The 57112-nt window shown below is 67.7% G+C and carries 54 protein-coding genes, 1 tRNA gene and 5 pseudogenes (1 of these 60 cut by a window edge); 33 read left to right on the forward strand and 27 right to left on the reverse strand.

Translation table 11 applies throughout. The annotated features are described in order from the left end of the window. Positions 1–675: 675 nt before the first annotated feature. Positions 676–2541: a LamG-like jellyroll fold domain-containing protein gene (locus ACQEUR_RS02155; protein WP_433024470.1), complete on the forward strand. Its 1866-nt coding sequence runs from the start codon at positions 676–678 to the stop codon at positions 2539–2541. A gap of 330 nt (positions 2542–2871) precedes the next feature. Here ACQEUR_RS02155 and ACQEUR_RS02160 read toward each other — a convergent pair. Then, positions 2872–3672: pseudogene (locus ACQEUR_RS02160) on the reverse strand (tyrosine-type recombinase/integrase); the annotation flags it as partial. A gap of 139 nt (positions 3673–3811) precedes the next feature. On the opposite strand from ACQEUR_RS02160, the gene ACQEUR_RS02165 reads away from it, so the two are divergent. The 9 genes and pseudogenes from ACQEUR_RS02165 (at position 3812) to ACQEUR_RS02205 (ending at position 10112) form a co-directional block, all read left to right on the forward strand. After that, positions 3812–4360: a TetR/AcrR family transcriptional regulator gene (locus tag ACQEUR_RS02165; protein WP_433024472.1), complete on the forward strand. Its 549-nt coding sequence runs from the start codon at positions 3812–3814 to the stop codon at positions 4358–4360. Between the two features lie 22 nt (positions 4361–4382). After that, positions 4383–5132 carry a class I SAM-dependent methyltransferase gene (locus tag ACQEUR_RS02170; protein WP_433024474.1) on the forward strand — a complete coding sequence of 250 codons (750 nt, stop codon included), beginning with the start codon at positions 4383–4385 and terminating at the stop codon, positions 5130–5132. 10 nt (positions 5133–5142) lie between these two features. Beyond that, on the forward strand, positions 5143–5622 hold the full coding sequence (locus ACQEUR_RS02175) for a polyketide cyclase (RefSeq protein WP_433024476.1): 480 nt from the start codon (positions 5143–5145) through the stop codon (positions 5620–5622). Between the two features lie 171 nt (positions 5623–5793). Further along, positions 5794–6603 (forward strand): hypothetical protein, encoded by an 810-nt coding sequence (locus tag ACQEUR_RS02180; protein ID WP_433024478.1) that lies wholly within the window; start codon positions 5794–5796, stop codon positions 6601–6603. Positions 6604–6797: 194 nt separating this feature from the next. Beyond that, on the forward strand, positions 6798–7097 hold the full coding sequence (locus ACQEUR_RS02185; protein ID WP_433024480.1) for a transposase: 300 nt from the start codon (positions 6798–6800) through the stop codon (positions 7095–7097). 11 nt (positions 7098–7108) lie between these two features. Beyond that, positions 7109–7708, forward strand: a pseudogene (locus ACQEUR_RS02190) (IS3 family transposase); the annotation flags it as partial. Positions 7709–7757: 49 nt separating this feature from the next. Then, positions 7758–9149, forward strand: a complete 1392-nt coding sequence (locus tag ACQEUR_RS02195; protein ID WP_433024482.1) for an IS30 family transposase — start codon at positions 7758–7760, stop codon at positions 9147–9149. Then, positions 9133–9459 carry an IS3 family transposase gene (locus ACQEUR_RS02200; protein WP_433024484.1) on the forward strand — a complete coding sequence of 109 codons (327 nt, stop codon included), beginning with the start codon at positions 9133–9135 and terminating at the stop codon, positions 9457–9459. Before ACQEUR_RS02195 ends, ACQEUR_RS02200 begins: the two co-directional genes overlap by 17 nt. A 275-nt stretch (positions 9460–9734) precedes the next feature. Then, positions 9735–10112: a hypothetical protein gene (locus ACQEUR_RS02205; RefSeq protein WP_433024486.1), complete on the forward strand. Its 378-nt coding sequence runs from the start codon at positions 9735–9737 to the stop codon at positions 10110–10112. A 234-nt stretch (positions 10113–10346) separates the two neighbouring features. On the opposite strand, the gene ACQEUR_RS02210 is transcribed toward ACQEUR_RS02205, so the two are convergent. Then, positions 10347–11303: a hypothetical protein gene (locus tag ACQEUR_RS02210; protein WP_433024488.1), complete on the reverse strand. Its 957-nt coding sequence runs from the start codon at positions 11301–11303 to the stop codon at positions 10347–10349. Between the two features lie 194 nt (positions 11304–11497). Between ACQEUR_RS02210 and ACQEUR_RS02215 the strand changes: the two genes are divergently transcribed. From ACQEUR_RS02215 to ACQEUR_RS02230, 4 genes are all read left to right on the forward strand, one after another. After that, positions 11498–15148, forward strand: coding sequence for a hypothetical protein (locus ACQEUR_RS02215; RefSeq protein WP_433024490.1), 3651 nt, complete (start codon positions 11498–11500; stop codon positions 15146–15148). A gap of 700 nt (positions 15149–15848) precedes the next feature. Further along, the gene (locus tag ACQEUR_RS02220) at positions 15849–16835 is read left to right on the forward strand and encodes a serine hydrolase domain-containing protein (RefSeq protein WP_433024491.1); all 987 of its coding nucleotides are present in this window, start codon (positions 15849–15851) and stop codon (positions 16833–16835) included. A 289-nt stretch (positions 16836–17124) separates the two neighbouring features. After that, positions 17125–17631: a hypothetical protein gene (locus ACQEUR_RS02225; protein WP_433024492.1), complete on the forward strand. Its 507-nt coding sequence runs from the start codon at positions 17125–17127 to the stop codon at positions 17629–17631. A gap of 187 nt (positions 17632–17818) precedes the next feature. Beyond that, a complete protein-coding gene (locus ACQEUR_RS02230; RefSeq protein WP_433024494.1) occupies positions 17819–18274 on the forward strand; it encodes a SitI3 family protein in 456 nt (151 codons plus the stop codon). A gap of 332 nt (positions 18275–18606) precedes the next feature. Here the strand turns inward: ACQEUR_RS02230 and ACQEUR_RS02235 are convergent, their stop codons facing one another. The 7 genes from ACQEUR_RS02235 to ACQEUR_RS02265 all read right to left on the reverse strand — a co-directional run bounded on the left by ACQEUR_RS02235 (position 18607) and on the right by ACQEUR_RS02265 (position 25226). Next, complete coding sequence (locus ACQEUR_RS02235) at positions 18607–19482, reverse strand: DMT family transporter (protein WP_433024496.1); 876 nt, start codon at positions 19480–19482, stop codon at positions 18607–18609. Positions 19483–19515: 33 nt separating this feature from the next. Further along, positions 19516–20703, reverse strand: coding sequence for a hypothetical protein (locus tag ACQEUR_RS02240; RefSeq protein ID WP_433024498.1), 1188 nt, complete (start codon positions 20701–20703; stop codon positions 19516–19518). Between the two features lie 387 nt (positions 20704–21090). Next, positions 21091–21381, reverse strand: coding sequence for an IS110 family transposase (locus ACQEUR_RS02245; RefSeq protein WP_433024500.1), 291 nt, complete (start codon positions 21379–21381; stop codon positions 21091–21093). A gap of 352 nt (positions 21382–21733) precedes the next feature. Further along, on the reverse strand, positions 21734–22735 hold the full coding sequence (locus tag ACQEUR_RS02250) for a DUF6907 domain-containing protein (protein ID WP_433024502.1): 1002 nt from the start codon (positions 22733–22735) through the stop codon (positions 21734–21736). A gap of 387 nt (positions 22736–23122) precedes the next feature. Next, on the reverse strand, positions 23123–23728 hold the full coding sequence (locus tag ACQEUR_RS02255) for a hypothetical protein (protein ID WP_433024504.1): 606 nt from the start codon (positions 23726–23728) through the stop codon (positions 23123–23125). Further along, positions 23713–24225 carry a hypothetical protein gene (locus ACQEUR_RS02260; protein WP_433024506.1) on the reverse strand — a complete coding sequence of 171 codons (513 nt, stop codon included), beginning with the start codon at positions 24223–24225 and terminating at the stop codon, positions 23713–23715. Before ACQEUR_RS02260 ends, ACQEUR_RS02255 begins: the two co-directional genes overlap by 16 nt. Beyond that, positions 24210–25226, reverse strand: coding sequence for an SMODS domain-containing nucleotidyltransferase (locus ACQEUR_RS02265; protein ID WP_433024508.1), 1017 nt, complete (start codon positions 25224–25226; stop codon positions 24210–24212). Before ACQEUR_RS02265 ends, ACQEUR_RS02260 begins: the two co-directional genes overlap by 16 nt. Positions 25227–25460: 234 nt before the next feature. Between ACQEUR_RS02265 and ACQEUR_RS02270 the strand changes: the two genes are divergently transcribed. The 4 genes from ACQEUR_RS02270 to ACQEUR_RS02285 all read left to right on the forward strand — a co-directional run bounded on the left by ACQEUR_RS02270 (position 25461) and on the right by ACQEUR_RS02285 (position 28028). Then, on the forward strand, positions 25461–26480 hold the full coding sequence (locus ACQEUR_RS02270; protein WP_433024510.1) for a helix-turn-helix domain-containing protein: 1020 nt from the start codon (positions 25461–25463) through the stop codon (positions 26478–26480). Between the two features lie 10 nt (positions 26481–26490). Beyond that, positions 26491–26634: a hypothetical protein gene (locus ACQEUR_RS02275; RefSeq protein ID WP_433025885.1), complete on the forward strand. Its 144-nt coding sequence runs from the start codon at positions 26491–26493 to the stop codon at positions 26632–26634. 29 nt (positions 26635–26663) lie between these two features. After that, on the forward strand, positions 26664–27404 hold the full coding sequence (locus ACQEUR_RS02280) for a hypothetical protein (protein WP_433024512.1): 741 nt from the start codon (positions 26664–26666) through the stop codon (positions 27402–27404). A 168-nt stretch (positions 27405–27572) separates the two neighbouring features. Then, positions 27573–28028, forward strand: coding sequence for a SitI3 family protein (locus tag ACQEUR_RS02285; RefSeq protein ID WP_433024514.1), 456 nt, complete (start codon positions 27573–27575; stop codon positions 28026–28028). On the opposite strand, the gene ACQEUR_RS02290 is transcribed toward ACQEUR_RS02285, so the two are convergent. Next, positions 28015–28266, reverse strand: coding sequence for a hypothetical protein (locus ACQEUR_RS02290; RefSeq protein WP_433024516.1), 252 nt, complete (start codon positions 28264–28266; stop codon positions 28015–28017). The genes ACQEUR_RS02285 and ACQEUR_RS02290 overlap by 14 nt on opposite strands. A gap of 109 nt (positions 28267–28375) precedes the next feature. Between ACQEUR_RS02290 and ACQEUR_RS02295 the strand changes: the two genes are divergently transcribed. Beyond that, positions 28376–29653, forward strand: coding sequence for an IS630 family transposase (locus tag ACQEUR_RS02295; RefSeq protein WP_433024518.1), 1278 nt, complete (start codon positions 28376–28378; stop codon positions 29651–29653). 301 nt (positions 29654–29954) lie between these two features. On the opposite strand, the gene ACQEUR_RS02300 is transcribed toward ACQEUR_RS02295, so the two are convergent. Continuing rightward, positions 29955–30161: a hypothetical protein gene (locus ACQEUR_RS02300; RefSeq protein WP_433024520.1), complete on the reverse strand. Its 207-nt coding sequence runs from the start codon at positions 30159–30161 to the stop codon at positions 29955–29957. Between the two features lie 182 nt (positions 30162–30343). On the opposite strand from ACQEUR_RS02300, the gene ACQEUR_RS02305 reads away from it, so the two are divergent. Both ACQEUR_RS02305 and ACQEUR_RS02310 read left to right on the forward strand, forming a co-directional pair. Next, positions 30344–31018: an RNA polymerase sigma factor gene (locus ACQEUR_RS02305; protein WP_433024522.1), complete on the forward strand. Its 675-nt coding sequence runs from the start codon at positions 30344–30346 to the stop codon at positions 31016–31018. Between the two features lie 3 nt (positions 31019–31021). Beyond that, positions 31022–31860, forward strand: a pseudogene (locus ACQEUR_RS02310) (sigma-70 family RNA polymerase sigma factor). A gap of 954 nt (positions 31861–32814) precedes the next feature. Here the strand turns inward: ACQEUR_RS02310 and ACQEUR_RS02315 are convergent. Beyond that, the gene (locus tag ACQEUR_RS02315) at positions 32815–33516 is read right to left on the reverse strand and encodes a tetratricopeptide repeat protein (protein ID WP_433024524.1); all 702 of its coding nucleotides are present in this window, start codon (positions 33514–33516) and stop codon (positions 32815–32817) included. 113 nt (positions 33517–33629) lie between these two features. On the opposite strand from ACQEUR_RS02315, the gene ACQEUR_RS02320 reads away from it, so the two are divergent. The 3 genes from ACQEUR_RS02320 (at position 33630) to ACQEUR_RS02330 (ending at position 37395) form a co-directional block, all read left to right on the forward strand. Next, positions 33630–34423 (forward strand): IS5 family transposase gene (locus ACQEUR_RS02320; protein ID WP_433025888.1). Its coding sequence is split into 2 segments (ribosomal slippage): positions 33630–33954 and positions 33954–34423, totalling 795 coding nucleotides; the frame shifts between segments, so codons are not numbered across the junction. A gap of 71 nt (positions 34424–34494) precedes the next feature. Continuing rightward, the gene (locus tag ACQEUR_RS02325; protein WP_433024526.1) at positions 34495–35001 is read left to right on the forward strand and encodes a hypothetical protein; all 507 of its coding nucleotides are present in this window, start codon (positions 34495–34497) and stop codon (positions 34999–35001) included. 618 nt (positions 35002–35619) lie between these two features. Further along, on the forward strand, positions 35620–37395 hold the full coding sequence (locus tag ACQEUR_RS02330) for a DUF4038 domain-containing protein (protein WP_433024528.1): 1776 nt from the start codon (positions 35620–35622) through the stop codon (positions 37393–37395). Positions 37396–38036: 641 nt separating this feature from the next. Here ACQEUR_RS02330 and ACQEUR_RS02335 read toward each other — a convergent pair. From ACQEUR_RS02335 to ACQEUR_RS02355, 5 genes and pseudogenes are all read right to left on the reverse strand, one after another. Continuing rightward, positions 38037–38410 (reverse strand): annotated as a pseudogene (locus ACQEUR_RS02335) (helix-turn-helix domain-containing protein); the annotation flags it as partial. A 59-nt stretch (positions 38411–38469) separates the two neighbouring features. After that, positions 38470–38796 (reverse strand): transposase, encoded by a 327-nt coding sequence (locus ACQEUR_RS02340; RefSeq protein WP_433024530.1) that lies wholly within the window; start codon positions 38794–38796, stop codon positions 38470–38472. After that, complete coding sequence (locus tag ACQEUR_RS02345; protein ID WP_433024482.1) at positions 38780–40171, reverse strand: IS30 family transposase; 1392 nt, start codon at positions 40169–40171, stop codon at positions 38780–38782. Before ACQEUR_RS02345 ends, ACQEUR_RS02340 begins: the two co-directional genes overlap by 17 nt. Further along, positions 40110–40835, reverse strand: coding sequence for an IS3 family transposase (locus ACQEUR_RS02350; RefSeq protein WP_433024532.1), 726 nt, complete (start codon positions 40833–40835; stop codon positions 40110–40112). Before ACQEUR_RS02350 ends, ACQEUR_RS02345 begins: the two co-directional genes overlap by 62 nt. Continuing rightward, positions 40832–41131, reverse strand: coding sequence for a transposase (locus tag ACQEUR_RS02355; RefSeq protein ID WP_433024480.1), 300 nt, complete (start codon positions 41129–41131; stop codon positions 40832–40834). The genes ACQEUR_RS02350 and ACQEUR_RS02355 overlap by 4 nt, the downstream gene beginning before the upstream one ends. Positions 41132–41520: 389 nt before the next feature. Here ACQEUR_RS02355 and ACQEUR_RS02360 point away from each other — a divergent pair, with 389 nt between their 5' ends. Together ACQEUR_RS02360 and ACQEUR_RS02365 are read left to right on the forward strand one after the other, a co-directional pair. Further along, on the forward strand, positions 41521–41931 hold the full coding sequence (locus ACQEUR_RS02360) for a hypothetical protein (RefSeq protein WP_433024534.1): 411 nt from the start codon (positions 41521–41523) through the stop codon (positions 41929–41931). Positions 41932–41946: 15 nt separating this feature from the next. Next, positions 41947–42888 (forward strand): FAD-dependent oxidoreductase, encoded by a 942-nt coding sequence (locus ACQEUR_RS02365; RefSeq protein WP_433024536.1) that lies wholly within the window; start codon positions 41947–41949, stop codon positions 42886–42888. Positions 42889–43013: 125 nt separating this feature from the next. Here the strand turns inward: ACQEUR_RS02365 and ACQEUR_RS02370 are convergent, their stop codons facing one another. From ACQEUR_RS02370 to ACQEUR_RS02380, 3 genes and pseudogenes are all read right to left on the reverse strand, one after another. Beyond that, entirely contained in the window at positions 43014–43475 is a 462-nt protein-coding gene (locus ACQEUR_RS02370; protein ID WP_433024537.1) for a SitI3 family protein, read from the reverse strand. Between the two features lie 14 nt (positions 43476–43489). Beyond that, positions 43490–43917: pseudogene (locus tag ACQEUR_RS02375) on the reverse strand (hypothetical protein). Between the two features lie 155 nt (positions 43918–44072). Beyond that, on the reverse strand, positions 44073–44618 hold the full coding sequence (locus ACQEUR_RS02380; protein ID WP_433024539.1) for a DUF6244 family protein: 546 nt from the start codon (positions 44616–44618) through the stop codon (positions 44073–44075). 343 nt (positions 44619–44961) lie between these two features. On the opposite strand from ACQEUR_RS02380, the gene ACQEUR_RS02385 reads away from it, so the two are divergent. Further along, a tRNA-Arg gene (locus tag ACQEUR_RS02385) sits at positions 44962–45034 on the forward strand. A gap of 478 nt (positions 45035–45512) precedes the next feature. Here ACQEUR_RS02385 and ACQEUR_RS02390 read toward each other — a convergent pair. Then, positions 45513–46109 carry a TetR/AcrR family transcriptional regulator gene (locus ACQEUR_RS02390; protein WP_433025891.1) on the reverse strand — a complete coding sequence of 199 codons (597 nt, stop codon included), beginning with the start codon at positions 46107–46109 and terminating at the stop codon, positions 45513–45515. A 158-nt stretch (positions 46110–46267) separates the two neighbouring features. On the opposite strand from ACQEUR_RS02390, the gene ACQEUR_RS02395 reads away from it, so the two are divergent. Further along, positions 46268–47578 carry an SDR family NAD(P)-dependent oxidoreductase gene (locus ACQEUR_RS02395; RefSeq protein ID WP_433024541.1) on the forward strand — a complete coding sequence of 437 codons (1311 nt, stop codon included), beginning with the start codon at positions 46268–46270 and terminating at the stop codon, positions 47576–47578. Positions 47579–47759: 181 nt separating this feature from the next. On the opposite strand, the gene ACQEUR_RS02400 is transcribed toward ACQEUR_RS02395, so the two are convergent. Further along, complete coding sequence (locus tag ACQEUR_RS02400; protein ID WP_433024543.1) at positions 47760–48029, reverse strand: hypothetical protein; 270 nt, start codon at positions 48027–48029, stop codon at positions 47760–47762. 174 nt (positions 48030–48203) lie between these two features. Between ACQEUR_RS02400 and ACQEUR_RS02405 the strand changes: the two genes are divergently transcribed. The 5 genes from ACQEUR_RS02405 to ACQEUR_RS02425 all read left to right on the forward strand — a co-directional run bounded on the left by ACQEUR_RS02405 (position 48204) and on the right by ACQEUR_RS02425 (position 52596). After that, positions 48204–49091, forward strand: coding sequence for an SDR family NAD(P)-dependent oxidoreductase (locus tag ACQEUR_RS02405; RefSeq protein ID WP_433024545.1), 888 nt, complete (start codon positions 48204–48206; stop codon positions 49089–49091). A gap of 24 nt (positions 49092–49115) precedes the next feature. Next, entirely contained in the window at positions 49116–49853 is a 738-nt protein-coding gene (locus tag ACQEUR_RS02410) for an SDR family oxidoreductase (RefSeq protein ID WP_433024547.1), read from the forward strand. A 54-nt stretch (positions 49854–49907) separates the two neighbouring features. After that, positions 49908–50444: a DUF1097 domain-containing protein gene (locus ACQEUR_RS02415; RefSeq protein WP_433024549.1), complete on the forward strand. Its 537-nt coding sequence runs from the start codon at positions 49908–49910 to the stop codon at positions 50442–50444. A gap of 195 nt (positions 50445–50639) precedes the next feature. Next, positions 50640–51779, forward strand: coding sequence for a PQQ-dependent sugar dehydrogenase (locus ACQEUR_RS02420; protein ID WP_433024551.1), 1140 nt, complete (start codon positions 50640–50642; stop codon positions 51777–51779). Positions 51780–51906: 127 nt separating this feature from the next. Beyond that, positions 51907–52596 (forward strand): TetR/AcrR family transcriptional regulator, encoded by a 690-nt coding sequence (locus ACQEUR_RS02425; protein WP_433024553.1) that lies wholly within the window; start codon positions 51907–51909, stop codon positions 52594–52596. Positions 52597–52648: 52 nt separating this feature from the next. Here ACQEUR_RS02425 and ACQEUR_RS02430 read toward each other — a convergent pair whose 3' ends face one another. The 5 genes from ACQEUR_RS02430 to ACQEUR_RS02450 all read right to left on the reverse strand — a co-directional run. After that, positions 52649–53497, reverse strand: coding sequence for an alpha/beta fold hydrolase (locus ACQEUR_RS02430; protein ID WP_433024555.1), 849 nt, complete (start codon positions 53495–53497; stop codon positions 52649–52651). Positions 53498–53646: 149 nt separating this feature from the next. Continuing rightward, positions 53647–54279, reverse strand: coding sequence for a LysE family translocator (locus tag ACQEUR_RS02435; RefSeq protein ID WP_433024557.1), 633 nt, complete (start codon positions 54277–54279; stop codon positions 53647–53649). A gap of 90 nt (positions 54280–54369) precedes the next feature. Continuing rightward, entirely contained in the window at positions 54370–55800 is a 1431-nt protein-coding gene (locus tag ACQEUR_RS02440) for an endo-1,4-beta-xylanase (protein ID WP_433024559.1), read from the reverse strand. A gap of 372 nt (positions 55801–56172) precedes the next feature. Then, positions 56173–56544 (reverse strand): YciI family protein, encoded by a 372-nt coding sequence (locus ACQEUR_RS02445; RefSeq protein ID WP_433024561.1) that lies wholly within the window; start codon positions 56542–56544, stop codon positions 56173–56175. 215 nt (positions 56545–56759) lie between these two features. Next, positions 56760–57112 carry the 3' portion of an epoxide hydrolase family protein gene (locus ACQEUR_RS02450; protein ID WP_433024563.1) on the reverse strand. 796 nt of this gene lie beyond the right edge of the window, so the window shows 353 of its 1149 coding nt (coding positions 797–1149); the start codon falls outside the window, past its right edge; it ends in the stop codon at positions 56760–56762.

Raw genomic sequence — 57112 nt, forward strand, 5'->3', positions numbered from 1 at the left:
CAGGCGACAGCGGCTGATCAGCGGATCAGCTACAGCGACCGGGTGCCCCAGACCCGGTAACGGTCCAGCGTAGGCAGGCATACAGCCACCACCACGCGAACGGCGCCCCAACCTGCCGGCACCGAGACCAGGTCCGCCCCTCGGGAAGCGACAGCGTAATCACGGTGGTAGCGGGAGGGCGGCGCCGCCGGCTCGGACGGCCGCTCATCGTGTCGCCGCTACCCTCATCCCGATCTTAGGAGCGGGGCACATACGTCGGTGCGTCGCCGTAGTGACCGCGTCAGCTACCGCGCGGTCCCGTGTCGGTGTCGTCGCCACTCCTCTTCACGCGCGTGGAACCCCTACCTCGGCGGTAGCGCCAATCCCACCGCGACCGGCCGACGGGCTGGTCAGCCGTGCGCGAGCCGTTCCCGGGTGGTCCGGGCGGCCCCGTCGCACCCGCCTCCCGACTGCCGGACGGCGCGGGTTCCCGCCGCCGAGCGGCGAACTCTCGTTGCCCCGGTAGGTCAGAGGATCGCGGTCCCGGTGGCGGTCTGGGTTCCCGGCCTCGGCCAGTAAGGTCGGCCAAGTTGATCTTCCGTTCGTGGCATGTGTCGTTCAACCCCGGGTCGTGGGCTGCTCACCTGGACCCGGGACAGTGTCCGGGCAAGGGCCGATCACCAGCTTGGAGACCAGATGGCAACGAACGGCGAGCAGCGTCGGGTCGATCGGCGCGCCCTATTGCAGGCCGCGCTCGTCGCGCCCGCGGCCAGCGCCAGCGCGACCCTGCTCGGCACCCCGTTGACGTCGGCCGCCGCCGCGCCGGCCGGGGCGTTCGACCCCCGGAGCCCCCGGTTCGCGATCGCGGTGCTGCCGGACACGCAGTACCTCTTCGACGAGGACAGCTCCGACCCGGAGCCCCTGGCGGCGACGTTCCGGTATCTCGCCCAGGAGCGCAGGGACGCGAACATCGTCTTCATGGCCCATCTCGGCGACGTCACCGAACACGGCAGCGAACACGAGATCACCCTCGCCGGAAAGACCTTCGGCGGGCTCGACGGCAAGCTGCCGTACAGCGTCCTCGCCGGAAACCACGACATCCGGGGCGGCGACGACCAGCGCGGCGACAGCGTCTACCTGCGCACCTTCGGGCCGCATCGGTTCGCCAGCATGCCGACCTTCGGTGGCGCCTCAGCGGACGGCTACAACAGCTTCCACGTGCTGCGGGCCGGCGGTCAGGACTGGCTGGTGCTGGCGCTTGACTGGCGGGCCTCGGACAAGGGGCTGGCCTGGGCACAGCAGGTGATCGATGAGCACCGCACGCTGCCGGTTATCCTCACCACCCACGACCTCGCCTGGGCCGACGACGCCGGCCAGGCGCAATTGTCAGAGAACGGGCAGCGACTCTGGGACCGGCTGATCCGGGACAACGACCAGGTCTTCCTCACCCTGAACGGCCACTACTGGCCGCCCGGCCGGACCACGCTGCGCAACGCCGCCGGCAACGACGTGGCGATCCACATCACCAACTACCAGGACCGCTACTACGGCGGTGCGGCGATGATCCGCCTCTACCACTTCGACCTGGTCCGTGGCGTGATCGACGTCGAGACCTTCGCGCCCTGGTTCCTCGCCCGCGACCCGGCCAGGCGGACGCCGCTGGAGGCCGAGACCATCGAGCTGACCGGCCCGGTCGACCGGTTCAGCATGGAGATCGACTTCGCCGCCCGGTTCGGCGGGTTCGCCCCCGTGCCGCAGCCCGCGCCCCGGCCGCCGGTGGCGGTGCTGCCGCGCGGCACCGTCGGATACTGGCGGTTCGACTCCTACGGCCTCGCCACGGGTACGGCGGGCGGCCCCGTCTCCGACGGCGCGGTGGTGCGGGACCTGAGCGGGAACGGCAACGACCTGACCGTCGCGCGGATCGGCGCGGGTTCCGCAGAGACACTGACATACTCGACCGAGCACCACCGAGGTCAGCCGGCGCACGCCAGCCTCCGTTTCGACGGCGGCAAGAGCCCGGACCGGGGCGCCGTCCTACGGACCGGTCCGAACGCGCCGATCAACAGCATGAAGTTCACCGACGGATACACCATCGAGGCGTTCGTCAAGCTGCCCGATCCGTACCAGGGCGACCACGCCTGGATGGGAATCATGAGCTGGGAGGGGCGGAGTGGGGACGCCGGCAAGACGACCGGCTGGTCCCCGCTGGAGTGCACGTGCAGCCTGAACATCTCCCCGGAGCGGTTCCTCCAGTACGTCGTCTACGCCCACCGACAGGACGCCGACCCGACCTCGTGGAGCCACGCGCTGCCGACCGGCCGCTGGATGCATCTCGCGGTGGTGAACGACTCCCGGCGCACCGTCGTGCACGTCGACGGTTCGGAGATCGCCCGTAACCCGAGCCAACCGTCGACCGGTATCGCCACACTGGGCCGGCCGTTCGTAATCGGCGCGACCTCGTTCGACCACCAGTACAGCCAGGGCTTCTACGGCTGGATCGGCGACGTCCGGATCACCGCGAAGGCCCTGCGCCCGAAGGACTTCCTGACCCCGTACGCGTAGCGCCGGTGTTGTCCTGCCCGGGGTGTCCCTATGGGTTTCGTCAAACGGCGGCGGGTCGTGCTTGGTAAGTGGTCTTGTTGCGGAGCATGGCGTGGAGGACTTCGACGCGACGTCGGGCGAGGCAGGGATTGTGTTCCTTGCCGCTCCTGCAATCGCTTCCAGCGCCATGATCGAAGGCACTACTTTCGGCATGTGCGGGCGCCGGTCAGCACGGTCATGTCCCGGAGGCCATGTAGGCGGCGAGGATGTGGATGGGTGGCGGTCGAGGTTCTTGCGGGCGCGGTCGTAGCGCGTGGTGGTGCGGGGGTCGGCGTGGCGGGCCGCGATCTGGACGTCGCGGACGCTGACGCCAGCGTCGAGCATGGTGGTGACGAAGGTGTGGCGCAGCATGTGCGGGTGCATCCTCGGCATCCGGATCCCGGCGTTGGCGGCGAGGTGCTTGAGCCGGCGGGTCGCGGCGTGTCGGTCCATCCGCGTCCCGAGGGTGTTGCGCAGGATCGGACCGTCGAGACGACAATCGACCGCACGGTCTACGGCCCTGGCGACTGCCGGCGGCAGTGGCACGAGGACGACTTTGCCGCCCTTGCCGCGAACCCTCAGGACACGGTGGCCGTGTTCCTCGCCGAGGTCAGCGATGTTGGCGCCGCAGGCTTCGAAGATCCGTAGCCCGAGGAGGCCGAGCATGGTGATCAGGGCGAAGTCGTGCGGGTTGTCTGATAGTCGCGCGGTGGTGATCAGTGCTTCGAACTGCAGGTGACCCAGCCCGAGGGTGGGTGATTCGGGTGGCACGGTCGGTCGGCGGACGTAGTCGGCTGATGAGTGGGGCAGGATGTCGTCGATGACGCAGACGCGGTAGAAGCCCACGACCACCGACAGGCGGCGGGAGACGGTCGAGGGCTGGAGACGCCGTACGTCCTGCAGCCAACGCACGTACCGCTCGATATCCACCCGGGCAACGGACAGCGGGGGCAGGTCCTGGTTGCCGCACCAGGACAGGAAGATCCGCAGGTCGGACCCGGTGTGCAGCCGCGTGTCACCCCGGTACCGACCGGGGTAGGCGGCTACCGCCGCGCGGAGAACGAGACGATCAGAAGAGACGACACTGGGACCGGAACCGGGAGAGGCAGTCATACCTCACGGTGCGTCACCAGGCGACGCCAGCGCCAAGGCCCCGTGCGGCAGATGTGCGCACCCAATCAGAAGTGGAGCGGATGGCCGCAGTTCACGCGCGGTCTTGTTTGTAAGTGGTTACTAGTGTAAGGCTGCGGGCATGGGAACGCAGCGCAGCACGGCACCGCGGCGCCGTACGGACGCGGTCGACATCGGTATGCGGGTCTTCGCGGACCACGGACTGACGACGGCGTCGGTGCAGAAGGTGGCCGATCAAATGGGTGTGTCGCAGCCGTACGTTTTCCGACTGTTCGGCAGTAAGCGCGACTTGTTCCTGGCCTGCGTGGATGGGATGGAGGCCCGCATCCGGCAGGTGCTCCACCAGGCGACGGCCCAGAACCCGGGTGATCCGCTGCCCGCGATGCGCGCCGGCTTCCGGGCGTTGATCGCCGACGGCGTCGTCACCGGCATGTGGTTGCAGGCTTGCGCGGTGGCCCGCTCCGACGAGGTGGTCGCGGCGCGCTGCCGGGCTGTGATCGGCGGGATTGTGGAGGAGGTGGAGCAGTTGTCTATGGCGGGACCGCAGGAGTTGCGGGGCACGCTCGCGCTCGGCGCGTTGGTGGTGATGCTGCAGGCGTTGGGCATGGATTTGAGCGAGGGCAGCCAGGCCGCGATCGACTCCCTGCGGGGCGCGGAGGCGACGTCGTGAACCGGACGACCTGGGGCGTGAGATGGTGGACGTCTTCGGGTCGGTAGCCGACCAGTATGAGACCGCCCGGCCGGGCTATCCGCCCGAGATCGCCGACGAGATCGTTGCCTACCATGGCGGCACGCCAGCGTCCGTGGTCGAGATCGGCGCCGGCACCGGCAAGGGAACCGAGGTGCTCGCCCGTATCGGCGCACCCTTGACCTGCCTCGAACCCGATCCGCGGATGGCGGCGTTGCTGGCCACGCGATTTCCCGACGTTCGCACCCACGCCAGCACCTTCGAACGGTGGATGCCTCCCGCCGGTGGGGTGGGCGTACTGGCGTGCGCCATGGCTTGGCACTGGCTGGACCCGGCCACCCGCAACGCCCATGCTCGGCAAGCACTCGCGCCCGGCGGCACACTGGCGATCTTTGGTCATCGCTACGACTACGCCGACCCCGGCCAACGGGCGGCGATCCGATCCGCGCTGCACTCCATCGATCCCACCGCGCGGGAGCGGCCCGCGGACTGGTTCCACCGGGACGTCGTCGACCACGGGCAGTTCACCAACGTCCGCAAGGAGGTCTTCCGGCGTGACCTGCCACTCGACAAGGACCGCTATCTCGGCCTGGTGCGTACGTTCGGGCCGTACCTGTCCCGGCCGCCGGAGCAGCAACAGCGTGCCCTGACCGCCCTCGGCCGGCTGGTCGAAGACTTCGGCGGCACCGTCGTACTCGACCTGCGCACCACACTGGTGCTGGGCCAGGGTGGAAGGCGGACACATGCTCGGTGACCGGTGGGGCGTGACCGAGAGCGAAGTCTTGCGTGCCTATCCGTGCGACGACTTCGTCGTCTCACCCGTACTGCAGGTATGGCGAGGGGTACGAGTGAATGCGCCTGCCACAGTGGTATGGCCGTGGATCGCCCAGGTACGGCTGGCGCCGTACTCCTATGACTGGATCGACAATCTCGGCCGCCACTCGCCTCGGCACCTGGTCAGCCTGCCCGAGCCCCGAGTGGGAGAAGCGTTCACCACCGCTGGTGGGCGGAGGTGGGGCCGAATCCTCTCGGTCGAGCCGGGGAAGCAACTGACGGGGATGATCATGAGGGCCTTTGTGTCCTACGTCCTGGTACCCGACGAGGACAACACAACGCGCCTGCTGCTCAAGATCGTGATGCGGACAAACCGTCTGGTTGCTCTCGGGCTGTCCGTCGGGGACCTCGTCATGGCCCGACGGCAGCTACTCACCCTCAAGCAACTCGCCGAACGCTGTACGGAGTGAGGATCAGTCGTCCGCTCATCGGCAGTCCCGGACGTCGACCGACACGGACGTCGATCACGGAGCGTGACGACTCGGGCTCCGTGCGGCGCGCACGGACGGCGGCAGAGGCGGATGCGGGACCTTGAACCGAGTGCTCCGACGGCGTCTCAAGGCGCTGTGGGCTCCTGGGGCTTGACGGCGGTGGTGTTAGATCCTTCGGTGATTGATTGGCGTTCGACGTGGGATGTGCGGGGCGACCCGGGTGTCAGCGTCAGCGTGCTGCTCGACCGGCTCGCACATTCACCTGATGCCACCGTGTGGCACGAACTCGAAAATCGGCTCGTTGTGGAGGGAGAGTGTTGCTGCTCGGCGGGGTTCGCCGCGTTGCCCGAACTCGCCCGGCTCGCGCAGTCCGGCACCGACGAGCATCGTGACCGGGCGCTGGACCTCGCGGCGGTGATCGTACGAACTCTGCACCGGTACGACGAGCACGACGACCTGGTGCGGGCCAACCCGGCGGCCCTCGCGGTACTGCACCGTCTCGCCCAAGCCCGCCTGCCAGGATGCGCCGGTCCCGAGTTGGTCGGGCGACTGCAGGACTCACTCGCCCTCGCCGGTTACACGTTCTGGGCCTCGATCAGCCTGGATTTCACCGATGAGCACTACCACCTGCGCTGCCCACACTGCGCTACCCGGCTCGCGATCGTGATCGGCGACTATGGCCACTACTCGGCAATCCGCGACCACGACGACGGCGACATCCACCGGGTCTCGCTGCATCCCGCTTCGCCCGGAGGTTTGACAGGCATCGGTGGGTGGGCTCACAGCATCGCCACCGCAGGCGGCGACACGACTCTCGCTGACGGCCTCACATACCTGTTCGGCCGGGCCACCTGCAGCATGTGTGGCAGCACGTTCGACCTCGCCGACTGGCTTGAGGCCGAGAACAGCCCCAGCCAGCCCATTGACCCGATCGTGCCGCGAACCGACCGCTCAACCTGACACGGCGACGTTCGGCACGATCGGCTGCCGGCCTGGATGCCCTGCTGTCCGTGACGCCGGCCGTGCACGATCGGCGGCAGAAGAGTGAGCCGGGAGCCATTGCGGAGTGGCGTCGAAACAGTGCGAGGTCTGAAGTGACCCCCTGAGACCGGACACCTCCTGACTTGGCATCCTGCCAAGGAGGAGGAAACGCGTTGGCTCGACAGAGTAAGTACCCCGAGGAGTTCCGGCGTCAGGCAGCGGCGTTGGTGCTGGATTCTGGCCGCACGATCCGTGATGTGGGTCGTGAGCTGGGCGTCAACCACGAGACCCTGCGTAACTGGGTCGACCGGCTGCGACAGGAACGTGACGGCGGCAACTCCGGTCGTGGCGAACTGGGTGTTGACGAGCGGGCCGAGCTACTGCGGCTGCGGCGGCAGGTCGCCCAGCTTGAGCTGGAGAAGGAGATCTTGAAAAAAGCCGCGGTCTTCTTCGCACGCGAGACGGAGCGGTGAACCGGACCGACGTGTACCGGTTCATCGCCGCGGAGAAGACCGCCTATCCAGTCCGTCTGTTATGTCGGCTCCTCGGCGTCGGGCATAGCGCCTTCTACCAGTGGCTACGCGCCGGTCGACAACGCGTGGTCGACCGGAAACGTCACGACCAAGCCCGCGTCGACGTGACCAGACGGGCGTGGTCGGAGCACCGGGGCGTCTACGGCGCCCGCCGGCTCACCGCCGAGTTACACGATCGGGGTCACCGGTGGAATCGCAAGGCCGTGGCCCGGCTGATGCGCCTGGCCGGAATCGAGGGCGCCCACCGGCGTCGGCGCGGCAAAGCCCGCCGCAAGTCCGCGACGCCGGCGACCGCGCCCGACCTCGTCCAGCGGCAGTTCACCGCCGCCGGCCCGAACCGGTTGTGGGTCGCGGACATCTCCTACCTGCGCACCTGGGAAGGGTTCCTCTACCTTGCCGTGGTCGTCGACGCGTACTCCAGGCGTGTGGTCGGGTGGGCGATGACCGATCACCTACGCACCGAGCTGATCCTCGACGCCGTCGGCATGGCAATCCAGCATCGCCGACCAGCACCGGAGCAGGTGATCCATCATTCGGATCGCGGCACGCAGGGCGAATTCAACTGGTCGTCGCAACGCCTCGTGATCGCGGAGGTGTTCGATGGCACGACGTCAGCAGCAGGCGGATCGGGCGCTGCGGCCGGCGATGCGTTCGCCGGGTAGGCCGATGCCGGCACGGCATGTGGAGCGCGCGTTCTGGCGGCTGATCGCGCAGGGCAAGCGCACCGAGGAGGCGGCGCTCGATCTCGGTGTGTCGACGCCCGTTGCGGTGCGCTGGTTTCGTCACGCTGGCGGGATGCCGCCGTTGAGCCTGGCCGAGCCCTCCGGCCGTTACCTGTCGTATTCCGAGCGCGAGGAGATTTCTCTGCTCAAGGCGCAGGGGCATGGTGTTCGCGCGATTGCCCGGGAGCTCAAACGGGACCCGGGCACGATCTCGCGCGAACTGCGGCGCAACGCCGCAACCCGCGCCGGTAAGCGCGAGTACCGGGCTACCGTGGCGCAGTGGAAGGCGCAGGTCGCCGCGCGGCGACCCAAGCCGGCGAAGCTGGCGAGCAACCCGCAACTGCAGGAGTACGTGCAGACACGACTGAGCGGGCAGCTACGCCGTCCCGACGGGACAGTCGCCGCCGGGCCCCCGACGACCTGGAAAGGGCTGAACAAGCCGCACCACGCCGACCGCCGCTGGGCGACGGCCTGGAGCCCGGAGCAGATTAGTCGACGGCTGGTCGTCGACTTCCCTGCCGATGAGGACATGCGCATCAGCCACGAAGCGATCTACCAGGCGCTCTACATCCAAGGACGGGGCGCGCTCAAGCGTGAGCTGGTGGCCTGCCTGCGGACCGGCCGGGCGCTGCGCAAGCCCCGTGAACGCTCTCGTAACAGGCCGCAAGGGCACGTCACTGCCGATGTCGTCCTGAGCGAACGACCCGCCGAGGTCGAGGACCGAGCGGTTCCCGGTCACTGGGAAGGCGACCTCATGATCGGGCTGAACCGCTCCGCCATCGGCACCGTCGTCGAGCGCACCAGCCGATACACGCTCCTGGTCCACCTGCCACGCCTCGAAGGCTATGGAACCGTCCCGCCAGTCAAGAACGGGCCCGCCCTCGGCGGCTACGGCGCCATCGCGATGAAGGACGCACTCCAGACCACGATGACCGCCATGCCCGAGGAACTGCTGCGATCCCTGACCTGGGACCGCGGCAAGGAACTCTCCGCACATGCCCAGCTAAAGATCGACACCGGCATCGCGGTCTACTTCGCCGACCCGCACTCGCCCTGGCAGCGCGGCACGAACGAGAACACCAACGGCTTACTACGCCAGTACTTCCCCAAGGGCACCGATCTGTCCCGCTGGGACCGCGACGACCTCCTCGCCGTCCAGACAACGATCAACAACAGACCACGCAAGATCCTCGACTGGAAAACCCCCGCCGAGGCTCTCGACGAGCAGCTACGGTTGCTCCAACCAGCAGGCGTTGCAACCACCGGTTGAACCCAAGCAGTACACGTCGTTCGAGTCCGGCCGCACCCTGCGCTCCTGTGGCGTCCTGGCCTTGACGGGCTCGGTCGCGGACTGCTTCGACAACGCCATGGCCGAGACGTTCTTCGCCACCCTGAAGACCGAACTCGTCTACACCCGCGCCTGGCCATCCCGACACGAACTGGAGATGGAAGTCTTCTCCTACATCGAGGGCTTCTACAACCCGCGCCGCAGGCACAGTCGTCTGGGTAACGTCAGCCCCGACACCTACGAGAAGATCCACCAAGAGTCCCTGACAGACATCGAGGTGTCCGGCCGATAGGGGTCACTTCAAACTACGACCACCGATGGCTGACGAGCAGGGCCCGAGACAGCACCAGGCGTTGCTACGGACCGAGAGCTCGGCTGACAGGCAGCGACGGAGCCTGTGGCGTGTACTACCCCGGTCGGCGGCGTGAGCGGATGGCTCAGCATGGTTGTCCGCCGAGCCTCGTGAATCTGGGCAACGATGTCGGACGTCGCTCGCGACGTGGCAATGGTCGACGACGAACCCCAGCTCAACAGGTTGATCGAGTCGGACAATGAAATACTCAGTGCATGTCACAGATTGTTTGGTGGGAGATCGAAACGCCTGCACCCGAAGTCTTCCAGCGTTTCCATGGTGCGATGTGGGGCTGGGCTTTCGAGCCGGCGTTTGCCGACACCGAACTCGCCGCCGACTACTGGATCATCAAGAGCGGCGGGAAGAGTATCGGAGGACTTCAGCGTTCAGCTGGCAACACCCGTCCCCAGGCCGGTACCCGACTGTACGTCGAGGTTGCCGACCTTGAGCAGGGTCTCCGGGAGGTCCAGACCCGCGGCGGTCAGGTCGAGCGTTTTCGTACGGCGCTGGGTGGCGATGACCGGTGGTTCGCCACCGCGCTCGACCCCACCGGCGTGTCCTTTGGCATGTGGACGGCGCATCCGTCTACTTAGGCGCCTGTGCCCGACGGCGGGTGACCGGGGCAGGCATCCTCATCTCGGCAGTTCCGGACGTCGACCGACACCTGAGCCCGGTCACGAAGCGTGACGGCTCCGTCTGCGGTCGACGCGCACGGACGGCGGCAGATGCGGAAACGTGATCAAGAGGTCCCGGCGACGTACGAGCCCGCATCAACGACCAGCCAAGGGGCATCCCCACCTGTGGTAATCGTCCGGTCCGTGGCTCTCCTACAGCGGCGGCGCCGTCAGGTAGTGTCGCGCGGCGGCCATGGCCTGCGCCGTTGGGCGCCAGGAGCCGGCGCCGTGCCAGAGAGACAGCGGCCGATCCCTCTTGGGTGCCCCGATCAGGACGCCGCTCTCCAGGACGATCAGCCAGATCGACGCCTGCATCGTGTCGCCGCGGACGTAGTGCTCGTGAGTTCCCTCGCCGACGAGCCAGCCGCGTTCGTACTTGCGGACGTAAATGCCGAAGATGGTGCGGCCGCCGACCGCGACCTCGCACGTCTCGAAGTCGGCGGCAGCGAAGATTGCGGCCGCCTCCGGAATTGACAGGGTTGCCGGGCGTCGGCCCTGGTAGAGCGGCCGGTCATGGGCGCCTTCGAACTGGGCGTTGTCGTGCAGGAAGGCGACCCAGTCCGCTTCGGTCATCGCGGGCAGGCGGTTGTAGGCAGCCGTCTCGGCGGCCTGCCGGTCGCGTTCGGCCTGGGCGCGAGCTCGCTCGGCCTCCGCTTGGTCGCGGGCGGCCTGGGCCGCCTCGGCCTGGCGTTGCGCGTCCGCATCTCGCCGTTCGGCCACGATGGACGAGCGGCAGCCGTCGCATAGCAGGCGGTCATCGAAAAACGAGCCGTGGTGGCGGCACACCGGCCGCGAGCAGTCCGAGCACAGGCCGACGGCGAACGCGCCGCACGACTTCCCGTCAGGTCCCAGCGCGCATGCAACCACCGACATCGGTGTGTCCACCTCGTATACCTGCCCGCAGACGCGGGACCTCTGGACGTTACGGGTTATCGGCACCTGCCGCAGGCCGGGAATGCCGAAATGGATCTGCATGTTCATGTCGGGCTCCGCTGCCCACGTGGTCTCCTGCTCGTACCACGTGATGACGTTGGCGCATTCTCGCAGCCCCGGCGACCGCAGCCGATGAGACGTGCTGCCGCACGCCGGGCACGCCTCATCGATCGGCATCGCGCAACGGTATAGGACACGGGCGCTCCCGGGACTACGCCAAACGGCCGACCGTGCCTCGTCAGCGGGCCAGCGCCGACGTTCCGGCGACCGCGGCTGCCAGTCCCCAGGAGACACCGTTCGACGGTGACACTGCGCGTAGGCGACCCAGCGCTCTCCCCTAACCTTGACTGTTCACTGGGGAAGGGGAAAACGTGCGCTGGTGGGAACGACGACAGGCTGGGCGGGTCGGCCCGTCGAGGTCTACCGGCGGTGTTGCCGCGCTTCTTCCGCTGACGCCGCAGTTCCAGCCGGAGCAGCATGAGGAGTACGTCGTACGGCTGACCGCCGCCCTGCAGGAACCGGACGTCCGCAACATCGCGCTGACCGGCCGCTACGGCGCGGGCAAGTCGAGCGTCCTGAAGGCGTTCACCGAGCAACACACAGGACGAGTCCTCAACCTCTCTCTGTCGACCCTCGGGCCTTCCGAGGAAGAGAAGTCGATCACCAACCGGATCGAAAAGGAGCTCGTCAAGCAACTGCTGCACAGCCAGCCGCAGCGGGCGCTGCCCCGCTCGCACTTCCGACGCATCGACAAGCCGAGCTTCCGCCGGGCCGTCGCCTTCGCCACGACGCAGGTCGCGGTGGTCGCGCTGATCCTGTTCCTCCTCGGCCGCTTCCCGCGCCTGGCCGGCGCCACCAAGGACCACCCGTGGCCGGTGCGGGCCGGGGCGGTCCTGCTGTTCGGGCTGCTAATGGTGGCCGTGCTGACGTGGATCCGGCAGGTCGTCCACAACCGGGTGGTCTCTTCGGTGTCCGCCGCCGGGGCCACCGTCGCGCTCGAGGCAAAAGAGGTCAGCTACTTCGACAAACACCTCGACGAGATCGTTTACTTTTTCGAGTCGACGAGGTTCGACGTCGTCGTCTTCGAGGACCTCGACCGGTTCGACGACCCGCACATCTTCGAGGCGTTGCGCGAGCTGAACACCCTGCTCAACACCTCGCACGCGGCGCGAGGCCGAACGATCCGGTTCGTCTACGCGCTCAAGGACAGCATCTTCGAGCGGCTGGGCAACGACACCAGGCAGATGGACGACGGCGCCTCCGCCGAGTCGGTGCGGGCGAACCGCACGAAGTTCTTCGACCTGGTCGTGCCGGTGGTTCCGTTCATCACCCACCGCACGTCACGTGACCTGCTCTCCAAGCTGCTGGCCGGCCCGGCGCTCGTCCCGGTGACACCCGACCTGGTCGACCTGGTCGCGCGGCACATCAGCGACATGCGGCTGCTGAAGAACATCCGCAACGAGTACGCCGTGTTCGCCGCCCGCCTGATCACCGCGAAGCACGGTGTGCCCCATCTGCGCGCCGACTCGGTCTTCGCGATGATGGTCTACAAGAACGTCCACTTGGCCGACTTCGAGCAGGTCTCGCTGGGCCGCAGCGACCTCGACAAGCTCTACAAACTCAGCCGCGATCTGGTGAAGCAGTCCATCGCGAGGCGGCGCGACCGCCTAAGCGAGCTCGCCGGCTCCGAGGCACTGGCCGACGTTCTGCGGGACAAGCCCGAGCGCTTCGCCGAGCGTTTGAACTGGCATGCCGAAGTCATCGGGCGCTCCGGCAACAATCCTCGCTACACCCTTACGGGCTACACAATCGGCGCCGAAACCTTCACTCCTGCAGAGGCTGGGACTGCCCGATTCTGGCGGATGCTCATCGCCGACGGAAACGGACCGACCGCGAACTTCACCTACCACTACAACACGCCAGGGACCGTTGCCATCCCGATCGGCGACATCCGTGAACTGTTCCGGGCCGAACTCGACCTGGACGACTGGGACTCCCGCGAACGTCAGGCGTTGGAGGCCGAACGCGGGAAGGCGATCGCCGACATCGAGGCGCTGCGGAAGGGCGACTTCGCCGACCTCGCCGCGAACCCCGCCTTCACCCTCGCCCGCGACACCGCGGAGATCACCTTCGAGACGCTCCTGGGGGAGACGATCCGCTCCGAGGTCGCCCGCGACCTGATCCGCCGCGGTTTCATCGACCAGAACTTCGCCCTCTACGTCGCCCAGTACTACGGCGAGCGCGTCTCCATCCGCGCCATGAACTTCATCGTTCAGCACGTGCAGCCCAACATCCCCGACACGTACTACGCCTTCGACGGATCGGACGACATCGCCAGCGTCCTGCGGGAGACGAAGGCGGACTTCCTCGACCTGAACAGCGCCTACAACCTCGAGATACTGGACTACCTGCTGGCGAATCAGCACCCCGGCGCCCGGACCGTCCTCGACCGCCTTGCCGAGATCGACGGCCCGGCCGAGCGCGCCTTTCTCCAGGCCTACCTCAGCGGCGGAGCACACGGCGTGGAGGCGGTCCGGCGGCTGTCCGGCACGTGGCCGCCGATCCTGAGCCGGATCCTGCAGGTCCCGGACCTGCAGCCCGAACGCCGGCTCAACCTGGTCGACGAGGGAGTCGCGCACGCCGGCCCGAGCCTCGATCGGCAGATCGAGGAGCAGGTAACGACCTACCTCCGAGACAACTACGCCCGCCTGACCTGCCTTACCCGGCCCATCGACGAGCAGCCGGCACGCAACGCGGTCGCGCTGCTGCGGCAGGCTCGGGTAGTGATCGACGATCTAACCGTTCTCGAGCACGGCGTACATGCAATGGTCGTCGTCGACAGCATGTACACCCTCACCGCGGGGAACCTGCGCAGCGCGCTGCACAATCCGCCGGTCCTGAGCCTGGACACCGTCCGGGCGATCGATCCCACCGTCTACGGCTACTGCGTCGCCAATCCCGCCGCCTACCTCGCCGCGGTCGAAAATGATGGGCCCACCACGGTGACGGTCACGAATCCCGGCACCTTCGCGGACATCCTCACAGAGATCGCCGGTTGGGAGACCAGCCTGGCGGAGCGGGCCTGCCGTGCCGCAGCGGCGGAGTGCCGGATCGACCGTCTCGCCGAGGTACCCGAGGAGGTCTGGCCCGCGCTGGCGCGCTCCCGGCGGATCCCGGTGACGGTGACCAACACCGCCGCTTACATCGAGCAGGCCGGCGGAATCGACGCCGATCTGGCCGGTCTGCTCGTTGACGCGGGCGCGATCACCGCTCCCGCAGGAGAGCCGGATCGGCTCGCCGAGCACAAGACGCAGGTCGCGGTGACTATCCTTCGCAGCCGAGAGACGATCCCCGCTCCCGAGACCCGTGCCGCTCTGGTCGCCACGCTCGCCCTGACCGAATCGATCACTGCGAGTCGCGTGGAGCCGGAGGACGGCTCCCTGCTCGGCGAGCTGCTCCGCCACCAGATCTGCGACGACACCGCCGAACTGTTCCAGCGGTTCGCCACCACCGACTGGGAGACACTGCGGCACGGCATCGAATGCTCGGCGAAGTTCGCCGACTTCGTCACGCCCGCCCTGCTCGACGAGGACATGACGGCCCGGTTGCTGGGCAGCGCCTCGATCAGCCAGACGGTCCGGCAGACCGTCCTGTCCCGGCTGGACGAGTTCGTCCCGACCGACCATCGCGACGCGATGCGGGCCGCCGGGCGTTTCGCCGCGACGGCCCAGGTGCCGCCGAGCGCCGCCCAGCTGGAGCGGATCGCCCGGGTGACCCGCGACGCGGCGCTGGTGGTCCCGCTGGTCGACCAGCTCGGGAACGCCATCTCGACGGACCAGATCATCGCCGTCTTCGCGAACCTCGGGAGCCCGTACGTTGATCTGGCCACCCCTGCCGCATCGCCGACCTTCCCGGACGACACCCATCATCTCCGGGTCCTCACCCGGCTCAAGCAGGAGGGACGGCTGTCGAAGTTGTCCCGGCGCCGCACCAAGTCCCAGATCAGCGTCACGGTCGCCTGAACAGCGGCCTTTAGAGGTTGTAGCCACCGGAGACCTCGATGTCCTAGGCGGTGCCCCAACAGGCTTCGAACAGGGGATTAACCGGCGACGCAACGTCCTGGAACGCTGCTTCAACCGGCTGAAACAATGGCGCGTGCGGGCGAATGGCAACACCCAGCGCGCCGCCCTCTACGGCTCATCGCCGCCGCACGTCGCTGCTTGGAGCTGGCCGCGATGAACGACAGGTGAAAGTTGAAACTTCCACAATCCGCGAAACGCTCGCCGCAACTGTTTTGAGGCGATCCGCCCACCGCCGGCGCGAAGAAGCGAGTGCACTCAACTCGGCACGTCCGGACGTTCCCGGATCTGGACGCCGACGGCTACCGACAGTGACGGATATATCAGTGTTGCCGCGCCCGGTCGGCGGCAGATGCGGATGCGCGGCCGCAGCTCCGCTTGCTGTGGCGTGTTGTGCTGCTCCTGCTCGGCAGCACCCCGCGCACCGTCGACAGCGATCTCATCAAATGGCCGGCACGTCCTGGACGTCGACGTCGAGGCTCTGCGCCAGCGTGTGGCCGTCTCTCACGACTGAACCATGGCTGCAGCGGTCAGCTGGGCGGGCCGGGCTGGGCTTCTTGCCAACCAGGTCGCTCCAGAAGCGGAAATTCCGCTATAACGAGCATGCTGTTCCGCTGGCCGACATCGCCCCCTCGGAGTGCCCATGACGACGCAGCTGCGTGACCGTCTCGACCAAATCCTCCAAGCTGGCCAGGTCGGCGGTCTGCACGCCGTCGCGGCGGTTCGCGGCGGTCAAACCGTGCTGGAGTACTACAGGGCCGGCGAAGATTTCGCCTGGGGCGACTCGCTGGGCGTCGTCGAGTTCGGGCCCGGGGTCCTGCACGACATCCGGTCCGTCACCAAGAGCGTGACCGTTCTGTTGTACGGCATCGCGCTCGGCGAAGGACTGGTCCCGCCGCCAGCGGAGCCGCTCCTGCCACGGTTCCCGCAGTACCCCGACCTGGCGGCCGACCCCCGGCGTGCCCGGCTCACCATCGAGCACGCGCTGACAATGTCGTTGGGCGTGGAGTGGCGCGAAGATCTCCCGTACAACAGCCCAGCCAACGCCGAGATCGCGATGGAGCTGGCACCGGACCGATACCGGTACATCCTGGATCGGCCGATCCTCGAGCCGCCCGGCACCCAATGGACCTACTGCGGCGGTGCCACGGCTCTGCTCGGCCGACTGATCGCCGACGGCACCGGGAAGTCGCTGCAGCAGTACGCGCAGGCCGTGCTGTTCGCGCCGCTGGGCATCGGCAGCTTCGAGTGGATGACCGGCGCGGACGGAGTGGCCTCCGCCGCGTCCGGGCTGCGACTCGCGCCGCGCGACCTGACCAGGCTCGGCGAACTGGTGCTGGCCGAGGGAACCTGGGACGGTCAGCGGGTCGTCCCCGCCGACTGGATCCGCACGATGCTCCAGCCACGCCTGCAGACCAGCTGGGGCGCCCAGTACGGCTACCAGTGGTACATCGAATCCATCGAGGGCCATCGACTGCTGGCCGGCATGGGCAACGGCGGCCAGCGCCTGTTCGTCCTGCCCCACCTAGACCTCACCGCGGCCATCACCGCCGGCAACTACGACGACCCCGACCAGTGGCGGACCCCGCTCACGGTGCTGGAACGGGTCATCCTTCCCGCGATGGCTTGAGGCACCGCGCCCGCCGGTCAGCCCATCGGCAGGGCGCACATCTGGCCGGACGTCAGCTCACACGTGCGGTTGGGACAGCTTCTGCGTTCGCCGGAAAGGCACCCGCGTCACGGCACCCGATCGACATCCGGTCATCGGCAGATCCGGACGTCGACCGACACTGAGGCCGGCCACGGAACGTGACGGCTCCGGCTGACGGTGGCGTCGCGTAATCAGAGGCGGCCAGAGATAGCCAGGGCGGGCCTCGCGCCTGCAGGATTGGTTCGTGTTCCGGAAGTAGGTTGTGGGCGTGGCCGGCCATGATCGTCAGGTGTTCCGCTACCGGCTGGACTTCGGTGGCGGTGAGCGCGAGGTCCTGTCGTTGCTGGAGGCTGACTGGGTGGTCCGGCGCGGACTGAATTCGGAGGCGGTGATGGCGGTCGTCCGTGAGGGCGCCGACTCGCACAGGCTGGCGGTGGCCGATGTTCGGGAGAACGGCGCGTTCCTTCGCCTGCTGTCGAGGGTCATCTTCGAGAACATCGACCGGTGCGACGGCGTTCGGCGCCAAGCGGCGGTGCAGGGCACCGGCCACGTCTACCTGCTCGATGGACGGATAGGCGATCCGAGCGGGCGGGTGCCGCCCGATGACATCATCGGCGAGATCGAGGTCCGCGACGGACAGCCCGTGGCAGGGTCGTATCGCCACAACCCACGACACCGACTACTCACGGCAGCAGGATGGTTCGGCCTACCCGAGGTCATCGAAGCGGCGCTGCAGCACCGGCTACGCGCCAGGAGCACTGACGAGCGCATCTGACCGCCACGACGCCGGCCACCGCGCTGCCCGCGTCGCACATTCAGCGGAGCGCCCAACTCGGCGCGTCAGGATCAGTATTGGTCAGTACAGCTAGAGTGGCGAGTTTCAACACTGGCGTGAGCGCTGGCAGCGACATAAGTTCAACTGGACCAGGGGCCGGGCTGGCATCGTCGGGAAGGCTGAACACATGGCTATCGAATACCGGTTGACGATGGCCGGCGATATCCCCCTGGACCAGATAGCCGAGTCCGCGATGCCCGATCCCACCGACCGGCCCACGCCAGCTGAGAAGCAGGGGCTCCTCAGCGCCGACCTGCTGGACCAGCGGGGATTCATCCTGGCCGTGCGACACGGCCGCAACGGCTACTACGAGGCCGACGACAACGGCGCGAGTTGGGAGTGGGAACCCGACACATACCTCAACGTAACCTTCCGGATGGCCAAGGAAGGCGACGTCAACGCAGGCGTCCGCAACATGTTGAACGCCGTGTCCCGCCTACTCATCAGCCACACCGCGGACGCCGCCCTGATCCTGAACGGTGACGCGCTGCTGTTGACCCGCCTCGCCGGCACGCTCCGCAAGCACAGCCGGGCATTGTGGTGGGACCACCACGGCTTCGTCAACGAGATCGTTCCTGGTTAACCCCGAACAAGCGAACACAGCGAGACCCCAGAACTCTGTCTACCCCCTAATCGATCCTCGATTGGTTCGCAAGCGGCTGGAACCATCAGACACGCGATGTGGGCCGCATTCACGGAAGGTGCCTCGCACCCGGCGCCGCATCTCCCGTCCGTAGGCGAGGGGGTCCCCTGCCTCGGCAGGCGACGAACACGCTGGCTCGGCTCGGATAATCGGCAACCGATCGGCCGTGTCGACCAGGCCATGGACCAGGATTCCGGCGAACTCGAGGAAGCTCCCACCGCCAACTACACCGTCGGGCATCCCTGTCGGAAAGGAGTTGCGGCGGGTGTGAGCTATGCGGGTGCGGACTCCGCCCGGTGAGCTGCCAACAGGCAACCCACAACGATCGCTCCCAGCCCGACGACGGAGGTCAGCGTGAGCTGCTCGCTGAGGAACGCGATGCCGAACGCGACGGCGAAGGCCGGCGATAGGTAGAAGGCGAGTGCCGCGCGTGCCGGCCCGGTACGGGCGATCAGGGTGTAGAAGAGCACGAGGGTCATCCCGGTGCAGGCGACGCCCAGGATGCCCATGGCCACCAGTACACCCACCCCCGGAAGGTGCCCAGGCAGTGTCAGCGCGGCGGGCGGGACCGTCGCCGCGCCGGTCACGAGCATCGCGGAGGTGGCTACGCCGAGCGGCGGAGCGGTCGCGTGACGACGGTGGATCATGACGGCACCGGCGGCGTAGCACAACGCCGCGACCAGTACGAGGGCGCCGCCGAGTAGGGCGAGCCCACCGCCTCGAAGATCGACCCCGAACAGCAGCACGAGTCCGATGAACCCGACGGCGAGACCGATTGCCCCTCGCCATCCCTGGGGACGCTCGTCGGGGGCGTACCGGTAGGCGAGCATCGCGACGAACAACGGCTGCGCCCCGACGAGGATTCCGGCGATGCCGGCGGGCACGTAGCGTTGCCCGTAGGTCAGCAGGAGCAGCGGGATGGTCGACTGGACCAGGACCGTCTCGATGATCGGCCGCGGCCGCCGCCAGAGGTCTGTCAGCGCGTCGCGGCGGACAGCGAGCGGAACCAGGAGGAGACAGGCGAGCAGTACCCGTCCCAGCACGACGACGGTCGGTGAGAGTTCACGTAGCGCGAGTTCGATTAGCGGGTAGACCGCGCCCCACAGAGCGGCGAGGACGACGAGTTCCGCCCATGTCCTTCGGTTCACCGGTCACTCGAGCGGAAGGCCGTCAGCACGTCTCTAGTTAAGCAGGACCTGGCGGTAGAGGTTCTGAACGCAGTCGGCGGTGGCCCACGGCATGAGATCGGCCAACAGCTCGCGGAGGCGCTTCCGGTTCCGCTCCGACCCGGTGCGCCGGGCGAGAGTGTCGGCCTGGCTCGCCGCATCGCAGGCATGTTCGACCTGGCGCATCTGCACATATGCGACGGCGAGATCGATGAGGGTTCCCGAGCGCTCGCGAACGAACGTGGCCGGTAGGAGAGCGAGTGCCTCGTACAGCGCGCGGACGGCGTCCTTCGGCTGCCGCAGGCGCGTGAGACACCTGCCCTTCAGCCGCGCCGCGTGGCAGCCGGCGCTGTAGAAGCCCAACCACACCGGAACGCTCGTCGCGTCGACGCAGTCAAAGACCCGTTCCGCCTCAGCGAGGGCTGCCAGGCCAGGTCGGGGCTGGCCCAGAAACCCGTACGCCTCGCCAGCGGCTTCGCGCAGCCAGGACCTAACCGCGGCCGGCACGCCTCGACCGGCCAACTCCTGGGCGGTGTCGAGGACGTCGAGTGCGGCCCTGCCGTTCCTGGCATGTAGGTGTATGTAGCCGATCACACCGAGACTGTAGGCATGCAGTGCGCGGTCATTCGCTTTCTCCGCCAGCGAGATTGCGAGCCGGCTGTAGCCTTCGGCCTGGCCATAGCTCTGTGCGTCGATGGCGAGCCAGCCAGCCAACTGCGCGGCGTCGCCGGCGGCACGCAGTAGGCGGCGATGCGCCAGGCTGGTGGTGGTGCGGTTGCTGACCTCCAACATGGTCCGTAGATGCGTGGCCACCTGGGCACTGACCCTGCTCGCTCCCTCTCGGTAGTCAAGGTGCCGGTAGGTATCCGTCAACAACTCGAAGTCCTCGATAACGGCATCCGTGATCCTGGTGATCTGCCCGCTTCTGGTGAGGCCAGCCGTCACTAACGATGGCGGGCGGTCGCCGATGGCGAAGCTGGTGGCCTGACCAACGGTGTCCAGATGGCTGTAGTCTTCGCCGTCCAGCAACTCGCCAGCGCTGCAACGGTACAGGTAGGCAAGCTTGTTCAGCGTGTCCAGCGAAGGCGCCCTGCCGGCCGATCCGGGCCAGATCTCCCAGTACGAGATCTGCTTTGCCGTCTTCGGCGCATCAGATTCCGGCCAAAGCTCGTTCCAGCGCTGGGCCACCTCGGACTGGGTCATCCCGTGCGCCAGGCGGAACGCCACCCTGGAGTTGAAGTCGTAGCGCTCCTTCCAGTGCGCAGCAATCTGCCCGTAGGTGTAGCCCTGAGCACGAAGCTGCTCGGCCTCCTGTTGGTAACTACGCGCTCCTTGGCACGGGCACCTCCCACTCGCCGCCGGTCATCACTGACCAGGAACTTACGACGGCATCGACGCTGACGAAAGCCCGATCATCGGCTTCTCCCCGTCCGGCGTGGAGAAGCCGATTCAACGGGATCCCTGCAGCCGTGGTCGACCATTCGTGTCGACACAGGCACTGTTGGTTCCAGCGACCGCCTCCCTATCGATTTGGATGTTGTTGGCTGTGTGTCAGTCGATATCGGTTCTCGACAGCGGGGATCCGGACCCTCATATGGTCCGGCGAACGCCGCCGCCATGTGGAGCGACGGCGCCGGAGACGTAGCGGACTTGGACCTGGCGCCGCCGCAGCAGGGTCCGTAGCAACGCGGACAGACCGGTGGTGATGTCCACCGCCCAGCAGACTCGCCGACCGACGGCCGAGACCTCGGCCATGACAGTGAGCAGGGCGGCCCCGTCGTTGGCGACGCGCTGGGAGTAGACCAACCGGCCGTCACCGTCGACGGCGGCCACATGATAGTGGGCCTTGCCGATATCCACACCGATCCACAACTTCGTCACCGGGCGCTCCTTCAGGGGTTAATTCTGGAGGTGGCCCTCGTCTGCGGATTCGGACTGCCGGCACCTTCTCAGCTGCGAACCGTGTCGCGAGTCTCCATCAGCGGTCTACCGGATCTACAGACGAACGAAGCAGCGGGTTGGCATCTCCTACCGTCAGCCAACATCTCGGCGAAACCTTTGCGGCCATGCCCACCGCTTCCTGGACATGAGCTTTCTACCCGCCGGCTCGTCGCGTTCAACTGGTGCGTGGGCGCGGGGCGGGGAGCGGTTGGCACATCGATCGTCAGCCACATTTTCGGCGGACCACACACAGCCATTACCGCTCCCCACCGGCTACGCGCGCGCCTACTTGTCAGGTGCCTGGCTGGGCTTCGAGGAGGAACTTCTTGGTGAATTGCAGGGCGGTGATGGTCTGGTCGATGCTGGTGGCGTCGAGTTCGGCGCCGCCGTCTCCGCCGAGGAGTTGCAGGTAGGCGAAGGGCTGCGCGCCGTCGGTGAGGCTGCTGATGGTGATGTCGATGCTGCCGGGCCTGCCGGCGGTGGTGTAGGGAACGCTGGTGATGGGGCCGCTGTGCAGAAGGTGGTTGCCCAGTTGGCGATACTCGGTGATCTCAGTCTTGTTGTGGCCACTGCACCACGGGAGACGGTGAGGGCAGGGGAAGGCCGGATCGCCACCGACGGTCACGCCCTCGATGGGCTTCCATGGCCACGTCGTTGCTGCGGTTAGACCTGCGGTCTGGACGAGCTTGAGCAGGTGCGCGGCGAGGGTACGGGCCTCAGCCGGGGTGAGCCGCAACTCGGCCTGCTCGGACTTGATGACATGCACGCGCGCCCTGGTGGAGCGGTAGTGCTGAGCGACCGTGACCTCAAGTTGCTCCGGGCACCCCTCGGCGGCCGTCTCGAGCAGCAGGTCGATCAGGGTTCCACCGGCGGAAAGCAGGTCGCCGAAATGCGTGCGGTCCTCGTAGGCGTCCTCGGGTAGGTGACTACTGCCGCACCAGGAAGGGCATGCGGTGTCCTGCCAGAACGGGCCGCCCGACGCGGGTTCGGGTGGCATCGGCACTTCTGCGAGTTCAGCAGCGCGGACGAGCAGGTCAGCGAGGTGTTCTGCCTCCGCCGCTGCGCATCTCACCCAAGCGTCGGTGGCAGTGGGATCGCGGTACAGGGTGATCGCAGGGTGAATCTCATCAAGGTGCTGCACAAGCCGGATGACCAATGCCGCCGGCACCCGCCGGTGCAGGCGGGGCGCGCGTTCGCCAAGGTCAACAGCGTCGGCCAGCGACAGCCGCATTTCGACCCGGTCGCCTTGGTGGCGGCGATCTACGCGCCGGTCGTCTTCGAAATGGCCCTGCACACACCACACTGGATCTACCGTGCCTGGGGCGGCAGCCCCTGCCGTCGCGTCCGGCGCGACCGCCTGCTCCGACGGCGGCGTGGACCGTCCGGGTTCGTTGCTCACCCCAGAGTTGGGCGCAGTTCGACGCCGAGGCGGGCTCGACTGGTCGGCGGCGGGATTAGCGAGGTGGGGGACGTTCGGCTGTAGGGCCATTGGGATGGTGGGCTCCTTTCACGGCACGGCATGTCGCATCACGCGCGGTGAGCCAGTGTCCTGTCGGGCGCACCAGCGGAAGCGGACGCCTTGTGCGGCTCAGCCGTGTTTGCCCGGAGGCTTCGGCAGCACAGGTCATCGCCTACACCGTGCGCACCGCAGTCATGCCGTCTGCGACAACCTCGCCGCGACCTATTCGGCCGCGGTCGGGGATGTCACGGGCAGGCAGGCCCGGTGGCGGAGCCTGCGCAGTACCCACCGGCGCCACATCAGGCGGCGCAGCCCGAAGCGGTAGATGATCGCGCACTCCATGCGCGCGACGATGGCGTTGATTCCGCGAGGGCCGAAGTCGCCGAGCAGCATCTCGGCGCTCTTGGTGATGGGTGGCTGCTGCCAGGCAATCGCGCAGGCGGGTCCGACCAGGGGGTTGATGTCGGCGAGGCAGGCGTCGAACACCTCGCTCATGGCGCGGCTCTCGGCGGCGATCCATGCGCGGGATTCGGCGAGTTGTTCCTGCAGGGTGTGGCCACGGTCTGCTAGGGCGGTGAGGGTGGAGGCGTCGTCGCTGGTCCGGCGGCGGATGCGGTAGGGGTATTCGGCCCAGGCGACGAGGGTGCGCACGGCTTGGGCGTAGCGTTCTCGGCGTGCCGTGGCATTCGCGCGGGTGTTGCCGAGGATGATGCTGATCAGGCCGGCGACCACGCTGGAGCCGAGGACGGCCAGGGCGATGGTGATGGTGGGTGGCTGGGTGGTGGCGGGATCTGCGGCTTGCGCGAGCGTCGTTAGGTCCGTGACCAACGGCCGAGTTCCTTTCGCATCGCGGTCGTGACGATTCGGTGTGGAGCCTGCCGGTCGTCGCCGTGGGGAGCATCCTCGCACGGCCATTCACGACTGCGCCGCCATGCCTCCTCGAAGATCAGATGCCGGTGTACGAGTGTGACCAGGGGCTCTAGTCCATCTTCCGGGAGCCACCGCAGCGCGGGGTCGTCGCGGTTGTACTGCAGGCAGAGATCCCGAAGCTGTGGGTTGCGGTGCTTGAAGGGACGGCTGCTGCCGGTGCGCGGGTAGGCGTGCACGCGTTCGCCGGGCGGCAGGATGACCAGCCTGATCTGCTCGACTGGGTAGCCGTCGGTGGCGAAGGCGGGAAGTGGTAGCAGGGTCAGTTCGAGGCGGGCGGCGCCCAGCGCGGTGGTGTGGCCGGTGGCCTGCGCCACGCCGAACACGTCGGCGTGGCGCAGGAGGTGGTCGGCCGCCGCGGCGGGATCCTGCAGAACCGCCGTCACCGGGTACGCCATGACCTCGCCGGCCGGTTGGTCTGGGTGCCACGCTGCGAGGTCACGGCCCGGCCGGTGGAGGTGATGCTGCCCGCGCTCAGTGCGGTCAGCGCCTGCGCGGCGGGCTGGGCGGCCGGGGCGGGGAACGGCTCACCGAACACCGTGTGCCAGATATCGATCGCGGCCTGATGTTCGCCGTCGGCGGCGAGCCGCTGCGCCTCGCGGCCACGCTTGGCCGCGATGCTGAACGTCTGACTGAACTGGGACCTCTCGCCCGGTGTCCAGTCCTTGGCGAGGTTGTCCACGCCAGTCGGGTCGTACACGTTGCCCATGACCGCCTCGGCCGCGTGGTCGAGTGCGGTGACCGTGGCGGTGGCGTGGGACATCCTCGTCGTGATCGCCGCGTACCACAGGGACTCGATGACCAGGCCGCACAACTTCTCCAGCGTGGGCTGGTTGGTCTTGAACGACTTGCCCATTCGGACCTGGTGAACGAAGGCGCCGACGGTGGCCAGGTTGCGTTCAGTGATCACCCGCCGCAGGGTGCGGGTGTTCGACCACTCCCACCGGTCGAGGTCACGGTCGGCGATGAACACGCCCTCCACGGTGTCGTAGTCCTCGAAGGCCGGCACCAGGTCGAACGTGAAGGCGCAGTCCGCGAACATGACCTGCAGCGCGTGGGCAGGCTGCTTGTCCTCGTCAAAACGGGCGTCGGGCCAACGAGCGGCGACCACCTGGCGGATCGCCGCCATCGAGGCGGCCGGGCCACCCTTACCTGCGCCGAACCACCGTTGCCGGTGATCCTCGGCCAGCAGGACGACCATGTCGACGTCCTTGAGCGGCTTGAGCATCGTCTTGCGGGCGAAGCTGCCCTGCAAGAAGGTCGACGAGGCGATGCCCGCCTCCGTCAAAACCTCGGTGACCTCCTGGTGACGGCGCTGAGCCTGCTCCCGTTCGCGCCGATCGAGGTTCAGCGCGGCGTCGAACTCGCCGAACGCCTCCCCTGTGGTTCGTGGTGCCATCTATACACATCCGTTCTGACCCGCCGGTCCGTGGCGGTGTCGTCGTAGCCGGCAAGACCTGACCGCACCGTGCGGCCAACCCTCCGGCTTCATCCCTTCCGATCTTACTTAATTTTTCGACGTCATGTTCCGCATAGGCTTCCGCGCCAAAAGGGTAGCGTTCGGCGCGGCAGTCCGGCCTTACGCCGCGAACCGACCAGAATCGGATGCAAGATCAAGAGCGGAGGAGACAGAGTGAGCGCGCCGGGGTTCCAGGGGGCACGCCTGCGGATGGCTAGGGAGCTAGCCGGGCTCAGTCAGGCCCATCTCGCTGGGCAGGTAGCCGTCTCGCCGGCCGCTGTCAGCCAGTTCGAGAGCGGCGCCGCCCGGCCCAGTCCCGAGACGCTCAACGTCCTGAGCGTGACGCTCGACGTGCCCGTCGAGTTCTTCAACCAACCCCTCGTGGAGACACACGAGGGATTTTTCCGATCGCTGCGCCGTACCGCGGTCGCCGATCGCCGCCGGGCACGCGCCGTCGCCCACGTCGCCCACGACCTCGCGGTCCACGCCACCGCCGCCGGGCAGTTCCCCACCGGAACCGTCCCGCAGATCCGGGCCAACAGCCTCGATGCCGCCGGCGAGGAAATCGAACGCATCGCCGGGCAGGTCCGCGAGGAGTGGAAACTACCCTCCGGACCTATCAGCAACGTCGTGGACCTCCTCGAACACCACGGCGTCGTCGTCATCCGCCTACCGTTAGGAAGCACCGACGTCGACGCGTTCTCCCTGCCATTCAACGACCACCCGGTCGTCGTACTCGGCACGGACAAAAACGACCGCGCCAGATCACGCTTCGACGCCGCCCACGAGCTGGCCCACCTCGTGCTGCACGGCGAACAAATCTGGGGGGTCAAAGAAGTCGAAAAACAGGCACACACGTTCGCCGCCGCGTTCCTCATGCCTGCCGACGAAATTGCCGACCAACTGCCCAACACTGTCGACTGGTCAAGACTGTTCGAACTCAAGCGCTACTGGCAGGTCTCGCTGGCCGCGCTGCTAATGCGCGCCCGCACGCTCGGTCGCATGAGCGAAGGCACGTACCTAACCGCGATCAAGGCCGCCTCAGCTCGCGGATGGCGACGGGTCGAACCGGTCCCGCTCGGCACCCCCGAGCGCCCCTACCACCTACGGAACTTCCTCACCTCGACCGCGAGCGGAACCGCCCGCCAGCAGATGCCCACCTCTGTCATCCCCGCACTCGCTGCAGCTATGTAGCGCGCAGTCACTGACCAACCGGCCCGTCAAGGGCATGCCCACCGGACCAGCGACGATCCTGGCTTGGTCGTTCGTCCGCACCGACCAACCCTTCGACAACACCGCCAACCAGGTCGCTCTCGCACGGGCCGAGTCGGACCCGGTGACTGATTGAGGTGGACGGCGTCGTCCACTATGGTCGGCATGGAGTTGAGACCGCCCGCGCAAAGCGACCGCCGGCAAGGACTGAGCAAGGCTGCCGAGATGGTCGTTTCTGCGATTCCTGGTGTTGGGGGACCGCTCGGGGTCGTGCTCGCCGACGTACTCGCGCGGCCGTACAACCGACGCATGGAGGAGTGGCTGACCGACCTGGCCGTCGCCCTGCGTGAGCTAGAGGAACGTGTTGGCGACTTTGAGCACCTCTCCAACAACGAGGCGTTCGTGGACGCAGTGGCGGCGGGAACACGGATCGCCGAACGGAGCCGTCGGGAGAAGCGCGAGTTGCTCCGTAACGCGGTGCTCAATACCGCCCTCGCTGTCGATCCGGACGAAGACCGCCAGCATGTCTTCTTCGATCTGATCGATCGACTCCCGCCAGTCTCGCTGCGCATGCTCAAGTTCTTGGCAGACCCGCAGTACCGCGAGGACATGATTGGCAACGAGCCGCTGTTCTCGCAATCGGAGTTGGTGCTTGTCGCCGACATCGCGCACCGGCTATCTCCGATGCAACCTCGGGGCGATGACAGCGGCGACGTTGAGGTCCTCCTCGACAAGCAGTGCGAGCGCCTCAGGGACGAGGGCCTGCTCGATGTCGGCGCACTCAGCGAAGCCGGGTACAACGGCGATCACAGATACTTCGCCCACCATGTCAGGCTGAACGCCGTCACGCGGTTCGGTCGGTCCTTCCTGGCCTTCATCGAAGACCCACGCGACCCCGACGCCTGAACAGGCGCCGGCGGGGTTGACTGCGAGGATCTAGGGTCTGCCGCAGGCGCGGTCGACTGTGAGACTGAGAGGGTGGTGGCGAGAGCGGCTGCTGCCGGCTTCAGCGCGATCGCTGCGGGCGTCTCAGGCGATCCACGAGGTTCAGGTGAGCGTGGGAAAGGCTGGTACATGGCCATCGAATACAGGTTGACGTTGGAGGGGGCCATTCCCCTTGACCAGATGGCCGAGTACGTAATGCTCAACCCCACCGACCGGGCTGTACCGGCCGAGATGCCAGGGCTGCTCAGTGCCGACCTGCGGGACCGGCAGAGCTTTACTCTGATCGTCAGACATGGCCGCGACGGCTACTACGAGGCCGACGATGACGGTTCGGACTGGGCGTGGGAACTCGATGTCTACGTGAACCTGACTTTCCGGATGGCCAAGGAAGGCGATGCTGAGACTGGCGTGCGGAACATGCTGGAGGCTGTCTCGCGCCTACTTGCTGGCCGCCCCGAGGACGCTGCTCTGATCCTGAACGGTGACGTGCTGTTGTTGACCCGATCAAGCGGCGTGCTCCGCAAACACCGCCGGGAGCTGTGGTGGAACCGCTACGGCTTCGTCAACGACGTCATTCCGGATTAGCGCTGAAAGCCCCATACATGGCGACGACACCCAGCAGGGCGGCCAACTCGATGATCGCAGCCGCCCTCGCGACCGGGTCGAACCGCGCTAACTCGGATTCAAACGCTGGCTCGTTGTCGTTGTGCACCAGCTCGGCTAACTTGGCCAGCGAGTCGAGCTGGAACAGGCAGCGCTCGCTGACGGCTGCGTCCGCGACGATGTAGACCCACGGGCCACGGCGCACCAGCGCGGTCGCCATTCCGGGCCTAGTGCCCCGTCTTTGAACGTTGATCGTGTAATCCGTCGGTTCTGAGAAGCAGTCAGGCAGGCTGTCTCCCAACGTATGACGCTGTGGGAGGTGGTGGCCGGTGGGTAGACGGCCGGAGGTGTTCGTCCGGCAGGTGTCGATGGCCGAGGGTCAGCGGTTGCAGCGGATCACCCGGACCGCGAAGGACCCGGTGAAGCTGCGCCGGGCGATCGTGGTGCTGATGTCCGCCCAGGGGCAGCCGGCCCCGGACATCGCGCACCTGCTCAAGACCAGCGAGGACTACGTGCGGGACGTGATCCACGCGTTCAACGATCGGGGGTTCGACGCACTGAACCCAAAATGGAGCGGGGGCGCACCGAGACGGATCGATGAGCAGACCAGGGACTGGATCTGCGTCATCGCCCGGTGCGACCCCCGCTTCCTCGGCAGACCGTTCTCCTGCTGGTCCCTGACCAAGCTGCGCGACTACCTCGTCGAGGCCGGCTACGTCACGACGATCAGCGTCGAGACCGTCCGGCGGATCCTGCACGAACGCGGCGTGTCGTGGCAGGCCAGCAAGACGTGGAAGGCCAGCACCGACCCCGACTTCACCGCGAAGATGCGCCGGATCCTGAACCTCTACGATCACCCACCCGCCGACGGCCGGGTGATCTGCATCGACGAGTTCGGACCGCTGAACCTGCAACCCCGCCCCGGCCGGGCCTGGCGACCCCACGGCCAGCCGGTGCGGCTGCGCGCCACCTACACCCGTGACCAGGGCGTCAGGCACATGATCGCCGCCCTCGACCTGGCCACAGGAAAGCTGCACTACCGCATCCGGGACCGCAAACGCTGGCGCGAGTTCCTCAGCTTCCTCAAGACCCTGCGCCGCCGCTGGCCCGACCAGCGGCTGCACCTCATCTGCGACAACTTCTCCCCGCACAAGCACCCCGAGGTCCAAATGTGGTGCGCTGGCAACCAGGTCGACCTGGTGTTCCTACCGACGTACTCGTCGTGGCTGAACTGGATCGAGGCCGAGTTCGCCGCCGTGCGTTACTTCGCGCTCAACGGCACCGACCACCGCACCCACGCCGAGCAGGACGCCGCCCTCGGCGACTACATCCGCTGGCGCAACCAGAGAGCCCGCGCGAAATCCGGATTCGCCACCAATCCAAGATCCGCCACCCCGATTACCCGTTCAGGGCTGCATGACGAGGCACTAGCTGGCGGCGGCTGTCAGCGTACCGCAGGGACCCTCAGTAGCCGTCAGCGCTGGCAGCGCGGTCTGCGGATCGCACACCGATCGCACACGCCCGGGCAGCGACCGGCCCCCGGCACCGTCGCGCACGGCCGCTCAGGACTGGCCATGGACCCGCACCGACAACCGACCACACATTGAGCACACGCGATCGGCCTGGAAGGAAACTCGCGCCCTGGGCCGCGACCCCTCAGTCCACGACGCCTCGGAACAGGGGACCATGGTGCGGTAGTTCGCAGGTCTCGGATGGGCGACCCGAGCGTGGTCCCTGGCCAGCGTCGTGACGGCCTCGGGCAAACGGGCGTCCTCGTCCCAGCCCTGGTAGTGCTGCTGGTACTCGGCCCCGTGCACGAACAAGTGCTCATGGGCGAGGGCCATACCGGCTCGGCGCTGTCGATGGCCGATGTTCACATCTGCTGGCCAACGCACTGCGGGGCGGGGTTTAGCTGTGCTGGACCTGTCCGATGAGCGTGATGCCGAGGGTCATCACCCCCAGCGCGGCGGCCCCGGCGCTGATCACGATGGTCGATGATCTCGCGCCGTCGTTCCACCGCAGGAACCCGATCAGCCCGGCGGCGAGCAGGCCGAAGACGGCGACCAGCGCGTAGGCGATGACGGTCAGTGCGGTGTGCGGCATGGTGGACTCCACTCGTCGAAGGGGATGGCCACCACCGTCTGTACGAACGCGGGAACCGCCCCACGCGCGGACCGATTTCTACCCGATCATGAGCCACGTCTCCACTCGTCGAGGGATTGCTGCACTTTCCGCGTGGGGGACCGCCTTGCCGATGACAGAAGGCGTCGCAACGGGGTCGGATGAGAGGGGGTGGAATGGCCGACGAGGACGGCCATGAGGCACGACTGGCCGCTGACCGCAAGCTCTGGGGCATGGTTGCGGCGGAGCACTTCGCCGGGCGGTCGTGGAGCCGCCTGGTCGACGTGATAGTCGCAGCCGCTGTCATGCAGATGCGCCGCGATCTGCGCACCAAACAGATCTTTCGTCACTGCGCCCGACGGGGCTGGCTACTGCACGCGCCCGACTGCTGGGCACACGCCGACCAGGACGGCATGGTGCAGGAAACCATCGCAAAGGCCCTAGAGGTGTTCGTCCGGCGGTGCCGGGCCGGTGAGGGCTGGGATCCGGACCGGGCATCCACCTTGCACGACTACTTCCTCGGTTTGTGCCGCGGCGAGTTCGCCAACATCTTCCGCCGCTGGCTCACCAGCGGGAGCAGGCACGAGGTCGAACTGCCATCCGACGATGCCGGAGCGGCCGCGCTGCGCTCGGAACAGGACCCCGCGCGATCGGCTCTGGCAAAGGTAGTCCTTGACAAGATCAAAGATACGGATGTGCTGTCTGATCTGCAGCGGAAGTTACTGTTCGGGCACGCCTACGGACTGACCTACGACCAGCTCGCGCAGCAGTTCGGCACCTCGGCCAAGGCCGTCGAAGGCCAAATCCACCGGGCTCGGCGACAACTTCGGAAGGAGGGGATCACATGGTGAACGCTGGCCAACCGACTTACTCCGGCGTTGCACCGCTCCAGGACGCTGCGCGGCAACGGCACGCCCCGAACCTCGAAGCCGACCTCGAATTCGAAGACCTGCTCCGCGCGTCCTCGCTCGGCGCTGCGATCGCCGATTCGGCCCCCCAGGACCGAGTGACCGACGAGGACATCATCGCAATCCGAACCCGCGCGGGCGTGCCGCGTGCCCTGTCCCGGCGCAGCCGGCCCGACCCGGACCTCGTCCGGGAGGGAGTGTCAATCGATCACGGCCAGGACGAGGAGCCCGAGGTGTGGGCGCTAGTCGAGCGAACTCAGGCCGGCGAAGCCGAGGCGTTCGCACTGATCTACGACCGATACGTGGACAACGTTTTCCGCTTCATCTATTTCCGTGTCGGCAACCGAGAACTCGCCGAGGACCTGACTGCGGACACTTTCCTGCGCGCGCTCAAGCGAATCGGAACCTTCACCTGGCAGGGCCGCGACCTGGGCGCCTGGCTGGTCACCATCGCCCGCAACCTGGTCGCCGACCATTTCCGGTCCGGCCGCTACCGGCTGGAGGTCACCACCGGCGACGTGCTCGACGCCGGAACCGAAGGCGGGGGACCGGAAGGCAGCCCGGAGGCCTCGGTCATCGACCACATCACCAACGCTGTGCTGCTGACTGCGGTCCGGAGGCTGCCCCCGCAGCAGCAGGAGTGCATTGCGCTCCGCTTCCTGCAGGGCTTCTCAGTCGCCGAGACAGCTCAGGCGATGGGTAAGAACACGGACGCGATCAAAGCACTGCAGTACAGGGCCGTCCGCGCGCTGGCTCGTCTTCTACCAGAGAACTTCCAGCCCTAGCCAGCCGCACCCGATGTCGGGCGGGCAAGGACTTCCCGCCCGCCCGACAGAACCGTATCAGGCTTGACGTGCCAGAAGAGAAAGTCGCCGCTGCCGATGTATCCCCACGACATGAAGTTGTCACCGGGCTCGAACCAGGGTGGGACTTCGACACGGCCCCGGGGCCCGCTGCCACGCATCACCCAGATGTCGGCCCTTGGCGGAACTGGACGACACCGACTGGAACGCTCCGGTAGACGGCACCATCGTCCGTACCCACCAGCACGCCGGCGGGCGCCCGTAAAGGGGACTGAGTACGGACGATGTGCGGGCAGCGCGAGCCATCGGTCGGTGCCGGCGGTCTGACCACGAAGACCCCACACCCTGGCCGACGGACGTGGCTGTTCCCTCGCTACCCGTATCACCCAAGGTCAGTCAGCCGATAGCAAGACACTGATCCTGATGCTGGGCCAGATCCGTGTACCTCGACCCGGCGGTGCCGGCCGACCCGGTAAGCGGCCCGACTCGCTCACTAGGGGACAAGGCTGTACTCCTCGCGAGCCAACCGGACCGCTCTGCGGGACAAGGGCATCACCACGGGCACCCCCGAGCCCAACGATCAGATCGCGAATCGGAAGCGGCGGGGACGACGCGGTGGCCGGCCACCGACGTTTGATCCTATTGCCTACAAGCGGCGTAACCAGGTCGAGCGGGGCTTCAACCGGCGAAGACTGGCGTGGACTCGCTACCAGGGACGACAAGTTCGGCACCCACTTCCAGGCCACTCTCGACCTGGTCGAGACCCTCGAGATGGCTACGCGCCGTCGCCGATCATCAAGATCCGCGAGACAGAATCTAGGCGCTTCGGACTGGAGGTGAGCGGCGCAGCGGCACAGCGGGCCGGTGTGCACCGTCCGTCCCATCTCCCATCGCTCGGCATGCGACGAGGTGCTGTGATGGCCGGGCCGCGCTGGGTCAAGATGGGAGACTTCCGTCGGGGGTAAGACCCTCATGGTTGATCCGCGCGGCGAGCGGGCCATCTCGCTCGGCGAGCGTCCGCAGCCATCGGTGCGCAGGTCCGCGCGTACCGGCGTCGACTTCTGCACGAAGCTCGTCGTCGCGTCCTTGCTTCGCGAGGAGGTCGACGAGTCGATAGGCGGCGTGCTCGTCATCGAGGTCGGCCCGTGCCCTCAGCATCTCGATCGCTCCATCTACCTGGCCCTGCTGTATCAGCAGGTCGATCAGGCGGTAGGAGGCACGCCAGTCGCCGAGGTCAGCCCGGGCCCTCAGGACCTCGATCGCCTCGCCTACCCGCCCTCGTTCCAACAGGAGGGTAGATAGCCGCACCGCGACGTGCCCATCTCCGAGGTCGACCCGGACCCGCAACACCTCGATCGCCTCACCCTCCCGCCCCTGGTCCACGAGCAGACTGCTCAGCCGACCGGCGGCGCACCAGTCGCCGAGGTCGGCCCGGGCCCGCAACACCGTGATCGCCTCGTTCACCCGCCCCTGCCTCACCAGCAAGGCGGACAGCCGGTGGGCGGCGTCCCCGTTGCCGGCGTCGACGCGGTCCCGCAACACCTCGATCGCCTCACCCTCCCGCCCTTGGTCCACGAGCAGACTGCTCAGTCGACCGGCGGCGTGCGAGTCGCCGAGGTCGACCCGGCGCTTCAGCACCTCGATTGCCTCACCGACCCGTCCCTGCCTTAGAGATCAGTTCAGAATGATCGGACGGAGTGTCCGTCGCCGCGTGGGCCGATGCGTCGAGACTGCGTGGCGTGTTCGACCAGATGCTGACTGACGAGTTGTGGCTGCGGCTGGAGCCGTTGATTCCTGTGCCTACCCGTCGTTACCGCTTCCCCGGGCGGCGTCGTACCGACAACCGGGCGGCGTTGGAGGGCATCCTGTTCGTGGTACGCACCGGAATCCCCTGGAACGACCTGCCCACCACGGCGTTCGGCGCCTCCGGCGCCACCTGCTGGCGACGGTTGAAGGAATGGCATGAGGCCGGCGTGTGGCAGCGGTTGCACGAGGGCCTGCTGGCCGAACTCCGCGCGGCCGGGCTCTTGGACCTGGCCCACGCCGTGGTCGACTCCTCCCACCTACGGGCGCTCAAAGGGGGGATCACACCGGTCCCAGCCCGGTCGACCGGGGCCGGCTGGGCAGCAAGCACCATCTGATCACCGATGCCACCGGTACACCGCTGGCGGTGATCCTCACCGGCGGCAACTGCTACGACGTCACCCAGCTCATTCCGCTGATCGAGGCGGTCCCACCGATCCGCGGCCTGGTCGGGCGACCGCTGCGCCGACCCCGCCACGTCTACGGCGACCGCGGCTACGACCACGACAAGTACCGGCGCCTGCTACGTCAACACGGCATCACCCCACACATCGCCCGCCGCGGTGTCGCCCACGGCTCCGGGCTCGGCAAGAAGCGGTGGGTAGTCGAGCGGACGATCGCCTGGCTACACGCCTTCAAACGCCTACGAATCCGTACCGAACGCCGAGCCGACGTACACCAAGCGATGCTCAGCCTCGCCAGCGCCATCATCTGTCTACGGAAGCTGGTGACCTCATTCTGAACTGATCTCTTAGATCGCTGGTGATCGGTACCGGCCGGTCACCATTGCCATACTTCGATAGCCTTTGCTGCATGACTCAGCTCGACCCGCCGACGCCCAGACTTCGGCGACGCACCCTGATCTTCGTCCTGGTAGGAGTCCTCGGCCTGACGCTGATTGGCGGCGGCGTGGCCGCGTTTTTCGTCTTCCGCGACACCGAGCCGAGAACGGCGACCGGGCTCGTCGACGCCTACCTCCGCGCACTACAGGACGCCGACGTCGACCGCGCCCTCACACACTGGAATGACAACGACGGCTTGTCGGCCGACATGCCGCCCACGCAGCAGCGGGTCAGGACCTACCTCGAAGAACACCGCGACGACTACAAACGGGCGCTGGCCGGCAAGACCTGGACGCTGCGGGAGTTCCCCGGGGTCGGCACCGGTGTCGGCGTCGACGTGACGATCGGTAGTGCCAAGGAAACCTATGTCGTGGTCCATTCGCGGGGCGACTTCGCCGACCTGTCGATCTTCACGGGTCCGGAGGACGCGCTCGGCTTGCCGGACACCGACGGCATCGCCCTCATCGACGGGGCCTGAGCAGGCGCTGATGCGCCGTTGTGGGCCCGCTGGATGAGCACAACGCAGGCCAGCACCACCAGCGCCGCCGCGATGGAGACCGTGCTGGCATCCCGCCCAGCAACAGCGCCCACCAGGTCCGGGTGAGCACCGGCTGCCCGAGCGGTATCTGGCCGACCTCAGCGATGCTGCCGCGGAGGGACGGCATTGAGGCTGTCGATGGTTGCCTGCTCGGCTGCGGCGGTGTCAGCGGCTCGACGAGAGTTGACGAGATTGACGCAGCTCATGGCGTTGATATAAGTATAGGTTGGCGCTCACCACTACGCAGTGGCCCGGCCCATCACACTGGGGTCCAGCGCATCTGCTTGACGCAGGATCGCGCTGTTGACAGCTTTAGGCCACATAGCCTCGTAAATCTCTGCGCCGGTGTAACGATACCTGGGCCCTCAGTCGCTCCGCTACACAAGTGCCAAATCCAGGAATTACTGGAAGGAGTTAACGCAGATGCGGTCATTGCGTCGGCACCGTATTGTTCTACGGTTCCGAGAAGTCGCTGTTCTCGCGTCCGCCGTTGTGCTGGCGGTATCGCTAAGTGTCCTTCCGGCCCAGGCGGATAGTAATGCGGGGTTGAATAAGTCGGTGACGGCTTCCAGTGTGGAAACCGAAAACGGCAGTGAGGCCATGCTGGGGCCGGAGAGAGTCGTTGACGGGAACGCCAGTACACGGTGGGCTTCCCGGTTCAGTGATCCGCAATGGGTCAGGGTTGATCTGGGTACGCGGCACTCCGTCAACCGGGTCGTGCTGAAGTGGGAGAACGCTTACGGGCGTTCCTACGAGATCCAGGTCTCCAACGACGACCGCACCTGGACCACCGCATTTTCCACCACGACCGGAGATGGTGGCATCGACGACGTCAGCCTGGCCGCCACCGCACGGTACGTGCGCGTGTACGCGACACAACGTGCCACCGCATGGGGCTATTCACTGTGGGAATTCGAAATCTACGGCCAGACGGGCCCGGTATCCCCGACGCCATCGTCGTCGCCATCTCCGCCCCCGTCGGGCTCGTACGCCGTAAGGGTGAGCGACAACAACCGTTTCCTGGTGAAACAGGACGGGCAGCCTTTCTATTACCTCGCGGATACCGCCTGGGAACTCTTTCACCGGCAGGATCGCGAGGATACGGATACCTACCTCGAAGACAGGGCGGAGAAGGGCTTCACGGTCATTCAGGCGGTGGCGCTCGCGGAGCTCGACGGGGTTTACACACCGAACGCCTACGGATACCTTCCCCTCAGGAACGGGAACCCGGCGACTCCGGATGTGAGGGACGGCCCCAACAACGATTACTGGGATCATGTCGACTACATCGTCGACAAGGCCGAATCGCTGGGAATGTACATGGGCTTCCTCCCGACCTGGGGCAGGTGGATCAACAATGACCGCATCTTCAATTCCAGCAACGCGTACACGTACGGTAGGTTCCTGGGCGAGCGCTACAAGAACGACCCCATCATCTGGATCCTGGGCGGCGATCGTCCGGCGGACACTGCCGAGCGGAAAGCGATCTGGCGCGAAATGGCCAGAGGTATCGCGGTGGGAGTCAGCGGTACGGAGGACTACGGCAGGGTGCTCATGACGTACCACAGTTGGGCGGAGACCTCGTCATCGGACTGGTTCCACAACGATGCGTGGCTGGACTTCAACGCGATCCAGTCCGGCGCGAAGCGGTGGAACAACCCGTGTCTCTACGAGTGCCCCGCCCATGACTACGGCCTGGTACCGGTGAAGCCTACCGTAGATATCGAGGTGAACTACGACGACAGTGTGGTGAACTGGGATCCTGACCAGTGCTGTTACACCGACTATGACGTGCGGAAGGGCTCCTACTGGTCCATGTTCGCCGGCGGATTCGGAATAACGTACGGAACCAGAAACATCTGGCAGTTCTGGACGCCTGACAGGAGCCCCGTGTCGTATCCGCAGAAGTACTGGTACGACTCCCTGGACCTCTCTGGTGCATTCCATGTGGCCATACAGAAGGAGCTGATGCTCTCCAGGCCGTTCCTCTCCAGGGTGCCGGCACAAGGGCTGCTGGTGTCAAATCCGGGAAGCGAGGGAACGCGTATCCAGGCGACCAAGGATGAGGACGGCGCCTACGCCTTCGTCTATATCCCGAACGCGAACCGGTCAGTTTCGGTAGACCTGTCCCAGATATCCGGCAGCACCGTGAGCGCATGGTGGTTCAACCCGCGCGACGGAAAGGTCTACACGCAGAACGGCAACGTCACCACCAGCCCGTTCGGGCAATTCCCCAACGCCGGCAGCAGAGCATTCACGACACCGTCGAGCGGCCCGGACTGGGTCCTTGTACTCGACGATGCATCCCGAGGGTTCACCACTCCGGGGACGTGAACCGGCTCCCGACCCGGGCGGGTTGGGCCCTGATGTGAGCGCACGCCGTGCTCCGGCGAGAGTTCCGAGTTGCTCCACGACTCGGAAACATGGCTGGAGACGGCATGCGTCTCTTTGCGACTGTCCCGGGAACCCGAACTGCCCTGGCGAACCAGACTTCAGTCTCTCCTCGGGTAGCCGGGCCGGTTGGGGGACGACCGCCACCGAGTGGGTCGACTGGTATAACAACCAGCGCCCGCACTCAACCATTGGGCACGTCCCATCGACCGAATACGAGTCGATGGTCTATGCCCAATCCCCGCCCTACGAGGTGGTTGGAGCCAACAGCTGAGGTCTCCACAGAACCCGGAGCGGTTCACCGGATGGCCGCCGCGTGGGGCGACCGCCCCTCGGACGCGGTCGCGGCCAGCGACATCGAGGCCATGCAACGACAGATTGCCTCGACCGCCCGGTCACGGCCACGGCTCGGCGAAGGAAGCGGGCACCTCGCGCGCCGAGGTAGCGGCCAGGGCGGCCAGATAGGGCAGGCCCTGCGTCGACCGCTCCCCAACCTATGGAATCCAGAGCTGGGCGCCGAAGTGAAGGAGCCCGCGACGTCGGGGCCGGTTGAGGGCCGGTGAGGGGAAGGCAGCCATCAGCACCCGGGCGGCCAGGCGGTGGTCGCGGATCGGGATGAGGGTGCCGTCGACGATGGTGATCTGGTCGACCCGGCGGCGACGCATCAGCGCGAGAGCGAGGAGGGGACCGAGGGTGTCGATGACCCGGTGGGCGGCGGAGTGCGACACCCCGAACAGTGGGCCGATCTGCCGCATGGTCAGGTTCGTGCGCCAGTACGCGGCGACCAGCAGCACCCGGTCCGGCAGGTCGAGAGACCACTGCCGGCCCGGACGGCCGTCAGCGATCGCGTCATCGCCACGCTCGTCGACCAGCTTGACGAGGCGGCGGAACTGGACGGGCTGCAGCCCGGTGAACGGGAAGATCCACTCCGGGGGGGGGCTGCCGAGATCACCTGCACCCCAACATGATCCACCATGGACCGACCACCCAGTTACGAGACATCCTTTGAAGTGACCCCTATCGGCCGGACACCTCGATGTCTGTCAGGGACTCTTGGTGGATCTTCTCGTAGGTGTCGGGGCTGACGTTACCCAGACGACTGTGCCTGCGGCGCGGGTTGTAGAAGCCCTCGATGTAGGAGAAGACTTCCATCTCCAGTTCGTGTCGGGATGGCCAGGCGCGGGTGTAGATGAGTTCGGTCTTCAGGGTGGCGAAGAACGTCTCGGCCATGGCGTTGTCGAAGCAGTCCGCGACCGAGCCCATCGAGGCCAGGACGCCACAGGAGCGCAGGGTGCGGCCGAACTCGAACGACGTGTACTGCTTGGGTTCAACCGGTGGTTGCAACGCCTGCTGGTTGGAGCAACCGTAGCTGCTCGTCGAGAGCCTCGGCGGGGGTTTTCCAGTCGAGGATCTTGCGTGGTCTGTTGTTGATCGTTGTCTGGACGGCGAGGAGGTCGTCGCGGTCCCAGCGGGACAGATCGGTGCCCTTGGGGAAGTACTGGCGTAGTAAGCCGTTGGTGTTCTCGTTCGTGCCGCGCTGCCAGGGCGAGTGCGGGTCGGCGAAGTAGACCGCGATGCCGGTGTCGATCTTTAGCTGGGCATGTGCGGAGAGTTCCTTGCCGCGGTCCCAGGTCAGGGATCGCAGCAGTTCCTCGGGCATGGCGGTCATCGTGGTCTGGAGTGCGTCCTTCATCGCGATGGCGCCGTAGCCGCCGAGGGCGGGCCCGTTCTTGACTGGCGGGACGGTTCCATAGCCTTCGAGGCGTGGCAGGTGGACCAGGAGCGTGTATCGGCTGGTGCGCTCGACGACGGTGCCGATGGCGGAGCGGTTCAGCCCGATCATGAGGTCGCCTTCCCAGTGACCGGGAACCGCTCGGTCCTCGACCTCGGCGGGTCGTTCGCTCAGGACGACATCGGCAGTGACGTGCCCTTGCGGCCTGTTACGAGAGCGTTCACGGGGCTTGCGCAGCGCCCGGCCGGTCCGCAGGCAGGCCACCAGCTCACGCTTGAGCGCGCCCCGTCCTTGGATGTAGAGCGCCTGGTAGATCGCTTCGTGGCTGATGCGCATGTCCTCATCGGCAGGGAAGTCGACGACCAGCCGTCGACTAATCTGCTCCGGGCTCCAGGCCGTCGCCCAGCGGCGGTCGGCGTGGTGCGGCTTGTTCAGCCCTTTCCAGGTCGTCGGGGGCCCGGCGGCGACTGTCCCGTCGGGACGGCGTAGCTGCCCGCTCAGTCGTGTCTGCACGTACTCCTGCAGTTGCGGGTTGCTCGCCAGCTTCGCCGGCTTGGGTCGCCGCGCGGCGACCTGCGCCTTCCACTGCGCCACGGTAGCCCGGTACTCGCGCTTACCGGCGCGGGTTGCGGCGTTGCGCCGCAGTTCGCGCGAGATCGTGCCCGGGTCCCGTTTGAGCTCCCGGGCAATCGCGCGAACACCATGCCCCTGCGCCTTGAGCAGAGAAATCTCCTCGCGCTCGGAATACGACAGGTAACGGCCGGAGGGCTCGGCCAGGCTCAACGGCGGCATCCCGCCAGCGTGACGAAACCAGCGCACCGCAACGGGCGTCGACACACCGAGATCGAGCGCCGCCTCCTCGGTGCGCTTGCCCTGCGCGATCAGCCGCCAGAACGCGCGCTCCACATGCCGTGCCGGCATCGGCCTACCCGGCGAACGCATCGCCGGCCGCAGCGCCCGATCCGCCTGCTGCTGACGTCGTGCCATCGAACACCTCCGCGATCACGAGGCGTTGCGACGACCAGTTGAATTCGCCCTGCGTGCCGCGATCCGAATGATGGATCACCTGCTCCGGTGCTGGTCGGCGATGCTGGATTGCCATGCCGACGGCGTCGAGGATCAGCTCGGTGCGTAGGTGATCGGTCATCGCCCACCCGACCACACGCCTGGAGTACGCGTCGACGACCACGGCAAGGTAGAGGAACCCTTCGCAGGTGCGCAGGTAGGAGATGTCCGCGACCCACAACCGGTTCGGGGCGGTGGCGGTGAACTGCCGCTGGACGAGGTCGGGCGCGGTCGCCGGCGTCGCGGACTTGCGGCGGGCTTTGCCGCGCCGACGCCGGTGGGCGCCCTCGATTCCGGCCAGGTGCATCAGCCGGGCCACGGCCTTGCGATTCCACCGGTGACCGCGATCGTGTAACTCGGCGGTGAGCCGGCGGGTGCCGTAGACGCCCCGGTGCTCCGACCACGCCCGTCTGGTCACGTCGACGCGGGCTTGGTCGTGACGTTTCCGGTCGACCACGCGTTGTCGACCGGCGCGTAGCCACTGGTAGAAGGCGCTGTGACCGACGCCGAGGAGCCGACATAACAGACGGACTGGATAGGCGGTCTTCTCCGCGGCGATGAACCGGTACAGGTCGGTCCGGTTCACCGCTCCGTCTCGCGTGCGAAGAAGACCGCGGCTTTTTTCAAGATCTCCTTCTCCAGCTCAAGCTGGGCGACCTGCCGCCGCAGCCGCAGTAGCTCGGCCCGCTCGTCAACACCCAGTTCGCCACGACCGGAGTTGCCGCCGTCACGTTCCTGTCGCAGCCGGTCGACCCAGTTACGCAGGGTCTCGTGGTTGACGCCCAGCTCACGACCCACATCACGGATCGTGCGGCCAGAATCCAGCACCAACGCCGCTGCCTGACGCCGGAACTCCTCGGGGTACTTACTCTGTCGAGCCAACGCGTTTCCTCCTCCTTGGCAGGATGCCAAGTCAGGAGGTGTCCGGTCTCAGGGGGTCACTTCACTTCAGTGTCTGTGGATAACCGGGTGTGTTATCCACAGGCTGAGCGTCGGATCTTTCCACTCTCCGGCCGCGGCTGGACCCTCCTTGCATGCGAACGCCGACCGTGACTCCATCAGCACCTCACGATCGGCGAGCCTGGCAGCGCCCGCACGATTCCGCTGAGCCGCCGCGGCGGCCGGGTGAATTTCGATGACTTCGCTGGCGCAGGTAGGCGCGCGTCTAGGACGCCTACGCCACCGCCGGACGGGTCGACCAGTGCGAACGCGCCTGGGCGGAGTCCCGCGACCGGCTCGCGAAACGGCACCCCGACCGCGATCCGGAATGGATGTACTACCTGACCCCCAACCACCTCGACTGCCAGGCCGGCTACGCGATGATCCTCGCCGGGCGGCAGGTCGTGGCGAACGGGCGAGCAAGCGACGGCCGAACCCTGCTCCGGAAAGGCGAGGCGCTACTGCGGACCGGCGCGTACGCCCGCCGACCCGACGTGCCCTACCAGCGGCGAGCCCTCTACGAGGGCGCCTGGCTCGCTCTCGGCTACACCGCCCACGGCAAACTCGACGACGCGTGCGCCGTCACCCGGATGGCCCTACCTCGGCTCGACCGCGTGCGCTCACCCCGCAGCAACGCTCTGCTCGGCACCCTGACGCAGGAGCTACGCCGCCGCAAGCGCAACCAGGCCGTCGCCGACCTGCTGCCCGAGCTGGAGAACGCGCTCGCACGCCAGCCGGCCTGACACTACGGTCGAGCGATGAGCCGCCGCGACCTCGATGCCCTGGTGATCGGCGCGGGAGTGTCCGGCCTCACCACCGCGGTCTGCCTCGCCGAAGCCGGGATGCGGGTCATCATCTGGACGGCTGAGCCACCCGAGCGGACCACGTCGTACGCCGCCGGGGCGATGTGGGGGCCGTACCACGTCGAACCCGTCGACCGGGTACGCGTCTGGAGCGCCCAGACCCTCGAAGTCCTGCGGCAACTCGCCACCGACCCACAGACCGGGGTGCGGCTTGTCTCCGGCATCGAGGCGTCTCGCAAGCCGGTTGATCCGCCGGAGTGGGGAAGCCAGCTCGGCGGGTTCCGGACGTGCGAGGTGAGCGAGCTGCCGGACGGCTTCGCCACCGGATGGCGGTACACCGCGCCGATCCTCGACATGCCGACCTATCTCGGCTATCTGCGAGGGCGGCTGGAGGCGGCGGGTGGCGGGATCGAGATTCGCCGGATCGACTCGCTCGACGAGGTCGTTGGCGTTGCGCCCGTGGTCGTCAACTGCGCCGGGATGGGTGCTCGGGACCCCGAGCTGGCCCCGGTCCGTGGGCAACTCGTCGCGGTCGAGAACCCCGGCATCACCGAATTCTTCTCCGAAGACACCGGCGTGTCACCAGACCTGCTGCATTTCTACCCCCACGGCGAGACTGTTGTACTCGGCGGCACCGCCCAGCCCGGCGAGTGGAACAGAGAACCCGACCCGGGCATTGCAGCCGCGATCGTCGCCCGCTGCGCCGAGATCGAGCCACGTCTTCGGGGCGCCCGAGTCGTAGAGCTGCGTGTGGGTTTACGTCCTACCCGGCCGTTTGTGCGGGTCGAAAAGCGGCAGTTTCGTTCTGCGCGGATGATCCACAACTACGGACACGGCGGAGCAGGCGTCAGCCTATCCTGGGGCTGCGCGGCGCAAGTGGTCGCAGGCAGCGGGTAGAGCCGAAGCAATGGTCGCCCTCCATTGGACTCCTGCCCTGGCTGTCAAGGGGCCAGATCTCATCCGGGCGGCCGATATCGTCGAACGAATACGAAGTCGTTAGACCCGGGTCCCAATTCCTCGGGTCAGGTGGTCGACTGTGGGATCAGGTCATGGACGTTGTAGGTATCCCACCAGGTTCGCCTGCTCTTGCGGACCTTCCCGTCCGTGCGTGTCAGCAGCAGCCAGTTGCCGTCGAGGGTCAGTGCCGCGTCTTCTGGTCGCCCGGCCAACACCCGCGCCACGGTCGCGACCATGTTTCGTGTTCCTTCCTCGGACGGTTCGTTCTTCTTCATCCGGAAGGTGATGTTGACGTACGTTTCCGGCTCCCACTCCCACTGGGAGCCGTCATCGTCTTCCGCGTCGTAGTACCCGCCGCGGCCCGCGTGGACGCTGACCACGTATCCGTACTGGTCGTTGAGGTCCGCCGTCAGCAGCCGTTCGGATCCGGGCAGCGGGGCTTCCTCGGTGGCGTCCGGGGCGGCGAGGTCGGCGACCTGTTCCAGTGGAATGGCGCCCGCGAGAGTCAGTCGGTATTCGATGGCCATATGTCCTGCCTTCCCTAGTCTCGTCGTACGATTTGAATGGTCGCGCCGCTTCGGGTGACCGCTGACAGTTCCTTGAGATCGGGTATCGGCCAGTCGTCGAACTGTTTCTGCAGGGCCCCGAGGTCACCGCGCCAGTCCTGAAGGTTCAGCACGACACGTTGGGTCTGCTGACTCGTCACCTTATCGCGCACTTCGGTCCAGACGCCGCGCACGGCCTTTCCTGGCGTCGGGGAGTAGCAGTCGAAGACGTGGCCCTCGACCAGGTAATCGGGGTCCTTCCGTGGTTCCCCGTGATCACCGGTGCGTTGCCGCGCCTCGGCCACCTCAGGTCGGGTTGGGTTGGGTTTTGCTGTACCCGGTAGCCGCGGTCGGCCAGAATATCGGCGCACTCGTTTTCCCGTTCCAGCGACCGACGTACGCCGGGATCCTCCCGCTCGCGGATTCTGGTCCGCGGGCCAACTGGTGACCCGCCTGCGCGGCCGGTCGCCCGCCTTGTCCAAGCCGAACCGGTGTAGTCGTCGCCTGCCGACCCGCGGGCGCCATCGTTGTCAGAAGGAGTCGGAGACGGGCTGGCCGGCGAGGAGCCGCCAGCCCCTGCTAGTTTCCCGAACTGCCGGTCCGGCGGGCGTCGTTGATGGCCGAATCGAGCGACTGCCGGGCCGCGGCGCCGCGCTGCGCCGCCATCACAAGGATCTCCTTGACCGCACCGAGCATGGACAGCAGCGGCCCGGGATCACCACCCTGCAGGACCCTGGCGACCAGAGCCCTGGTCTCGTCGACCCGGTTGATGGCCGAACCCACTTCGCCGCCGGCGCCGTCGACCTTGCTCGCCACCCGGCTCAACGCGTCGGTCACCTCCGCCGGTGAAGCCTCTTTCGGCACGGCCCCTACCGCAGTGAGAGCCTCACCGACCGTGCCGCCGACACCGTTCAGGGCGGCTCGAATCTCTCTGATCGCCTCCTGCACCCGTGACACGCCCACGGCCACGCCGCCGAATCCCGCGGCCGCCGCTCGGGCCGCTACCTGCCCCGCCTCCTGCTCGGCCGCCCCAGCCCTCGACAGGGCCTGATCAATACCGGCCCCCATGGACTGCAACTCGCCGCTGATGGCGTCGGTGCGCGACATGTCCGCCGAGCCCTTCATCGAGCCTGCACGACGATCGCCGTGTAGGGGGTGGGTCTTGATACCGTCGCCGCAGGGCGGCGGACGCCATGACAGCGTACGAGTCCTGGCAAGCCCTCCCGGGACCCCGACAACCTTGGACCGTCATGAACGACGACCGCATCCGTGTGCACCGGGTGTGCTCCGTCGTCGCTGACCAACGGTGAGCGGCGCCGAGGGATCATGGTTGTCGATGCCCGTCGGGCGCCGGAGCCGGCCCCCGTGCGGTCGGTGTGCGATCCGCTGGTGGCAGCGCCAGCGCCGACCACCCCCGCACCTCCCTGCGGTACGCTGACAGCCGCCGCCAGCTAGCCTGGAGCGCCGCGCCCTCGTAGCTCAGGGGATAGAGCATCGGTTTCCTAAACCGTGTGTCGCAGGTTCGAATCCTGCCGGGGGCACATATCCGGCCATAGACCTTGGCAGCTAAACGTCCTGGTCAGCCCACTGGCTCGGCGGACGAGGAATTGTCGAAGGTCCTGTGGCTGACCCGTCACATCGTTGAGGGTTGAGCAGGTCAGCGAGTTGAGGGTTTCGCAGATCTGTCTCCACCCCTCAGCCGTGCTGCCGCCGGTCCCGCTGCGACGCCGCGCGAACGCTGGGCGTGCGCTCCTGCACGGCACAGGGGCTCCACTGACGGGTGCCGTAGTGTGCCTGCCGTCCACGGCGGTCACCGACGTGCCGGACGAGGCCCGCCGCTCCGCCGAAGCCTTCAGCAACCCGGCGCCGCTCTCCGCTGGCGGCATGACGCACCTCGGCCTGCGGCTGGGTCTGCGTCGTCGGAACGGCACTCGTGGACTACGGCCCACGATTGCCGTTGTCGTTACATCGAGGCGGATGGCCATACCTTGGGAAGGATGAACCGATCCGTGCACGACCTCAGGAGCGAGACTGGCTCGTATCGGCGCCGTAGCGCAGTCCGTCGATGAGGAGTGCGACCATGCGCCGGCTGTAGGCGGCTCCCTCGTCAGGCGCGGGTTGGCACAGCTGGGCGACGGCATGCAGGAGATCCTTGGCGCTGATGTCGGCACGGATCTCACCAGTCGCTGTCGCGGCTTCGAGTAGCGCCTCGAGAGCAGGTCCGAGTCGCTGCATGAAGTAGCCGGGCAGGGCGTCGAACGCCGGGTCACCGGAGTGAAGGGCCGCAGCGAGTCCTCGTTTGGTCGCGAGAAACTCGGTGTACCGGTGGAGCCACTTCGCGAGTACTGTTCCTGCCTCATGCGCGGCGGTCAGGGCCGGGCCCGCGTCGGCGCAGGCATCCACCTCGCGCTGAAACACGGCCTTGACCAGGTCGGAGCGCTGCGGGAAGTGCCGGTAGAGCGTTCCCACCCCGACGCCGGCCAGATCGGCGATCTCCTTCGCGGGCGCGTCCACGCCCGACGTGCCGAAGACAGCCTTCGCCGCTTCGAGCAAGGAGTCGACGTTGCGTCGCGCGTCGGCGCGCAGCCGGCGCGGCGCGGGCTCGCGGGCGCCCAGACCCCCAGGGTCGGTCGAGTCGACCCTGGTCGGCGCCGGGTTCTCCACCACGACTCTCCTTCGCTTGCTAACCGGAAAGCAATTCCGTATAGTTCCGGAAGGGCGTTCCGTTTCGATCCAGGGTACGGCATCCCGACCGCGACCTTCAGAGAAGCCGCATGCGGTACCGCACCCTGAGCCGAACCGGCATCGAGGTCAGTCCCTGGGCGAGCGGCGCATTGATGCTCGGCGTCAATCGGCGAACCCATCACGACAACTGGATTTGCATCAGCCACCGAGCACTGGACGCGGGGATCAACGTCGTTGTGCGCGCAGCACTGCCTCCGGCCTCCAGCGCTCGAACCTCCGCCGTCGGCCCATCAATGATCGCGCCGCCGGCTGACCTCATCCCCTCACCGCTCTCGGGCGGCGACGCATCCACAACGCCGCCGTGTCCAGAACCGCAGAAGGCAGTACGGCCAACCCACGATGACAGGACTGGTCTCATGACCCACAAGCAGCATCCCATCGGGACAGGATTCACCGCCGCGTCGACGGTCGACGACATCCTCGCGGGCATCGATCTCACCGGCAAGAACGTCGTCGTCACCGGCGGCCACTCCGGGCTCGGCCTGGTGGCCACCCGGGCACTGGCCGAGGTCGGCGCCTCCGTCACCGTCGGCTCGCGCAACCCGGACCGTGCTGCGGCCGCGATGGCCGGGATCGAGCGCGTCGAGGTCGGTCAGCTGGACCTCCTCGATCCGACTTCGATCGACGCCTTCGTCACCCGCTATGTCGACTCCGGCCGCCCGCTCCACATCCTGATCAACAACGCGGCCTTCCTGGCCCCCGCCGAGGTTGGGCGGGATGCGCGCGGCTACGAGGCACAGTTCGCGGCCAACCATCTCGGCCACTTCCAGCTGACCCTGGGCCTGCTGCCCGCACTGCGCGCTGCTCACGGCGCCCGGGTCGTCAACACGACGTCCGGTGCCCAGCGAATGTCCGACATCCTGTGGGACGACCCGCACTTCACCACCGGCAGATACGATCCCCACCTCGCCTACGCCCAGTCCAAGACCGCCAATGTGCTGATCGCGGTCGAGTTGGACCGCCGATGGGCCGCCGAGGGGATCCGCGGCTACGCCGCGCACCCGGGCGTCGTGGCCGCTACGGCCTTCAACAGCTCCGTGGGTGCGGACGCGCAGCGGGCCATGGGACTGATCGACGAGTCCGGTCGGCCGATCATCGACCCCGACCGTGGGAAGAAGACGCCGCAACAAGGGGCCAGCACCATCGTGTTCGCGGCCACCAGCCCGCTGCTTGCCGAGATCGGCGGTGTCTACTTGAACAACAACGACATCTCGCAGCTGAACGACGAGCAGCCGCCCGTCACCGCGCAGGAGGTCTCGGCCGACGTCGTGTCACACTCCATCGATCCGCGGTCCGCGCAGCGGCTCTGGGAGCTGAGCGAGCGGCTTCTCAAGGCGTAACACCCGCACAGGCGCGTCCGGCTTCAGCGGCTCGGCGTACCGGTGGCTCCACTGCGCGAATGCTGCTCCTAACTCGTGCGTCCCCCTACCGCTCTCGCGCGGCGGGCGCATCCGCAGCGCCCGCCGTGCCCCAGACCAGAACGTAGTCAACGGCAAGTTCGGCATCGCGGCGCCCACACCTTCACGCTGGAAGCCCGGCGTATCGCACTGGACAAGCACAGCCGCCCGCCTTGCGGGCACCGCTGGGGCCGTCGACGCTCTTGCCTCGTCGTCGGCCCCATCCGGCCAGCGCGGCGAGCCGGCGCAGGAAACCGGAGCCGTCGGCGGCGACCTGCTTGGCGAGGGTGCCGGGGTCGGGCAGCCAGACGAGCGGAACCGCGCTGGGCAGCCGCCCGGCGGCGTACCCGGGCGCCAGGCTGGTTCCGCCCGCCGGTGGGTGCGGTGGCTGCACCTTCGCGCTCTCACCGACGGCGCGCCGTCCGCCATCGATGAGTCCGGTCCACGCGTCCCTGACAGCGACCCGTGCGGTAGCGGAGGTAACACCTATTCGATAGCACCTTGACGATAACTCCTTCACCAAATACGGTGGTATCAGTGCTACCACGACGTGAAGGAGCGTTACCCGATGTCTGTCGTCCTCGTCACCGGAGCCGCCACCGGGATCGGCAACCTGACCGCCCGCGCCCTGGCCTGCGCCGGTCACACCGTCTATGCGAGCATGCGGGATATCGGCGGTGGTAATGCCGGGCATGCCACCGAAATGCGGGCGTACGCCCGGGAGTCCGGCACCGACCTGCACGTCCTCGAACTGGACGTCACGTCGCAGGACTCCGCCGACGCCGCCGTGCGCAGCGTCAACGAACGGCACGGCGACCTCGACGTGGTGATCAACAACGCCGGGCACCTGTACGTCGGTTACGTCGAGGCGTTCACCGACCAGGACCTCACGCGTCTGATCGACATCAATGCCGTCGGCGCGCACCGTGTCAACCGTGCGGTCCTGCCGCACTTCCGGCGGCAGCGGGCCGGGGTGCTGATGTACGTGGGCAGCACCATCCCCGTCACGACCCCGCCGTTCCTCGGCCCGTACGCGGTGAGCAAGGCCGCGATGGACGCGCTTGCCGTGACGACCGCCTACGAGGCCAACGCGTTCGGCATCGAGACGGTCATCGTCATGCCGGGCGCCATCACCGAGGGCACCGAGCATTTCCCGAACGCGAGCCGGGCGAGCGACCTGGACGTCACGGCGGCCTACGCCGGGCTCGACCATCTCGTCGAACGCAATGAACGCGCCACCGCCGCGCTGCTCAAACACCCGCTGATGGGCGCTGCCGGCGTCGCCGCGGAAATCGTCCGCGTCCTGGACCTGCCCTTCGGCGACAAGCCGTTCCGGACCGTGATCGACGACGCCCACGCCGGCGTGGAACACGTCAACGACGTCGCATACCAGACCCGCGCCGACTTCGTTCGGCGGTTGGGTTACCCCGAGCTGCTCGCCCCGGCCCGTTCCTGACCGACACCTGAGAAGGAGAACAACGTGCCCCCCAACCAGAGCAGGGTTGCCGTCCTGACCGGAGGATCCCGCGGGATCGGCCGCACCGTCGCGCTGAGGCTCGCCGCCGACGGCCAGGACGTGGTGGTCGGCTACGCCAACAACGAGACCGAGGCGAAATCCACGGTCGCGGCGATCAGGAACATCGGGGGTCGCGCCGTAGCGGTCCAGGTGGACGTGGCCGAGGAGGACGGGGTCACGGCACTGTTCGACACCGCCGAGCGGTCGTTCGGCGGCGTGGACGTTGTCGTGAACGCGGCGGGCGTCATGATCCTTAAACCGGTCGCCCAGTTGGACCTCGACGAGTTCGACCGGATGCACCGCACCAACCTCCGCGGCACCTTCGTCGTCGCCCGTGAAGCGATCAGTCGTCTGCGTGCGGGCGGCGCGATCATCAACTTCTCCACCTCGGTCACCCGGCTCAACCTGCCCAGCTACGCGGCGTACGCCGCGAGCAAGGCAGCCGTGGGGGCCCTCAGTCCGATCCTGGCCAAGGAGCTGCGCGGCCGGGACATCACCGTCAACGCCGTGGCTCCTGGACCCACCGCGACCGCGCTGTTCCTCGAGGGCAAGAGCGACGACCTCATCCAGAGCATCGCGAAGCAGAACCCGATGGAACGGCTCGGCCGCCCGGACGACATCGCCGAAGTGGTGTCCCTGCTCGCCGGCCACGGCCGATGGATCAACGGTCAGACCATCTTCGTCAACGGCGGCGCCGCCTGACGAACCGCGGACCACTCAGCTAGCCGCCTCGGCGGCACGAGGAGGAGAAGACAGATGGCTCAGCAGATCCACGGCTCCGCAACCGCACCGATGCCGGTCACGCCTGCGGCGCACGCCACGGCATCATCCTCTGGCCAATTCGTACGCTTCACCCTTATCGCGGCCGTCATCGCCGCGGCCGCGGCGTTTCTCAGCGAGACACTCGGGCTGCACGCCTGGGCGATGTTCGTCGGCTGGGTGGCCTGGTTCACCCGTCCGGCCTCGGCTCTGCACGGCGTCCACGCCGTCATCAGTCTGTGGGCGGGAATGCTGCTGGCCGTGGCCGGGCACTTCATCGTCGCCTTCCTGTCCCCGTCGATGGGGGTGGCGGCGCTGCCCGTCGCGGTGTTCGTGCTCGCCTGCGTCGCGGTCGGCATGCGTACCACTCCGGTGCTCGACAACATGCTCGCCTGGTTCGTCGGCCTCGTCGGGTTCTTCGCCCTGCACCCCGAGAACATACTGACCGGGCTGTTCACGTTGATCGCGGCCAGCGCCGTGGGCGCCGGCGCCGGCTACGCCTGCCAGCGCCTGCAGCAGCGATTCGCCGCCTGAGCGGGGCGGAAGAGCCGGCATCGCAGTTCCACAGGCCGGTGCAACCCGGCCCGGTGACGCGGTGCCGGCTCGATCGTCCACCACGACAGCTACGACCGGCCGAGGGTGCGGGTCGGGTGCGTGATCTGGCAATGAGCCACTCTGCCGCGCGTGCGGCGAGTCAGGCGACAAGACCCTTTCGAAGGAGGCAGAGCCATGTTCCATCGACCGATTCGACGCGCCGCGGCGGGCCCGAGCCTGATCGCCGCGCTCGCCCTGGCGGCCTGCTCGCCCGATCATCAGCCGATGGCCAACCCCGGCAACGGGCAACCGAGCGCCACGCGCGGTGACGGCCCGGTCGCGACGCTCGGCGAGCCCACCGAGCTCGCCAACGGCCTCAACGCGCCGTGGGGGCTGACCTTCCTTCCCGACGGATCCGCGCTGGTGTCGCAGCGGATCACCGGTGACATCGTCCGGGTCCCGGCCGGCGGCGGCAGGCCGCAGACAGTCGGCGCGGTACCCGGTGTGGTGGCCAGCTCCGAGGGCGGTCTGCTCGGCATCGCCGCCTCACCCGACTTCGCCACCGATCGCACGGTCTACGCCTCGGTCTCCGGTGCGCGGGAGAACGCCATCGTCGCCCTGCGCGTCGCCGACGATTTCGGATCGCTGCGGCAGGACCGAGTGCTGCTCGGCGGCATCCAGACCGCCGACCGCCACCACGGCGGACGCATCGTGATCGGCCCGGACGGCAACCTGTGGATCGGCACCGGCGACGCGTTCCAGCCGGAGAGCGCTGCCGACGACGCCGCGCTCAACGGCAAGGTCCTGCGGATCCGCCCGGACGGCTCCATCCCGCGAGACAACCCCTCGCCCAACTCTCCGATCTACTCCTCCGGGCACCGCAACGTCCAGGGGATCGCCTTCGGGCCCGACGGCACGGCATACGGTTCCGAACTGGGCCACCGCACCTGGGACGAGGTCAACGTGCTCCGGCCGGGGCAGGACTACGGCTGGCCGGAAACCGAGGGTGTGCAAGGCGGCACCGGCGTGCCGCCGATCTTCACCGTTCATCCCGATGACGCCTCGCCCTCGGGCGTCGCCTACGCCGCCGGATCCCTCTGGATCGGCGCGCTCGGCGGTCAACGTCTGTGGCAACTACCGGTTGCCGGCAGCGCCGCGACCGGGGACGCCGTCGAGCACTTCGAGGGCGACCACGGACGCATCCGTACCGTCGAGGTCGCCCCCGATGGGGCGCTCTGGCTGGTCACCTCCAACACCGACCGCGCCACCTGGGGCGGAACCGATGCGCGTCCGGGTGACGACCGCATCCTGCGCGTCGAGGTGCAACCACGCTGAGCGCGCACGTACCCGATCCGCAGGATCCGCGGTGTCGGTCGGTGACGATCCAGCCACACACCCCGATCCCGGCGACGCTCCGCCGTTCGTCGACATGAGGAGGTAACGGCCGATGTACATTACGGCCATGCCCGCCAAGGCCCCCCGCGAACGCATCATCGAGGCCACGGCGACGCTACTTTCCGAAGGCGGACGCGACGCCGTCTCCACGCGCACCGTCTGCGCGGCGGCCGGAGTGCAGACGCCGGCCATCTACCGGCTGTTCGGCGACATGCAGGGCCTGCTCGACGCCACCGGCAGCTTCGTTCTCGCCACCTACCTGGCCCAGAAGACCGCGATCGAGGACAGCGACGACCCCGTCGAGGATCTGCGCGCCGGATGGGATCTCCACGTCGAATTCGGCCTCGCTCAGCCGGCGTTCTACGCCCTCATCTTCGGCGACGTGCGTCCCGGCCACGAACCCCCGGCCGCGGGACAGGCCGCCGCCATCCTCGCCCGTCGGGTCAACCGCATCGCCCAGGCCGGCCGGCTTCGCGTCACCGAGGAACGCGCCGCCCAACTCGTCCACTCCACCGGCAAAGGCGTGACGCTCACGCTCATCAGCACACCGCCGGAGAAACGCGACCTGGCACTCTCCCCGATCGCCCGCGAGTCAATCCTGGCTGCCATCACCACCGACACCGTCACCGCGGCCGCCTCCACCGGTCTGCTCAACGCCGCAGTCTCGCTACAAGCCCACCTCGACGAGGCCACCGTCCTCACCGAGGGGGAACGCGTGTTGCTCGGCGAGTGGTTACACCGCATAGGCAAGCACTGAGTCACCGTCGACCAGCGTCTGTTCGGGTGCGGCGGAGAGCCCAGGGCTGAGTTCAGCCGAGTTCTCCGACGATCCTCGCTACTTCGCCTGGCACGGACAGGAACGGCGCGTGTGAGGAGTCCAGCGTCACGACGGCGGTCGGATTCTCCGGGAAGGCGGCGTCGGCTTCCGCGACGAACAGCCGTTGGAGGGCCGGGCGGATCGCCATGTCACGAGCACAGACGACGTAGGTGCGGGGGACGGAGCCCCAGCCGTCGCGGGTCAGCCGGGTGGTGCCGAGCATCATGCTGACCGGGGCGTCCGGGGTCAGCAGGCCCAGCGCGGCGTCGGCGACGACCGGGTCCACGTCGCCGTAGAACGCGTCGCGAAGCTGCCGACGATAGGCGGGATCGTTCGAGGCGAGGTCGAGCCGCAGCGCCCCGGTTACGTCGGGATCGCCCCGAAGGGCGGGCAGGACCAGCGCGCCCGCGTTCTCTGGCAGCACGAAGTAGCGGCCCGCCGTACTGCCCGAGGCGGGCATGACCGCAGCGAGGTACACCGCGTGCGCCACCAACTCGGGAACCTGCTGCGCCACCCGGGTCAGGACGGTGCCGCCCATGCTGTGGGCCACCACCGTGACCGGGCCGCCACGGCCGAGCCGTTCGATCTGGGAGACCAGCAGATCCGCCGCTTGGTCGAGGTCCACATCCGCCACCGGCGAGACCTCGGTGGCCAGTTCCTCCGGGTCGAACGGACGTATGGTCAGGCACTCGGGGCGACGGGCGCGCAACCCGTGCCCGGCCATGTCAACCGCCAGCGTCGGGCGGCCAGACGGCACGAGGTGGGCAATGACCTCGTTCCAGCACCAGGCACCATGCCAGGAGCCGGGCAGAAGAAGGATCGGCGTAGAACTGGGGGACATGGCCACTCCGTTGAAGTGGGGGTGCAGTTGTGTCAAAGGCCGACGCCGCGTCACCACTCGCCGTGCCCGAGAGGTACTTGGTGCTCCTACGAGCACACGATCCGGCGCCCGTTCTCCCCGTCATGGCCCCAGCCGGGTGCGCACCGGCGTCACCGTTCCACCGCCAGGCGTACGCCCAGTCCGACGAAGATGCCGCCCGTCGCCGCGTCGATCCGGCGGCGTACGGCGTGCCGGCGCCGGAGCCATCCGCCGATCCGGCCGGCGAAGACGCCGACCGCGCCGTCGACCAGGAACTCGAGCGCGATCATGATGGCGCCGAGGATCGCGAACTGCAGCCAGACCCGGCCCAGGTGCGGGTCGACGAACTGGGGCAGGAAGGCGATCGTGAAGGTGACCATCTTCGGGTTCAGCAGGTTGGTCAGCAGACCGCTGTAGTACGCCCGGCGTCCCGACATGCCGCCGCCGGCGACCGGCAGTTCGCCCCGGGCGTCGTTACGGCGCCGGATCATCTGCACACCGAGGTAGATCAGGTAGGCGGCGCCGACGATCCGGACCACCGTGAAGGCGGTCGGCGCGGCCGCGAAGAGGGCGGCCAGTCCGGCGGCGGCCACGGCGACGTGGACCGCCTCGCTCGTCGCCACCCCGGCGGTGGCGAGCAGCCCGGCGCGGGCCCCACCCCGCATCCCGCAGCCGAGCACGAACAGCATGTCCGGTCCGGGGGTCACCATGGCGACCATCGTGGTGAGGGTGAACGCCACGAGCAGGTGCTGGTCGATCGGCATGAGGAAGATCGTTCCATACCCCGGACCCCGTGGCCGGGACGCCGGTGCGGAGGACGGCTCTCCGTCCTCCGCACCGGGTCTGGCGTGCGATCAGCTGGCGGTGCAGGTGGGCGTCAGGCTCGACGCGCTGCCGGTGCCCTGGAAGCCGAACTCCGTCGACTGTCCGGCGGCGATCCGGCCGTTGTGGGTCGCGTTGCTGAACCGGACCGCGCCACTGGTGCCGCTGGCCGAGGTGTTCCAGGAGTTCGTGACCGTGGCTCCGGACGGCAGGGTCAGGGACACCGTCCAGCCGCTGGTGCCCGACGAACCGGCGGTCACCCGTACCGTCGCCACGAAGCCGGCGCTCCAGGAGTTGAGCGACACCGACGCCGTGCAGCCCGCGCCGGCGGGCGGCGGGGTGGTGGTGGGGTTCGGGCCCGGCGGCGTGGTGGTCGGGTTGGGGCCCGGCGGGGTGGTGGTCGGGTTGGGACCGGCGCCGTTGTTCAGGGCGCTCAGCACCGCGTCGTACGCGGGCTTCTTGTTGCCGCTGCCGTCGAAGAGCAGCGGGGTGCCGCTGGCCCGCCACGAGTCGGTGTCCCGGATGCCCCAGACGGTGATGCCGGTGCAGCGGGCGACGGCCAGGCAGTCGTTCACCACGTTGCGGTAGGTGTTGGCCTGAGTGGTGCCGGAGCCTTCGATGTCGAGCTCGGTGATCTGCACGTCCACCCCGAGCGCGGCGAAGCTGGACAGCGTGGTGCGGTAGTTGCTCGGGTACGGCGAGCCGCTGTTGAAGTGGGACTGGAGCCCGACGCAGTCGATCGGTACGCCGCGCTGCTTGAAGTCCTGCACCATCCGGTAGACGGCCTGGGTCTTGTCCCAGGTCCAGTTGTCGGTGTTGTAGTCGTTGTAGCAGAGCTTGGCGGCGGGGTCGGCGGCCCGGGCGGCCCGGAAGGCGGCCTCGATCCAGTCGTTGCCGGTGCGCTGGAGGTTGGAGTCGCGGCGGGCGCCGCCGTTGCCGTCGGCGAACGCCTCGTTCACCACGTCCCAGGCGACGACCTGGCCCCGGTAGTGGGTGGCGACCTGCGTCACGTGGTTGAGCATCGCGGTGCGCAGCGCGGCGCCGCTCATGTTCTGCATCCAGCCGGGCTGCTGGGAGTGCCAGGCCAGGGTGTGGCCCCGGACCTGCATGCCCCGGCTGCGGGCGTGGCTGACGATCCGGTCGGCGTTGGTGAAGTTGAACTGCCCCTGCTGCGGCTCAGTGGCGTCGATCTTCATCTCGTTCTCGGGGGTGACCGAGTTGAACTCGCGGTTCAGGATGGTCGTGTACGCGCTGTCGCTGAGCTTGTTCGCGGCCACCGCGGCGCCGAAGTAGCGACCCCGCTCCGCCGCCGACGCGCCCAGGGTCGTACCGGCGTTGGCGGAGGTCGCGACGGTCAGCGCCGCACCGGCGGCGAGGGCTGCCGCCGTGAGCGATACCAGTGCGATGCGCGCTCCCGCCCGTGTCTTCGGGCGTCTGATGTCAGGGACGGACGTGTTGCTCATGACCTGTTGCCTCTCGGGGTGCGGAGACGGACGGTGGGGGTGGGGGCGTCGACACCGACGTGCGGCTCGGCCAGTGAGCCAACTCCACAGCCTGACATCGACATTTCTCGATAGCGAGAAACGCTAACGGAAAGATTCCGAAACCTCAATGGCTCCGTTGTCGCGCCCCGCCCGTCCGGCCCGGCGACCGGGGTGTCGAAAGGGTCCGTCGCGGCGGCCGGTCGCCCCGCTGGGCTGGTCGGGGTCCGGCCGGCAGCACGGATCGCCCGGAGCCGCGCGCTGCCGCCGGGCGCCGAAACTTTCCGAAACATCCGCCGCCACAGGCCGGCGCGGCAGTCCGACCGATCCGGCGGCAGGTCCCACCCGGGGCGGCTACCCGTGCCAGCCCTCCGGCTCCTCGAACTCCATGATCGGCCGTACCTCGATGGTGCCGCGGAGCGCGCCCGGGCAGTGGGCCGCCCACTCCACGGCGGCGTCCAGGTCCGGCAGGTCGACCAGGTAGTAGCCGGCCAGCACCTCACGGGTCTCCGCGAAGGGTCCGTCGGTCACGGTCCGTCGGCCGTCCCGGCCCACCCGTACGCTCGTCGCGGTCTCGGTCCCCTGTAGCGCCTGACTCGCCAGCAGGGCCCCGGCGTCGCTCAGCGCCCTGTCGTACGCCCAGTACGTATCGATCTCCGCCTGGATCGCCTCCGGCGAGGTCGGGTCGCCGGTCGGGTCGCCGTAGATCAGGAACAGGTACTTCATCGGGTCCTCCGGGTTGTCGCGTCACGGGCGCGCGGCGGATCTGCCACCCAGCATGACGCCGAACGCCGTCGCCCGGAATCGACACCCCGCCCGCCGGCACCGGAAAGCCTTGGGGTGCTGCTCCGCTGCCCGGTCCGGCGAAGAGTCCCGGCGGGCCGGCGATGCCCGGGCCGGGCACCGCCGGCCGTCCGGCTGCCGGGGCGCGGCCGCCTCGGCTACCGGGTGGCGAGCGCCCGGAAGAACGCCCGGATGTCCGTGACCAGCTCCGCCGGCGCCTGTAGCGCGGCGAAGTGCCCGCCCCGGTCGTACTCCGACCAGTGGGTGATCCGGTTCGCCAGCTCCGCCAGCCCGCGGATCGCGCCGTCACCGAGGAAGTTGACCACCCCGGTCGGCACCGGGGACGGCTCGGGGCGGGCACCCCAGCCGTCCCCGCCGGCCTCACGGTAGAGCCGGGCGGCCGAGCCGGCGGTACCGGTCAGCCAGAAGATGCTGACGTTGGTGAGGATCGCGTCCCGGTCGATCGGGGTCTTCGCGGACGTCGTCGGGTCCCAGTCGACGAGCCACTCGA

The organism is Plantactinospora sp. CA-290183 (assembly GCF_050936375.1).
Taxonomy (GTDB): domain Bacteria; phylum Actinomycetota; class Actinomycetes; order Mycobacteriales; family Micromonosporaceae; genus Plantactinospora.

Bases quoted from the DNA above. Each gene is read 5' to 3' on its own strand.
- ACQEUR_RS02155 (WP_433024470.1), top strand. From the start codon at position 676: ATGGCAACGAACGGCGAGCAGCGTCGGGTCGATCGGCGCGCCCTATTG.
- ACQEUR_RS02165 (WP_433024472.1), top strand. From the start codon at position 3,812: ATGGGAACGCAGCGCAGCACGGCACCGCGGCGCCGTACGGACGCGGTC.
- ACQEUR_RS02170 (WP_433024474.1), top strand. From the start codon at position 4,383: ATGGTGGACGTCTTCGGGTCGGTAGCCGACCAGTATGAGACCGCCCGG.
- ACQEUR_RS02195 (WP_433024482.1), top strand. From the start codon at position 7,758: ATGGCACGACGTCAGCAGCAGGCGGATCGGGCGCTGCGGCCGGCGATG.
- ACQEUR_RS02205 (WP_433024486.1), top strand. From the start codon at position 9,735: ATGTCACAGATTGTTTGGTGGGAGATCGAAACGCCTGCACCCGAAGTC.
- ACQEUR_RS02210 (WP_433024488.1), bottom strand. From the start codon at position 11,303: ATGCCGATCGATGAGGCGTGCCCGGCGTGCGGCAGCACGTCTCATCGG.
- ACQEUR_RS02220 (WP_433024491.1), top strand. From the start codon at position 15,849: ATGACGACGCAGCTGCGTGACCGTCTCGACCAAATCCTCCAAGCTGGC.
- ACQEUR_RS02230 (WP_433024494.1), top strand. From the start codon at position 17,819: ATGGCTATCGAATACCGGTTGACGATGGCCGGCGATATCCCCCTGGAC.
- ACQEUR_RS02240 (WP_433024498.1), bottom strand. From the start codon at position 20,703: ATGACCCAGTCCGAGGTGGCCCAGCGCTGGAACGAGCTTTGGCCGGAA.
- ACQEUR_RS02260 (WP_433024506.1), bottom strand. From the start codon at position 24,225: ATGGCGTACCCGGTGACGGCGGTTCTGCAGGATCCCGCCGCGGCGGCC.
- ACQEUR_RS02265 (WP_433024508.1), bottom strand. From the start codon at position 25,226: ATGGCACCACGAACCACAGGGGAGGCGTTCGGCGAGTTCGACGCCGCG.
- ACQEUR_RS02280 (WP_433024512.1), top strand. From the start codon at position 26,664: ATGGAGTTGAGACCGCCCGCGCAAAGCGACCGCCGGCAAGGACTGAGC.
- ACQEUR_RS02285 (WP_433024514.1), top strand. From the start codon at position 27,573: ATGGCCATCGAATACAGGTTGACGTTGGAGGGGGCCATTCCCCTTGAC.
- ACQEUR_RS02290 (WP_433024516.1), bottom strand. From the start codon at position 28,266: ATGGCGACCGCGCTGGTGCGCCGTGGCCCGTGGGTCTACATCGTCGCG.
- ACQEUR_RS02305 (WP_433024522.1), top strand. From the start codon at position 30,344: ATGGCCGACGAGGACGGCCATGAGGCACGACTGGCCGCTGACCGCAAG.
- ACQEUR_RS02325 (WP_433024526.1), top strand. From the start codon at position 34,495: ATGACTCAGCTCGACCCGCCGACGCCCAGACTTCGGCGACGCACCCTG.
- ACQEUR_RS02345 (WP_433024482.1), bottom strand. From the start codon at position 40,171: ATGGCACGACGTCAGCAGCAGGCGGATCGGGCGCTGCGGCCGGCGATG.
- ACQEUR_RS02360 (WP_433024534.1), top strand. From the start codon at position 41,521: ATGTACTACCTGACCCCCAACCACCTCGACTGCCAGGCCGGCTACGCG.
- ACQEUR_RS02365 (WP_433024536.1), top strand. From the start codon at position 41,947: ATGAGCCGCCGCGACCTCGATGCCCTGGTGATCGGCGCGGGAGTGTCC.
- ACQEUR_RS02370 (WP_433024537.1), bottom strand. From the start codon at position 43,475: ATGGCCATCGAATACCGACTGACTCTCGCGGGCGCCATTCCACTGGAA.
- ACQEUR_RS02380 (WP_433024539.1), bottom strand. From the start codon at position 44,618: ATGAAGGGCTCGGCGGACATGTCGCGCACCGACGCCATCAGCGGCGAG.
- ACQEUR_RS02395 (WP_433024541.1), top strand. From the start codon at position 46,268: ATGCGGTACCGCACCCTGAGCCGAACCGGCATCGAGGTCAGTCCCTGG.
- ACQEUR_RS02405 (WP_433024545.1), top strand. From the start codon at position 48,204: ATGTCTGTCGTCCTCGTCACCGGAGCCGCCACCGGGATCGGCAACCTG.
- ACQEUR_RS02415 (WP_433024549.1), top strand. From the start codon at position 49,908: ATGGCTCAGCAGATCCACGGCTCCGCAACCGCACCGATGCCGGTCACG.
- ACQEUR_RS02420 (WP_433024551.1), top strand. From the start codon at position 50,640: ATGTTCCATCGACCGATTCGACGCGCCGCGGCGGGCCCGAGCCTGATC.
- ACQEUR_RS02425 (WP_433024553.1), top strand. From the start codon at position 51,907: ATGCCCGCCAAGGCCCCCCGCGAACGCATCATCGAGGCCACGGCGACG.
- ACQEUR_RS02430 (WP_433024555.1), bottom strand. From the start codon at position 53,497: ATGTCCCCCAGTTCTACGCCGATCCTTCTTCTGCCCGGCTCCTGGCAT.
- ACQEUR_RS02435 (WP_433024557.1), bottom strand. From the start codon at position 54,279: ATGCCGATCGACCAGCACCTGCTCGTGGCGTTCACCCTCACCACGATG.
- ACQEUR_RS02440 (WP_433024559.1), bottom strand. From the start codon at position 55,800: ATGAGCAACACGTCCGTCCCTGACATCAGACGCCCGAAGACACGGGCG.
- ACQEUR_RS02445 (WP_433024561.1), bottom strand. From the start codon at position 56,544: ATGAAGTACCTGTTCCTGATCTACGGCGACCCGACCGGCGACCCGACC.